Source organism: Oscillibacter sp. (genome assembly GCF_028693505.1).
In the GTDB taxonomy this organism is placed as follows: domain Bacteria; phylum Bacillota; class Clostridia; order Oscillospirales; family Oscillospiraceae; genus Oscillibacter.
This window is the reverse complement of sequence record NZ_JAQUVF010000002.1, coordinates 56,429-111,081: the sequence shown is the minus strand read 5'-3', so window position 1 is coordinate 111,081 and position 54,653 is coordinate 56,429. Positions and strand designations below refer to the sequence as shown.

65 protein-coding genes (2 of these 65 running past the window's edge) are annotated in these 54,653 nt (G+C 61.6%); 3 read left to right on the top strand and 62 right to left on the bottom strand.

Features of this window, described 5'->3' with window-relative positions; all coding sequences use genetic code 11:
• The 22 genes from recN to PHI30_RS01335 all read right to left on the bottom strand — a co-directional run.
• Window positions 1–356: the 5' end (the start) of a DNA repair protein RecN gene (gene recN / locus PHI30_RS01440; protein WP_300022905.1), read on the bottom strand. Its footprint begins 1,330 nt before the window's first position; the window shows 356 of its 1,686 coding nt (coding positions 1–356); it begins with the start codon at window positions 354–356; its stop codon lies beyond the left edge, outside the window.
• A 177-nt stretch (window positions 357–533) separates the two neighbouring features.
• Window positions 534–983, bottom strand: a complete 450-nt coding sequence (locus PHI30_RS01435; protein ID WP_300022903.1) for an arginine repressor — start codon at window positions 981–983, stop codon at window positions 534–536.
• A gap of 1 nt (window position 984) precedes the next feature.
• Window positions 985–1,857 (bottom strand): NAD(+)/NADH kinase, encoded by an 873-nt coding sequence (locus PHI30_RS01430; protein WP_300022900.1) that lies wholly within the window; start codon window positions 1,855–1,857, stop codon window positions 985–987.
• Complete coding sequence (locus PHI30_RS01425; protein WP_300022897.1) at window positions 1,854–2,678, bottom strand: TlyA family RNA methyltransferase; 825 nt, start codon at window positions 2,676–2,678, stop codon at window positions 1,854–1,856. The genes PHI30_RS01430 and PHI30_RS01425 overlap by 4 nt, the downstream gene beginning before the upstream one ends.
• A complete protein-coding gene (gene dxs, locus PHI30_RS01420; RefSeq protein ID WP_300022894.1) occupies window positions 2,671–4,527 on the bottom strand; it encodes a 1-deoxy-D-xylulose-5-phosphate synthase in 1,857 nt (618 codons plus the stop codon). Before dxs ends, PHI30_RS01425 begins: the two co-directional genes overlap by 8 nt.
• A gap of 14 nt (window positions 4,528–4,541) precedes the next feature.
• Window positions 4,542–5,084, bottom strand: coding sequence for a hypothetical protein (locus tag PHI30_RS01415; protein WP_300022891.1), 543 nt, complete (start codon window positions 5,082–5,084; stop codon window positions 4,542–4,544).
• A gap of 842 nt (window positions 5,085–5,926) precedes the next feature.
• A complete protein-coding gene (locus PHI30_RS01410) occupies window positions 5,927–6,850 on the bottom strand; it encodes a 3-hydroxyacyl-CoA dehydrogenase family protein (RefSeq protein WP_300022888.1) in 924 nt (307 codons plus the stop codon).
• Window positions 6,851–7,057: 207 nt separating this feature from the next.
• Window positions 7,058–7,933, bottom strand: a complete 876-nt coding sequence (locus PHI30_RS01405; protein WP_300022885.1) for a polyprenyl synthetase family protein — start codon at window positions 7,931–7,933, stop codon at window positions 7,058–7,060.
• Between the two features lie 3 nt (window positions 7,934–7,936).
• Window positions 7,937–8,173, bottom strand: coding sequence for an exodeoxyribonuclease VII small subunit (xseB, locus tag PHI30_RS01400; protein ID WP_300022883.1), 237 nt, complete (start codon window positions 8,171–8,173; stop codon window positions 7,937–7,939).
• Entirely contained in the window at window positions 8,170–9,384 is a 1,215-nt protein-coding gene (xseA, locus tag PHI30_RS01395) for an exodeoxyribonuclease VII large subunit (RefSeq protein ID WP_300022880.1), read from the bottom strand. The genes xseB and xseA overlap by 4 nt, the downstream gene beginning before the upstream one ends.
• Window positions 9,385–9,466: 82 nt before the next feature.
• Complete coding sequence (gene nusB / locus PHI30_RS01390; protein WP_300022877.1) at window positions 9,467–9,916, bottom strand: transcription antitermination factor NusB; 450 nt, start codon at window positions 9,914–9,916, stop codon at window positions 9,467–9,469.
• Between the two features lie 34 nt (window positions 9,917–9,950).
• Window positions 9,951–10,328, bottom strand: coding sequence for an Asp23/Gls24 family envelope stress response protein (locus PHI30_RS01385; RefSeq protein WP_300022875.1), 378 nt, complete (start codon window positions 10,326–10,328; stop codon window positions 9,951–9,953).
• Between the two features lie 87 nt (window positions 10,329–10,415).
• On the bottom strand, window positions 10,416–10,982 hold the full coding sequence (locus PHI30_RS01380) for a SpoIIIAH-like family protein (RefSeq protein WP_300022873.1): 567 nt from the start codon (window positions 10,980–10,982) through the stop codon (window positions 10,416–10,418).
• 20 nt (window positions 10,983–11,002) lie between these two features.
• Complete coding sequence (locus PHI30_RS01375; protein WP_300022872.1) at window positions 11,003–11,518, bottom strand: stage III sporulation protein AG; 516 nt, start codon at window positions 11,516–11,518, stop codon at window positions 11,003–11,005.
• Entirely contained in the window at window positions 11,499–11,984 is a 486-nt protein-coding gene (locus tag PHI30_RS01370) for a stage III sporulation protein AF (RefSeq protein ID WP_300022869.1), read from the bottom strand. The genes PHI30_RS01375 and PHI30_RS01370 overlap by 20 nt, the downstream gene beginning before the upstream one ends.
• Window positions 11,981–13,057 (bottom strand): stage III sporulation protein AE, encoded by a 1,077-nt coding sequence (locus PHI30_RS01365; protein ID WP_300022867.1) that lies wholly within the window; start codon window positions 13,055–13,057, stop codon window positions 11,981–11,983. Before PHI30_RS01365 ends, PHI30_RS01370 begins: the two co-directional genes overlap by 4 nt.
• On the bottom strand, window positions 13,054–13,443 hold the full coding sequence (locus PHI30_RS01360) for a SpoIIIAC/SpoIIIAD family protein (RefSeq protein ID WP_300022864.1): 390 nt from the start codon (window positions 13,441–13,443) through the stop codon (window positions 13,054–13,056). Before PHI30_RS01360 ends, PHI30_RS01365 begins: the two co-directional genes overlap by 4 nt.
• A 1-nt stretch (window position 13,444) precedes the next feature.
• Window positions 13,445–13,639: a stage III sporulation protein AC gene (spoIIIAC, locus tag PHI30_RS01355; RefSeq protein WP_300022862.1), complete on the bottom strand. Its 195-nt coding sequence runs from the start codon at window positions 13,637–13,639 to the stop codon at window positions 13,445–13,447.
• A 10-nt stretch (window positions 13,640–13,649) separates the two neighbouring features.
• Window positions 13,650–14,144: a stage III sporulation protein AB gene (locus tag PHI30_RS01350; protein ID WP_300022860.1), complete on the bottom strand. Its 495-nt coding sequence runs from the start codon at window positions 14,142–14,144 to the stop codon at window positions 13,650–13,652.
• A complete protein-coding gene (locus PHI30_RS01345) occupies window positions 14,138–15,052 on the bottom strand; it encodes a stage III sporulation protein AA (protein WP_300022856.1) in 915 nt (304 codons plus the stop codon). Before PHI30_RS01345 ends, PHI30_RS01350 begins: the two co-directional genes overlap by 7 nt.
• A gap of 167 nt (window positions 15,053–15,219) precedes the next feature.
• Window positions 15,220–16,053 (bottom strand): hypothetical protein, encoded by an 834-nt coding sequence (locus PHI30_RS01340; protein ID WP_300022853.1) that lies wholly within the window; start codon window positions 16,051–16,053, stop codon window positions 15,220–15,222.
• A gap of 176 nt (window positions 16,054–16,229) precedes the next feature.
• Window positions 16,230–17,315, bottom strand: coding sequence for a DUF3048 domain-containing protein (locus tag PHI30_RS01335; protein WP_300022850.1), 1,086 nt, complete (start codon window positions 17,313–17,315; stop codon window positions 16,230–16,232).
• Between the two features lie 179 nt (window positions 17,316–17,494).
• On the opposite strand from PHI30_RS01335, the gene PHI30_RS01330 reads away from it, so the two are divergent.
• The gene (locus tag PHI30_RS01330; protein WP_300022848.1) at window positions 17,495–18,040 is read left to right on the top strand and encodes a DUF4364 family protein; all 546 of its coding nucleotides are present in this window, start codon (window positions 17,495–17,497) and stop codon (window positions 18,038–18,040) included.
• A 68-nt stretch (window positions 18,041–18,108) separates the two neighbouring features.
• On the opposite strand, the gene rsgA is transcribed toward PHI30_RS01330, so the two are convergent.
• From rsgA to PHI30_RS01135, 39 genes are all read right to left on the bottom strand, one after another.
• Complete coding sequence (rsgA, locus tag PHI30_RS01325; protein WP_300022847.1) at window positions 18,109–18,996, bottom strand: ribosome small subunit-dependent GTPase A; 888 nt, start codon at window positions 18,994–18,996, stop codon at window positions 18,109–18,111.
• Window positions 18,997–18,999: 3 nt separating this feature from the next.
• Entirely contained in the window at window positions 19,000–20,979 is a 1,980-nt protein-coding gene (gene pknB / locus PHI30_RS01320; protein WP_300022845.1) for a Stk1 family PASTA domain-containing Ser/Thr kinase, read from the bottom strand.
• Window positions 20,980–20,991: 12 nt separating this feature from the next.
• Window positions 20,992–21,732, bottom strand: a complete 741-nt coding sequence (locus PHI30_RS01315; RefSeq protein ID WP_300022842.1) for a Stp1/IreP family PP2C-type Ser/Thr phosphatase — start codon at window positions 21,730–21,732, stop codon at window positions 20,992–20,994.
• Complete coding sequence (gene rlmN / locus PHI30_RS01310; RefSeq protein ID WP_300022839.1) at window positions 21,729–22,772, bottom strand: 23S rRNA (adenine(2503)-C(2))-methyltransferase RlmN; 1,044 nt, start codon at window positions 22,770–22,772, stop codon at window positions 21,729–21,731. The genes PHI30_RS01315 and rlmN overlap by 4 nt, the downstream gene beginning before the upstream one ends.
• Before the next feature lie 10 nt (window positions 22,773–22,782).
• A complete protein-coding gene (rsmB, locus tag PHI30_RS01305) occupies window positions 22,783–24,105 on the bottom strand; it encodes a 16S rRNA (cytosine(967)-C(5))-methyltransferase RsmB (protein WP_300022835.1) in 1,323 nt (440 codons plus the stop codon).
• A complete protein-coding gene (locus PHI30_RS01300; RefSeq protein ID WP_300022832.1) occupies window positions 24,102–24,839 on the bottom strand; it encodes a zinc metallopeptidase in 738 nt (245 codons plus the stop codon). Before PHI30_RS01300 ends, rsmB begins: the two co-directional genes overlap by 4 nt.
• Before the next feature lie 16 nt (window positions 24,840–24,855).
• Complete coding sequence (fmt, locus tag PHI30_RS01295; RefSeq protein WP_300022830.1) at window positions 24,856–25,770, bottom strand: methionyl-tRNA formyltransferase; 915 nt, start codon at window positions 25,768–25,770, stop codon at window positions 24,856–24,858.
• 3 nt (window positions 25,771–25,773) lie between these two features.
• Window positions 25,774–26,277: a peptide deformylase gene (gene def / locus PHI30_RS01290; RefSeq protein ID WP_300022828.1), complete on the bottom strand. Its 504-nt coding sequence runs from the start codon at window positions 26,275–26,277 to the stop codon at window positions 25,774–25,776.
• Window positions 26,278–26,298: 21 nt separating this feature from the next.
• Window positions 26,299–28,761: a primosomal protein N' gene (gene priA / locus PHI30_RS01285; protein WP_300022827.1), complete on the bottom strand. Its 2,463-nt coding sequence runs from the start codon at window positions 28,759–28,761 to the stop codon at window positions 26,299–26,301.
• A 21-nt stretch (window positions 28,762–28,782) separates the two neighbouring features.
• Entirely contained in the window at window positions 28,783–29,010 is a 228-nt protein-coding gene (gene rpoZ / locus PHI30_RS01280) for a DNA-directed RNA polymerase subunit omega (protein ID WP_300022824.1), read from the bottom strand.
• A gap of 56 nt (window positions 29,011–29,066) precedes the next feature.
• On the bottom strand, window positions 29,067–29,663 hold the full coding sequence (gmk, locus tag PHI30_RS01275; RefSeq protein WP_300022821.1) for a guanylate kinase: 597 nt from the start codon (window positions 29,661–29,663) through the stop codon (window positions 29,067–29,069).
• On the bottom strand, window positions 29,660–29,920 hold the full coding sequence (locus PHI30_RS01270) for a DUF370 domain-containing protein (protein WP_300022818.1): 261 nt from the start codon (window positions 29,918–29,920) through the stop codon (window positions 29,660–29,662). Before PHI30_RS01270 ends, gmk begins: the two co-directional genes overlap by 4 nt.
• A 3-nt stretch (window positions 29,921–29,923) precedes the next feature.
• The gene (locus PHI30_RS01265; protein WP_300022815.1) at window positions 29,924–30,805 is read right to left on the bottom strand and encodes a YicC/YloC family endoribonuclease; all 882 of its coding nucleotides are present in this window, start codon (window positions 30,803–30,805) and stop codon (window positions 29,924–29,926) included.
• Between the two features lie 18 nt (window positions 30,806–30,823).
• Window positions 30,824–31,456, bottom strand: a complete 633-nt coding sequence (locus PHI30_RS01260) for a J domain-containing protein (protein ID WP_300022812.1) — start codon at window positions 31,454–31,456, stop codon at window positions 30,824–30,826.
• A complete protein-coding gene (locus PHI30_RS01255) occupies window positions 31,453–32,355 on the bottom strand; it encodes a DUF5685 family protein (protein ID WP_300022809.1) in 903 nt (300 codons plus the stop codon). The genes PHI30_RS01260 and PHI30_RS01255 overlap by 4 nt, the downstream gene beginning before the upstream one ends.
• 6 nt (window positions 32,356–32,361) lie before the next feature.
• On the bottom strand, window positions 32,362–32,772 hold the full coding sequence (locus tag PHI30_RS01250; RefSeq protein ID WP_300022806.1) for a SoxR reducing system RseC family protein: 411 nt from the start codon (window positions 32,770–32,772) through the stop codon (window positions 32,362–32,364).
• A gap of 15 nt (window positions 32,773–32,787) precedes the next feature.
• Window positions 32,788–34,083: a CdaR family protein gene (locus PHI30_RS01245; protein ID WP_300022804.1), complete on the bottom strand. Its 1,296-nt coding sequence runs from the start codon at window positions 34,081–34,083 to the stop codon at window positions 32,788–32,790.
• Window positions 34,073–34,957 carry a diadenylate cyclase CdaA gene (gene cdaA / locus PHI30_RS01240; protein ID WP_300022801.1) on the bottom strand — a complete coding sequence of 295 codons (885 nt, stop codon included), beginning with the start codon at window positions 34,955–34,957 and terminating at the stop codon, window positions 34,073–34,075. Before cdaA ends, PHI30_RS01245 begins: the two co-directional genes overlap by 11 nt.
• A gap of 105 nt (window positions 34,958–35,062) precedes the next feature.
• Entirely contained in the window at window positions 35,063–36,187 is a 1,125-nt protein-coding gene (locus PHI30_RS01235; protein ID WP_300022798.1) for an aminotransferase class V-fold PLP-dependent enzyme, read from the bottom strand.
• Window positions 36,184–36,435 carry a DUF3343 domain-containing protein gene (locus PHI30_RS01230; RefSeq protein WP_300022795.1) on the bottom strand — a complete coding sequence of 84 codons (252 nt, stop codon included), beginning with the start codon at window positions 36,433–36,435 and terminating at the stop codon, window positions 36,184–36,186. The genes PHI30_RS01235 and PHI30_RS01230 overlap by 4 nt, the downstream gene beginning before the upstream one ends.
• Window positions 36,436–36,516: 81 nt before the next feature.
• Window positions 36,517–37,002 carry a 2-C-methyl-D-erythritol 2,4-cyclodiphosphate synthase gene (ispF, locus tag PHI30_RS01225; protein ID WP_300022792.1) on the bottom strand — a complete coding sequence of 162 codons (486 nt, stop codon included), beginning with the start codon at window positions 37,000–37,002 and terminating at the stop codon, window positions 36,517–36,519.
• Window positions 36,999–37,730, bottom strand: a complete 732-nt coding sequence (ispD, locus tag PHI30_RS01220) for a 2-C-methyl-D-erythritol 4-phosphate cytidylyltransferase (RefSeq protein WP_300022789.1) — start codon at window positions 37,728–37,730, stop codon at window positions 36,999–37,001. The genes ispF and ispD overlap by 4 nt, the downstream gene beginning before the upstream one ends.
• 19 nt (window positions 37,731–37,749) lie before the next feature.
• On the bottom strand, window positions 37,750–38,241 hold the full coding sequence (locus PHI30_RS01215) for a CarD family transcriptional regulator (RefSeq protein WP_300022786.1): 492 nt from the start codon (window positions 38,239–38,241) through the stop codon (window positions 37,750–37,752).
• 212 nt (window positions 38,242–38,453) lie between these two features.
• On the bottom strand, window positions 38,454–39,800 hold the full coding sequence (locus PHI30_RS01210) for a butyryl-CoA:acetate CoA-transferase (protein ID WP_300022782.1): 1,347 nt from the start codon (window positions 39,798–39,800) through the stop codon (window positions 38,454–38,456).
• Window positions 39,801–40,026: 226 nt separating this feature from the next.
• A complete protein-coding gene (locus PHI30_RS01205) occupies window positions 40,027–41,982 on the bottom strand; it encodes a bifunctional 4-hydroxy-3-methylbut-2-enyl diphosphate reductase/30S ribosomal protein S1 (RefSeq protein ID WP_300022779.1) in 1,956 nt (651 codons plus the stop codon).
• Entirely contained in the window at window positions 41,967–42,614 is a 648-nt protein-coding gene (locus tag PHI30_RS01200) for a 1-acyl-sn-glycerol-3-phosphate acyltransferase (RefSeq protein ID WP_300022776.1), read from the bottom strand. The genes PHI30_RS01205 and PHI30_RS01200 overlap by 16 nt, the downstream gene beginning before the upstream one ends.
• The gene (cmk, locus tag PHI30_RS01195) at window positions 42,611–43,303 is read right to left on the bottom strand and encodes a (d)CMP kinase (protein WP_300022773.1); all 693 of its coding nucleotides are present in this window, start codon (window positions 43,301–43,303) and stop codon (window positions 42,611–42,613) included. The genes PHI30_RS01200 and cmk overlap by 4 nt, the downstream gene beginning before the upstream one ends.
• Complete coding sequence (locus PHI30_RS01190) at window positions 43,300–44,538, bottom strand: NAD(P)/FAD-dependent oxidoreductase (protein WP_300022771.1); 1,239 nt, start codon at window positions 44,536–44,538, stop codon at window positions 43,300–43,302. Before PHI30_RS01190 ends, cmk begins: the two co-directional genes overlap by 4 nt.
• Window positions 44,531–45,397, bottom strand: a complete 867-nt coding sequence (locus tag PHI30_RS01185) for a MurR/RpiR family transcriptional regulator (protein ID WP_300022768.1) — start codon at window positions 45,395–45,397, stop codon at window positions 44,531–44,533. The genes PHI30_RS01190 and PHI30_RS01185 overlap by 8 nt, the downstream gene beginning before the upstream one ends.
• Before the next feature lie 157 nt (window positions 45,398–45,554).
• Window positions 45,555–46,262 carry a pseudouridine synthase gene (locus PHI30_RS01180; RefSeq protein WP_300022765.1) on the bottom strand — a complete coding sequence of 236 codons (708 nt, stop codon included), beginning with the start codon at window positions 46,260–46,262 and terminating at the stop codon, window positions 45,555–45,557.
• Window positions 46,263–46,277: 15 nt separating this feature from the next.
• Complete coding sequence (locus PHI30_RS01175) at window positions 46,278–47,366, bottom strand: D-alanyl-D-alanine carboxypeptidase family protein (protein WP_300022762.1); 1,089 nt, start codon at window positions 47,364–47,366, stop codon at window positions 46,278–46,280.
• Window positions 47,367–47,408: 42 nt separating this feature from the next.
• Window positions 47,409–47,807 (bottom strand): GerW family sporulation protein, encoded by a 399-nt coding sequence (gene ytfJ / locus PHI30_RS01170; RefSeq protein ID WP_300022759.1) that lies wholly within the window; start codon window positions 47,805–47,807, stop codon window positions 47,409–47,411.
• A 17-nt stretch (window positions 47,808–47,824) separates the two neighbouring features.
• Window positions 47,825–48,499, bottom strand: a complete 675-nt coding sequence (locus PHI30_RS01165; RefSeq protein WP_300022757.1) for a DUF2953 domain-containing protein — start codon at window positions 48,497–48,499, stop codon at window positions 47,825–47,827.
• A gap of 19 nt (window positions 48,500–48,518) precedes the next feature.
• A complete protein-coding gene (gene scpB / locus PHI30_RS01160; RefSeq protein ID WP_300022754.1) occupies window positions 48,519–49,160 on the bottom strand; it encodes an SMC-Scp complex subunit ScpB in 642 nt (213 codons plus the stop codon).
• 14 nt (window positions 49,161–49,174) lie between these two features.
• Window positions 49,175–49,957: a segregation/condensation protein A gene (locus PHI30_RS01155; RefSeq protein ID WP_300022751.1), complete on the bottom strand. Its 783-nt coding sequence runs from the start codon at window positions 49,955–49,957 to the stop codon at window positions 49,175–49,177.
• A gap of 11 nt (window positions 49,958–49,968) precedes the next feature.
• Window positions 49,969–50,628 (bottom strand): site-2 protease family protein, encoded by a 660-nt coding sequence (locus PHI30_RS01150; RefSeq protein ID WP_300022748.1) that lies wholly within the window; start codon window positions 50,626–50,628, stop codon window positions 49,969–49,971.
• 131 nt (window positions 50,629–50,759) lie between these two features.
• A complete protein-coding gene (tsf, locus tag PHI30_RS01145) occupies window positions 50,760–51,677 on the bottom strand; it encodes a translation elongation factor Ts (RefSeq protein WP_300022746.1) in 918 nt (305 codons plus the stop codon).
• A gap of 53 nt (window positions 51,678–51,730) precedes the next feature.
• On the bottom strand, window positions 51,731–52,468 hold the full coding sequence (rpsB, locus tag PHI30_RS01140; RefSeq protein ID WP_300022743.1) for a 30S ribosomal protein S2: 738 nt from the start codon (window positions 52,466–52,468) through the stop codon (window positions 51,731–51,733).
• Between the two features lie 213 nt (window positions 52,469–52,681).
• Complete coding sequence (locus PHI30_RS01135) at window positions 52,682–52,966, bottom strand: YlmC/YmxH family sporulation protein (RefSeq protein WP_300022740.1); 285 nt, start codon at window positions 52,964–52,966, stop codon at window positions 52,682–52,684.
• A 139-nt stretch (window positions 52,967–53,105) separates the two neighbouring features.
• On the opposite strand from PHI30_RS01135, the gene sigG reads away from it, so the two are divergent.
• The gene (gene sigG / locus PHI30_RS01130) at window positions 53,106–53,876 is read left to right on the top strand and encodes an RNA polymerase sporulation sigma factor SigG (protein ID WP_300022737.1); all 771 of its coding nucleotides are present in this window, start codon (window positions 53,106–53,108) and stop codon (window positions 53,874–53,876) included.
• Window positions 53,877–53,998: 122 nt separating this feature from the next.
• On the top strand, window positions 53,999–54,409 hold the full coding sequence (locus PHI30_RS01125; RefSeq protein WP_300022734.1) for a PaaI family thioesterase: 411 nt from the start codon (window positions 53,999–54,001) through the stop codon (window positions 54,407–54,409).
• Window positions 54,410–54,511: 102 nt separating this feature from the next.
• On the opposite strand, the gene folD is transcribed toward PHI30_RS01125, so the two are convergent.
• Window positions 54,512–54,653: the 3' end of a bifunctional methylenetetrahydrofolate dehydrogenase/methenyltetrahydrofolate cyclohydrolase FolD gene (gene folD / locus PHI30_RS01120; protein WP_300022731.1), read on the bottom strand. Its footprint extends 704 nt past the window's final position; 142 of the gene's 846 nt are visible here — the last part of the coding sequence; its start codon lies beyond the right edge, outside the window; the stop codon is at window positions 54,512–54,514.

The following is a 54,653-nucleotide window of genomic DNA, read 5'->3' as shown; positions in this document are numbered from 1 at the left end:
CGCCGCAGCTGCGCCACGGTGACGGGCCGTCCGTTGGCACGGCAGAGATTTTTTCCGTCGGCAAAAATCTCCCGCTGCAATAAAAGCTCCCCGTTCTCGTCCACCGCCACGCCGGTCTCTGCCAGAGCGCCAAGGTCCGGCGGCACAGCGGTAAATTCCGCGCTGACGAAGGCTTTTTCTGCGCCGGTGCGGATCAATTCCCGGGAGGTCCGGCCGCCCAGCACCGCGCCCATGGCGTCGATGACAATGGACTTGCCCGCGCCGGTCTCGCCGGTGAGGGCGTTAAAGCCCGGCTGGAACTGGATGTCCGATTCTTCGATGACCGCGATATTTTCAATGTGCAGCAACAACAGCATGGCCTTGTCCTCCCCTTTGGAAGAATAATGCAGGCGACGGAAGTAAAGTCCGCGCCAAAAAACCACTGGAAAGCAGTGTGCGTGAAGAACTATCGCTTTACCGGGAAAGCGCGATGGCGAGAACAATGCCCACCAGCAGAATTCCCGCGCCCGCCAGCAAAACCAAAGACATCGCCATCACAGCATCTCCTTGATCTCCTCGCAGAAGGCGGCGGCGGACTCCGTATCCTGCATCAGCAAAAAGGCGGTGTCGTCCCCGGCCAGCGAGCCGACCATGTAGGTGATGTCCATGTTGTCCAGCGCAGAACAGGCGGCGCTGGCAAGGCCCGGCATGGTCTTGAGGACCACGATGTTCTGGGCCGAGGCGATGCTGGTGATGCTCTCGCGGAAGATGGTGCGCAGCTTCTCCGCGAAATTCAGCTTCGTCCGGTTGCCGGAGACGGCGTACTTGTAAATGCCCTGCCCCACCGGTTCCTTAATAAGGTGCATCTGCTTGATGTCCCGGGAAATGGTGGCCTGCGTACTGGAGACGCCCCGCTCCAGCAGCCGCGTGAGCAGCTGCTCCTGCGTTTCGATATTTTCCTGTGCGATGATCTCTAAAATCATGGTTTGGCGGTCGTTTTTCATCTTACAGCCCTCCCGGCAGCATTTTTTGTGCAAAAACCTCGCAGAAGCTCTTCTCCGTGAGGCGGACCAGCTTCATGGCGTACTTGCTCCGCTTCACCTGCACCTTGTCGTCGGCGCGCAGGGCGAAGGCCCGGCTCTCGTCCACGCACAGATACACAGGCTTGCGGCCGTTGCGCTCCAGCTCCACCGTCAGCACGTGCTCCGGCGAGAGCACGTAGGAGGAAAAGCGCATGTTGTGGGTGCAGATGGGGCAGACCACCAGCGTCTGGGCCACCGGCTCCACCACGGGACCGCCCGCGGACAGGGAGTACGCCGTGGACCCGGTGGGGGTGGAGATGATGACGCCGTCCCCCGCGATGTCCGCCAGATGGCGGCCATCGGAGGAAATCTTCAAATGAATGACGTGGGAGATCGGTCCCTCACGAATCACCGCATCGTTGAGCCCGAGATTGGTGTAAATCTGTTTCCCTTCACGGAAAACGGACACGTCCAGCATCATCCGGGACTCCGTCTGGAAGTCCCAGGCCGCCAGCTTGCGCAAGGTCTCCAGCTCTCCGGCCTCCAGCTCCGCGATGAAGCCCAGCCCCCCCATGTTGATGCCCAAAACCGGCAGCTTGTGCAGGGCGGCCATTTTGGCGAGGTGCAAAATGGTGCCGTCCCCGCCGAAGGTGATGAGCAGGTCCGCGCCCCGCATCTCCTGAGGCAGGGAGCGCACGTCGTAATCGGCAAACGCGCCCGCCTTCTGGTCCTTGAAGGGAGAACAGACCGCCGTCTGGAAGCCCATCTCCCGCAGGATCTTGTCCGCCGCCTTCGTCGCCAGCATTCCCTGATCCCGGTTGGGATTGGGGCAGAGGATAATTTTTTTCGGATTCATATGCCGCTCCCCTCTCCGTGCTCTTTCAAAACCTCGTGGGATTCCGCCACCAGTGCGTCCAAATCAAAGGATTGCTCCTGCCCCGCTCCCTTTTCCAGATACCCCAGATACTCAATGTTTCCCTCGGGTCCCCGGATGGGAGAATATGTAATGCCAAGCACTGTAAAGCCTGAATCCTTTGCATGGGTCAAAAAGTGCTCCAGCACCTCCCGGTGGACGGCGGGGTCCCGGACCACGCCCTTTTTTCCCACCTTTTCCCGTCCAGCCTCGAACTGCGGTTTCACAAGACAGGCCACGTGGCCTCCGTCTCTCAAAACGCCGCAGACGGCGGGCAGGATGAGCTTGAGCGAGATGAAGCTCACGTCGATGGAGGAAAAATCCAGCGCCTCGGGAATCTGCTCGCTTGTGAGATACCGGGCATTGGTCCGCTCCAGACACACCACCCGGGGATCGCTGCGCAGCTTCCACGCCAGCTGTCCGTATCCCACATCCACGGCGTAGATCTTTGTCGCGCCGTTTTGCAGCATACAGTCCGTAAAGCCGCCGGTGGATGCGCCGATATCGGCGCAAACGGTCCCCGCAAGGTCGATGGGAAAGGTTTTCATGGCCTTTTCCAGCTTTAGCCCGCCCCGGCTTACGTAAGGCAGGGCGTTGCCCCGCACCTCGATCTCCGCGTCGTTTGCAACGGCGGTGCCGGGCTTGTCCACCCGCTGGCCCTTGATGAACACCAGTCCGCTCATGATGACGGCCTGCGCCTTCTGGCGGGTTTCCTGCAAGCCCCGCTCCACCAGCAGCACGTCTAGTCGCGTTTTATTACTCATGTGCCATTGCCTCCTCCACCGCCGCCGCGATGGCCGCGCCGTCCAGCCCGAAGCGGTGCTCCAGCTGGGGGACGCTGCCCTCCGGGGCAAAGGTTTTGCCGAGATTTTTTAAGATCAGTTTCTCCGGCGCCATGCCGTGTTCCGCCAAAATGGCGGCGATGCGCTGGCCCACGCAGCCCGCGCCGAAGGAGTCCTCCAGCACCAAAAGCCGCTTCATCTGCCCAAGGCTTGCGCAGACGTCTCCGTGCTCCAGCGGGGAAATGCGGTTTAGCTTCACCACGCCTGCGTGGATGCCGCGGCGCTCCAGCTCCTCCGCCGCATCCAGCAGATGGTTCACCAGCACGCCGTAGGAAAGGATCGTGACGTCCTCCCCCGCCCGCAGCCGGGCGATGGACGCATCCGCCGTGTCGGCGGTAAAGCCGCCCTCCCCGCCCCGGGGATACCGGACCACCACCGGGCCATCAAGCTCGAAGAGCGCCTGGCGCAGCATGTGCCGCAGCTCCGCAAAGCTGGAGGGGCACAGCACGGTAAAGCCCGGGATCTCGGAGAGAAACAGCGCGTCGAAGCAGCCGTGATGGGTCTCGCCGTCGGCGCCCACAAGGCCCGCCCGGTCCACGCCCAGCACCACGTGAAGCCCTTCCAGCGCCACATCGTGAATGAGCTGGTCGTAGCCCCGCTGCAAAAAGGTGGAATAGACCGCGAACACCGGGATCATCCCTTGGGCGGCAAGACCAGCAGCCATGGAAACGCCGTGTCCCTCCGCGATGGCCACGTCGAAAAAGCGGTTTGGAAACGCCCGGGCAAAGGGCGTGAGGCCGGTGCCGTCCGCCATGGCGGCGGTGATGGCGCAAACCCGTGGGTCCTTTGCGGCGCAGTCCGTCAGCGTTTTGCCGAACACGGAGGAAAAGGTCTCGCCCCCCGGCTTGGGCAAAAGCCCCGTGACGGGGTCGAAGGGCCCCACGCCGTGAAATTTGCCGGGATTCTGCTCGGCAAAGGGGTACCCCTTCCCCTTCACGGTGTTCACGTGGACCACCACCGGGCCGTTTTGCTCCCGCGCCCACTGCAAAACGTCGCACAGGCGGGGCAGATCATGGCCGTCGATGGGGCCGAGGTAGGTAAAGCCCATGTCCTCGAACAGCGTGCTGCCGGGCCAGAGCGTCTTTTTCAGGGAGGTTTTCAGCTTGTGGTTGAAGCGGTAGAGCTTATTTTCCATGGGCCGCTTGCCAAAAAGGCCCCGGTACCACTTCTTGAAGTGATAGTAGGCGCTCTTGGACCGCAGAAGGCTCAAATGGGTGGGCATCGCGCCCACGTTGGGGTTGATGGACATGCCGTTGTCGTTGAGAATGACGATCAGCGGCTCCCCGGAGGCCCCGGCGTTATTGAGTCCCTCGTAGGCAAGGCCGCCGGTGAGGGCGCCGTCCCCGATGAGGGCCAGTACGCTGTACGATTTTTCCTGTAAAGTTCTTGCCCTTGCCATGCCAAGCGCCACAGAGACGGAGTTGGATGCATGGCCCGCGATGAAGGCGTCGTGGACGCTCTCATAGGGCTTGGGAAAGCCGGAAAGGCCGTCCAGCTGGCGAAGGGTGGAAAACAGTTCCTGCCGACCGGTGAGGGCCTTGTGGACGTAGCACTGGTGGCCCACGTCAAAGACGAGACGGTCCTCCCGGGTGTCAAACACCCGGTGGATGGCCACCGTCAGCTCCACCGCCCCCAGATTGGAGGCCAGATGTCCGCCGGTCTGGGAGACGTTTTCGACCAGAAATTCCCGCACTTCCCGACAAAGCACCGCCAGATCGCTCTGGGGCAGCGCCTTCACGTCGGCGGGAGAATGAATGGATTCCAGAATCACGGGTTCCTCTCCTCTCAGCGGTGAAAGACATGCAGCGCCCGGCCCGCCCAATAGACCACCCGGGTGCTCTGCTTCATGGCAAAGGTCTTGGACAGGGCCTTGCCGCCGATGGTCAGTCCGGAGATCAGCGCGGTGACGCCCACGGAGATGAGCACGGTGCGGCAGCTCAGGGTGCGCTGCAATTGTGTCACGATGACGGCGCCGGTGGCGCCGCTGACGATGCCGCAGATGTCCCCCACCACGTCGTTGCAGACGCTGGAGACGTGGCTGGCGTTGCGCAGGAGGAACAGCGCCTCCTTTGCGCCCTTTTCCCGGTGGGCGGCCATGGAGTGGAAGGGCTTGGGGTCCGCGGCGGTCACCGCCACACCAAGCACGTCGAACACAATGCCAAGGCAGATGAACATGGCCAAAATCGCAATGGCGATTACCACATCCGCGCCGTCCAGCATCGTCTCAGACGCAAGACTCAACGCCGCGGACAGAGCAACCGCCATGCAAAACACCGTCAAGGCCCATCGGTATTGGGCGGAAGAACCGCCCTTTTTCTCTTTTTTCAAAAAACAGCCTCCGAAAATGGAAACAAAATTCTGCTAAGCCGGCGGCGGCAAAAAAGGTAAATCTTACGGCTTAGGTACGGGTCGGTTTTCCCCAAGGCACACCTCTCGTTGCCGATGGAGGCGGTTCCCCCTTTGGTGCCAAGGTGCGGCGTCGCCCATCCGCACTACCCGATTGCCACTTAGTCCGCACTGCAATCCCTTTTTTGCCCGGTCAAGACAGCCTAGGTGATTTCCACCGCAGTCTGTCCGCTTCTTTAGCCTCTTTTGCAGTCATGGTTTCAAAGAGCAGGGGGCCGTCGCTTGCTCCGGCCGGAGCGAAAACGGCCTGACCTCTTATTCGCCACACCCCACGCAAGGCAGGCTACGTCTGCACACAGCATTACGGCCCCGAGGGACCGATGTACCGCATTGCAGGTTCATAATCTGCTTCGTACACAGGCCGAAATTACCACAATGGGAGTACGTCTGTGCACAAGAGCAGGTCTCCACGAAAACAGGGTCGGGTTGACCATGCCATTGGAAATCGCCCTGAGTTCGCAAGCACGCGAGCGCGCTTCCCCCCAGCACCCACCCAAAACTGGGCGTATCAAGCAAGCACCAGAGGTTTCATCGATGTGCCCTTCAGAGGATTTTTAGGCCCTCCCTAGGAAACGGCAGATCTGACTAGAATACTGCGCCGCCGCTTAGCATGATAGAGTATATCACGACTTCAATAAATATACAACATATTCTGTATAAAGAAAAATAAACAATTTTTGAATTTTTTGCAGCTGGGCGAGGCAAAAGAGAGCATTTCCCCGCGCCGCCAAGGTAACAGGCGGCGCGGGGAAACGGCTGGGGCTTTATTTCGTCTCGTCCTTGAGCTTCACCGTTGCAAAGCGATAGAACGGCTTGCGCTTGCGCAGCTCGTAGTCCGCGCTCTTTTCCGCCGTCCAATCGTACAGGTCCTCGCCGGTGGCGGTCTTGTCCGTGAGCAGCTTGCCGGGTTTATCCGCATTGCAAAGATGGGGGAAGAGGTAGGTTTGGATGTTGGTTTGCAGCGACACGGGGATGTGGTCCCAGTACTCCATGAGGCCGATGGAGCTGTACCGCTGGCCGATGGAATAGAGGATGGTCTTGTCCACGGCGTCGGCGTCGGCAATGCCCTCTTCAATGATGTGCTCCGCCTCGCGGAACAATGCGTGGTGCAGGCGGTTGCCGATAAAGCCCGGGGCGTCCTTCTTCAGGACCACCGGTACTCGCCCCAGGTCCTCCAGCAATTCCACTTCCCTGTCCACGGCCTCCTGGGATGTAAATTCGCTCTTCACGATCTCCACCAGCGGCACCAGATGGGGCGGGTTCCAGGAGTGGGCCACCATGAAGCGCTCCTTGTGAAGCATCGTTGCGGCGATCTCGTTTGCGGAGATGGCGGAGGTGGTGGAGCTTAGGATGGTCTCCGGCGGGCAGACGGCCTCCAAATGGCCCATGACGTCCCGCTTGGTCTCAATGGTCTCGGCGGTGGATTCAATGACGAACGCGCACGCCGCCAAATCCTCATAGGCCGTGGTGGTCACAAGGTATCCGAGGGCCTTTTCCTTCTGGGATTGCGACAGGACGCCCGCCGCGATGAGATCGTCCAAGCTCTCGTGGATGAGCCGGAGCCCCTTCTCGCAGCTTTCCTCTGTGCGGCCATGGATGACGGTGGGATAGCAGTTGCAGATGAGCAGCACGGCGGTGCCGGTGGCCATAGTGCCGGTGCCGACCACGCCAACTTTACAAGGTTTCATAAGCGCGCCTCCTCATAGTTTACTGGATATTCCAAATATAGCATGATTTCCCCCGCCGGGCAACGGAAAGTTATGAAACCGAAAAAATCTCCCGAAATCCCACAAAAAAAGTCCTAAAACTTCTCCGGGCAGAAAAAAGCGGGGGAATGTTCCCCCGCTCCGGTTTGTCGAAAAAAGTCTCGGCGCCGTGAACCTTTTGAGGCGGTCTCAGTGCTTCCGCTCCGCAAGAGAGTCCGCCAGCGCGGCGAGGAACCCGCTTTCATCGCAGACCGCCACGGCCTCCTTTGCCCGGTTTGTGGCGTCCAGCACCGCCTTGTCGCAGCCCTCCAGCCCCAGAAGGTCCACGAAGGTCACCTTGCCCTCCTCCGCGTCGGAGCCGATGGGCTTGCCGAAAACGGCCTCGTCCCCCACCACATCCAGCATGTCGTCCCGGATTTGGAAGGCCAGTCCCAGATTTTCGGCGTAACGCTCCGCAGCCGTCCGCACAGCCGCGCCCGCGTGGGCGGCGGCGCAGCCCATGAGGCAGGCGGCCTTGATCATGCAGCCGGTCTTGAGGGCGTGGACCTCCGTCAGCTCCAGCTGGGTTTTGGGGGCGTGGAGCGTGTCCAGCACCTGCCCGGCCACCATGCCGTCCGGCCCGGCGGCCCGGGCAAGGAGCAATGCGCATTCCGCCCGGGCTGTTTCGTCAAGACCGCTGCCCAGAATCAGCTGGAAGGCGGCGGGCTGCAAAGCGTCCCCCGCCAGCACTGCCAGCGTCTCGCCGTAGACCTTGTGGTTGGTGGGCTTGCCCCGGCGCAGAGCGTCGTCGTCCATGCAGGGCAGGTCGTCGTGGATGAGGGAATAGGTGTGGACCATCTCCACCGCGCAGGCGGCGCTAAGCGCCTCTTTCCAGTCCCCCCCGGCGGCGCGGGCAAACTCCAGCGTCAAAATGGGCCGCAGCCGCTTGCCGCCGGAGAGCAGGCTGTACCGCATACAATCGTACAGGTCCGCCCAGTGGGGCGTTTTGGTGAATTGGCCGCTTAAAAATTCCTCCACGGCGTCAAGGTACGCCTGATACCGCGCGTCAAATGCCTGCTGGTCCATGCTTCACGCCTCCGTTTCCGCGAAGGGCAGCTCCACCGGCGCGCCGTCGGGCCCCTTCATCAGCTGAACCACCTGCTGCTCGGCCTGATCCAGCTGGCTGGAGCAGGCGGCGATCAGCTTCGTGCCCTCTTCAAACAGCGCAAGAGAGTCCGCCAGCGGGGCGTCTCCCTTTTCCAGCGCCGAGACGATCTCTTCCAGTCGAGATAGCTGCTGTTCAAACGTTTTGGCTTTTGTGCTCATCGTTGTCCCTCCTCAAACGGCGTTTCCACCGTGGCGGTGAACCTGCCCTCTCCCAGCGTGACGGAAACCCGGTCTCCCGGTCCCACGTCCCGCCAGCTCTTCAAAATCTGCCCGGAATCGCTCTGGGCCATGGCGTAGCCCCGGCCCAGCACCTTCAGCGGGCTCATGGCGTCCAGCGACGCCGCGAGGGCGGAAAACCGCGCCCGCTTCCGCTCAAGCGCCGCCCCGGAAAGGTCCCCCAGCCGCTGCTGTGCGTGGAGCAGCGCCATGCGCTTGTCCTGCACATAGGCCAGCTGATTTGTCATCACCCGCTTGGTTGCAAGGGTCTCCAGCCGCTCTCGCAGCGTCTCGAGCCGGGCGGATTCACACTGCTCCATCCGCTCCCGCGCCCCCCGGAGCCAGCGGAGAAGCTCCATCCGGTCCGGCACGGCAAGCTCCGCCGCGTTGGACGGCGTGGAGGCTCTCACGTCCGCCACAAAGTCCGCGATGGTCACATCCGGCTCGTGGCCCACGGCGGAGATGACGGGGGTTTGGCACGCATAGATGGCCCGGGCCACCCGCTCGTCGTTGAAGGCCCAGAGGTCCTCCATCGACCCGCCGCCCCGGCCGGTGATGAGGAGGTCGCCAATCTTCCAGCGGTCCGCGTAGCGGATGGCGCCGGCGATCTCGGCGGGGGCCTCCGCCCCCTGCACCCGGACGGGCAGCAGGATCACCTTGGCGGCGGGATAGCGCCGGCGCAGAATGCGGATCATGTCGTGGACGGCAGCTCCGGCGGAGGAGGTGACCACGGCGATACGCGCGGGGTACGGCGGCAGGGGCTTTTTGTGGGCGGGATCGAACAGCCCCTCGGCAAAAAGCCGGGCCTTGAGCTGCTCGAAGGCCACCGCCAGATCGCCCGCCCCCTCCGGCGTGAGGGTGTTGCAGTACAGCTGGTAGGCCCCGTCCCGGGGAAAGACGCTGACGCGTCCCGTGACCAGCACCTTCATGCCGTTTTCCGGGCGGAAGCGCAGCTTGAGCGCCGCGCCCTTGAACATCACGCAGCGCAGTGCGCCCTCCGGGTCCTTCAGGGAAAAGTAGTGGTGGCCGGAGGGGTAGAGTTTGTAATTGGACAGTTCGCCCCGGACGCAGATATTCTGGAGCATCGGCTCGTTATCCACCAGGAGCTTGACGAGGTGATTGACCTCGGTGACGCCGAAGATGTGCTGTTCCATGGGGCCTCCTTTCCGTTTGGGACGGCAAAAAAAGCAGAGTCGGATAGCGGCGAGACGCCGCCGCGATCCGCTCTGCTTTGGGTTACTGGGGAATTTCCTGCCGCACAAAGCTGCCCAGAATCCCGTTCATGAATTTCACGGTCTCCGGCGTTTCGTACTTCTTGGCGATCTCAACGGCTTCGTTGATGGCCGCGCCGTTGGGGATATCCGGCATATAGAGAATCTCGTACATGGCCACCCGCATGATGGCGGAAGCCACCAGCGGGATGCGGTCAAAGCTCCAGCCCTTGGCATACTTTGCAATATAGCCGTCCAGCTCCGCCGCGTGGAGATCCACGCCCTTGACAAGGCGGCGGATATAGTCCTGCTGCTTGGCGTCGGGGGCGGACTCGTAGACCGGGTCCTCCGAGGCCAGCGTTGCGAAGGTCTCCGGCGTCAGCCGCTCGTCAAGCAGCGCGTCGATGGGCTTGTCGGTGAAGCTCAGCTCATAGGAAAGATGGATGGCGATCTCCCGTGCGGTATTCCGTACCATAAAACAATTACGTCCTTTTCTCTCTCGTTCAGCTTCAGGCCAGCGTCACGCCGCCCACATGGATGTTGACTGCCTCCACGGAGCAGCCGGTCATGGCCTCCACCGCGGAAGCGACGGCCGTTTGGGCCTTCTCGGCAACCTCGGGGATGGGGTGACCGTACTGCACGGAAAGATAGAGGTCCAGCCGGAGCGCCGCGCCAGTCATGTCGATTTTCACGCCGCGGGTGCCCTTCTGGGCGTTTTTCTTGTTTGCCACCAGGTCCGTGACGCTGCCGCCCAGATTGGTCATCATGCCGGAAACGCCCTCCACATCGCGCACAGCGCCCACGGCGATGGCGGCGATGACCTCCTCAGAGATATTGATGCTGCCGTTTTCCTCCGGCAGGGTCATGTATTCCTTGCTTTCAGCCATGATCAGATTCTCCTTATTCATGCTATCCTTGGTAAAAGCGAACTCTTAGGAATGTATTGTACCATGATTTCCCCAAAATTACAACAGCTAATTTGCCGCCATAATTTTGATTCCGCTGGCTGGGAAGCCGGTCTCCGTCTTGGCGATATCCGTGATTTTCGCCACATCCTCCGCCGTCAGGTCCCCTTCGTCCTTGGAGACCACCACGCTGATGCTGTCCTCCCCCATGAAGGCCACGCAGTCCTGATAGCCCTTGGCGGTGACGAGATTTTCGATCTGCGCTTCCTTGAGCGTGTAGGACGCCAGCACCTGAATGCCCGTGGACGCCTCGTTGGCCACGCTCTGCTCCGCGTCCTTCTGCTCCGCCGCCTCCTGTAAAAGGGTGATGGCGTTGTCCCGGGCCTGCTGGCGGGTGAGCCGGGCGGAGGCGAAGTAATCCGAGCCGGTGTAGACCGCCGTCTCATCCACCGGCGCGTCGCTCTCCTCCCCGCTGACCAGCGCCGCCTCGCCCAAAATCTTGGTGCCCGTCTCCTGGGTTTGCTTTGCCGCGTCCTTTGCCTGATCTCCCGTAAATTTCCAATTCAGCCCCACTGCCGCGCACACCAGCACCGCCATGGTGGCCACCACTGCGTTCCGTTTCCATCTTGCATTCATTGGGTGCTTCCTCCTCCAAATTATGACTGCCATTTTGCCACGGTGATATGGTCGCTGGAAAGTCCCGTCAGCGCCGCCACCGCCTCCGTCACCGCCAGCCGCACCGCCGGTGCCTCCCCGCCCTGACACACCACCAGCGCGCCGCGATAGGTCGGATACAGCGTCTTTGTCACCACCATCTCGTCGCCCGCCCCACCATCCACCAAAACGGTCTCGGATTTGCGGGAATAGTCCTCCGGCGAGGCCGTCGCGCCGCTGTACGTCAGCTCCGTATCCCGGGCCAGCTGCCGCTCGCCATCGGTATCCACCGTCAGCAGAACCCGCACCTGCCCCACGCCGCTGATCGTTCCCAGAATTTCCTCCATCTCGCCTTGCAGATCGCTTTCCACCGCCAAAGACTCCCCGCTGTCCCGCTTCCCTTCCGCGCCGTTCCCACTCGGCCACAGCAGCAGCCCTGCGCCGATCAGCACCACCAGCGCCACGTATTTGTACCTGTCCCATAGCGTTTGCACTCCTTTAGCTTTCGTCATTTCCATGTTGCCATGCCTGCCTCTCCCCGGGAATGTTCAGTTCCGACGCGATCCACTCCGCCATCTCCGCGGAATACTGCCCGGTGATCTCCGCCCGGACGGGAACCGGGATGCCTTCCTCATCCGGCTCCGTCGTCACCCGGACCGCAATGGATATGCCTCTTTTTTTGGCCTCGTCCGATATATATGCGGCTGTCCGCGTCTCTATGAGCCTAGCCATCTCCTCCTTTTCCGTGCCGGAAAGCTCCGCTTGCCGGGTCTCGATGGCCTGACGATAGTCGTCCATCTCCAGATGCAGCCGCCGAAGATCCATCCCCAGCACCGGACGCACCAGCGCCGAGAGCAAAATGAGTCCCCCAGTGAAGGAGGCGATTTTGCGAAGGGTCCCCTCCGGGATCACGATGCCCACCACGCTCACCAGCATGGTCACCGCCACCACGGAGGAAAGCCACGCCCGTACCGCCGTCATCATGGCGACACCGCCGCTACGGAGGAAAGCACGGAGATGAGCAGCAGCAGCGCGCAGCTTCCGGTCATGCCCAGCACCAGACCGAAAGCGCCGCCCAGCCCGTCGATGAGCTTGCACAGCTGGGGCGCGCCCAGCACCTCCGCCAGAAAGGCCGTGAGCTTATAGAGGAGATATTGGATGCCCAGCTGCAAAAAGGGATAGGCGCACCCGGCCAAAATTGCCAGCATCCCAAAGACCCCGATGGTGTTTTTCAACATGCCCGCCCCCGCCAGCACCGTTTCCGCCGCTTCGGAGATGATGCCGCCCACCACCGGCACCACGCCGAAGATGGCGGCCTTCGTCACCTTCACCGTGGCCGCGTCCGCCGCGCCGGTGACGATGCGGGCAACGGAGAGGTAGACGGTAAAGGCCAGCAGCGCGGTGGTCAAAATCCAAGTGACGATTTTTTTGAGACCCTCGGCAAGGGCGCCCAGCCGGTTTTCCGGCAGGCACGCGGACGCCGCCAGCACGCCGATGTAAAGATAGACCAGCGGGAGCAGCAGCTCCCGGATGAGACTTACCAGCACCTCCACCAGAAAGACCGTGGTCACCTGCTGGACCGTGGCGGTGCCTATGCCCCCCGCCGCCGCCGTGGCTGCCGCCAGCGTGGGCAGCAGCGCCCGGGAAAAGATCGACAGCTCCTGGATGGTGCTGCTTCCAAGCCCAATCAGAGAGTCCAGACTCCCGGCGGTGAGCAGCGTGATGGAAAGCGCGCCCGCCATGGGTAAAAAGACCGCCGCCCGGCTGCCCCCGGCGCTTTGAAAAACGCCGTCCACCGCGCCGCACAAAACCACCACCAGCAAAATCGCCGCCGCGCCGTGCAGGCGCTGGCGCAAAATTTTGCCCACCTGCCCGCTCACCTTTTCTAAAAGCGTCCCAACGCCGCCGGTAAAGTCGCCGCCACTTAAGTCTGTGTCCTCCAGCAGCTCCTGCGCCCCCTCCGGCATGGACCGCGTCAGCTCCCGGGGAATTTCCGCCGCCCGGGCCTCCCCCGCAAGCAGCAAAAGACAGACAATCAGCACCCATAGCTTTTTCATTCCATCAACTCCAACAGCAGCGAGAGCACCGACCGCAGCAGCGGCAGCGCCGCAAGCAGCGCGCAGATGGCCCCCGCCGTCTCCACCACCGCGCCAAGCGCCGTCTCCCCCGCATCCCGGCAAAGACTGCCGCCAAGGCGCACCACAAGGGCGATGCCCACCGTTTTGTAAAGCGGGACGAACAGCTCCATGGGGACGCCGCTGCGCTCCGCCAGCTCCGTCAAAAACGAGAGCAGCGACTCCAGATCCTTCAGCAAAAACAGCAGGACCAGAACCGCGGACGCCAGTGTCAAAAGCAGCGCGCTCTCCGGGCTGCCCCGCTTCACCACCAGCGCCAGCAGCGCCCCCGTCACGCACAGCGCCGTCACCTGAAAGATCTCCGTCATGTCAAAAACCGAACAGCTGCTTGATGAGCGTGAAGAGGTCGCTGATCTCCCGCACCATCATCATCAAAACCACCACCAGCCCCGCAAGGGTCGTCATCATGGCCTGTTCCTCCCGGCCGGAGCGCACCAGCAGCTGGTTGAGCACCGCCACCAGAATTCCGATGGCCGCAATTTTGAAAATCAAATCCACATCCATTGTCGTATCCTCATATCAGTAAAATTACCAGCAGCGCCGCGGCGGAAAAGCACAGTGCCGTGGTCCGCTTTTCCTCCGCCTGCCGGTCCTTTTCCAAATCCTCCCGGCTTTTTGTCAGCTCGTAGATGACAAGGGAAATTGCCTTACATACGCTCTCCTCGTCGCCGTGGAGATCGTCGCCCAGCGCCGATAGCACGGAGCGGTCCCGAGGGGAAAGGGGCAGACCGTCCACGCCCCGCCCCCATGCCGTCGAAAGGCCCTCGCCGCTTGCAAGGGCAGCTGCCGCGCCGCAAAAGAGTCCCCCGGCGCTTTTGCAGGAGGCGCCCAGCGAGGAAAGCAGCGGCGGAAGTGGCGTGCGCGCCATGCGGATCTCCTCGCTCATCCGCCGCAGGGCGGTGAGAAGGTCGGACAGCGTGTCCGATTTTTGCCGCCGCTCCGCCAGCCGCGCCCGGCGCACCAGCACGCCCCCCGCCAGAATCAGGAGACTTCCCAGCACCTTCACCATGGCAGCTCCTCCACCTGATAGGTCCGTCCCGTCTCCGTGCAGAGAATCCGCACCGCCAGACGGAACACCTGATCCTCCAGCAGCTGGCGGTAGAGGGGCTTTTTCATCAGTTCGCCCACGTCGCCGGCGTGGATGGTGGCCAGCAGCTTTACGCCGCACCCGCAGGCCATGGACACGGCCTTCAGGTCCTCCCGGACGGTGATCTCGTCCACGGCAATGATCTGGGGATTCATGGCCCGCAGCACCATGGGGATGCCCACCGCTTTGGGGCAGGCGTCCAGCACGTCGGTGTGAGGGCCAACGTCCATCTGCGCTTCGCCCCGGACCATCACGGCCACCTCGCCCCGCTCGTCGATCAACGAGACCCGGCGGGGGCCGAAGCTTGCCACGCCCTCGGAGAGCTGGCGCACCAGATCCCGCAAAAGGGTGGTCTTGCCGCCCCCGGGGGGCGAGAGGATCAGGGTGCTTACAAACTCTCCATCCCGAAACAGCTCCGGGGCCAGCACGTCCGCCACGCCCTTTCGCTCCCGGGCGATGCGGACCACCGCCGAGGAGAGCGCCTTGAGGTTGGTGTTCACGCCGTCCTTCATCACAGCGCTTCCGCAAAGTCCCACCCGGAACCCGCCCCGCACCGGTAAAAACCCCTCCCGAATGGTCTCCGCCGCCGCGTAGCGGGAAAAATCCGTGGAAAGATCGCACAGCGTCTCCAGCTCCTCCGGCTCCACAACGCCGTCCAGCGCCGTCTCGCCCGACGAGAGCAGTACCGTCATGGGCCATCCGGCCCGCAGACGGAATTCCTCCGCCTGGGCCTGCTGTGCCTCCCCCAGGGCAAGGGCCAGCTTTCGCAGCCGTACCGGCAGCACGGCGGCAGCGTCCTGATAGCGCAGAATATTCGCATTTTTTTGCAAGGGACTTCCCCCTTTCTTTTGTTGCTTCAGCATATGACGGCTCGTCCACCGGTATGCCTGAAAATGGAAAAGAAAAAAGCCGCCCCGGCGGCAAACTCTGTGAGACTTTTTCGACAAGCTGAAAAGCCGTCCCGAAGGACGGCTTTTCTCTGGAAATCCCGATTTACTTACTTACAGCAGCAGGACTTGGCGTCATCGTAATTTTCGGGCATGTGCACGGTGTTGGGCGGGAAGAATTCCCCCACGGGGAAGGAGATGTTCTTGAACACGCAGCAGGGGTCCTCGCTGGCGTTGCCGCAGGAGCACTCCTTTTCGGGCATGCAGTAGTCGTACACCGGCACCAGCAGCTGGGAGTCCCGCTCCAGACGCACGATGGAAAACTGGCCCAGCGTGACAAAGACGCGGCGGCTGTCGTCCCCGCTGGAGAGGTCCCCGCCGAAAAATCCGTTGACAAAGGTGGGCACCTCGCAAAGATCGCAGTCGCAATCCCGCTTGCCGCAGCAGTCCACGATGCGGGCGTCCAGCACGATGGGGTCCACGGCCTCCACCACGGCGACGGGCGCGTTGGCCCGTTTCAGCAGTTGCATATCAGGCTCGCCCACCCGCATTTCAGAGGAGAAGATTTTGGCGTTCCCTTCGCTGCCGAAGAGGATCACGCGCTTGTCGAACACGCACAGGCCTTCCACGGTGACGGGGGCGGGGCAGCTCAGATACGCTTGCAGGGTGACGGCGTAGAAAAACCGCATATCCACGGTGTAGAAGCCCCGGTTGAAGCTGACGGGCTCCACATCCACATACACGTACAGCAGTTTGGCGCTGCCGCCCTTGACGGACAGCGCGCGGTTGATGGTATCCACATACTGGAGCTTCGGGTAGAAACGCAGGTCCTCGATGCAGTCTTTATCACGACAGGAATCATAGATTTTCCTGGTATGAATGCAAACCGCCTCTCGGATGCCGCTGGCGTCCATGACAGGACCGGGCATAACTTTCTCGGGCATTGCAATACCTCCTAATAAGTAGCTGGATGAAAGAATGGAGTTCTTTCAATCCAGTGTATGCCCCACGTCTCAGAAGGTGAAAAAAAGAGACGCGCCTTCCCGGCGCGTCTCCGAACTTATCAAAAATATCTCGCGGAGTTTGCCGCCGGATCGGCAACCAATCGGAATCCGTTTGTTTACTCGATGGTCACGGAGCCGGTTTTGGGGCTGATGATACAAACGTAGCTCTTCCCGCGCCCCAGCGTCAGGGGCGTTCCGTCCGCAAGGGTGTAGAGGAACTGGCTGCCCCGGTCGGCCTTGCTCCACCGGATGGGCACCGATTGGCCTCCGCAGAAAAACGTCCCCTCCCCGCTGCCGGTCATCCGGGCTTTCAGGCGGCCCGCGCTGTCGCCGGAGATCACGGAGATATCCGTCTCCAGCACCAGTACATTGGTCACGCCCACCTGCGCGCCGGTGTTTCCGTCCACGTACTCCTTGCCGTATTGCCCGATGAGATAGGTCCCCGACGCGGCGTCATAGTCAAAGGTTCCGGTCTTGTAGCTGGAAAATTTCACCTTCAGATGCTCCGCTGTGCTGCCGCCTGCGGGCGTGCCGTCGTCCCCGAAGCTCTGGGTGTAGGCATAGCCGTCCTTGTGCTCTGTGCGGAAATGGTCCTTGGCGAGATACTCTGTGATCTTCTCGCCGGAGGTCAGGAGGCTGTGCTCATACCCTGCGGTTTTCCGGCGCTCCGCGTCCCGCCAGAAAATTTTGGCGTCGGAGCCGCCGTTGACGCCGTCCATATTGTCCACGCCCCACGCGGGAATGTCTGCATACGCCTCCGGGCTGCCGCCGGCGTGGACCAGCAGAGCGTCGTGCCCCAGCGCAAGCTCCAGATAGTAGGCCCGGGTGGAACGGATGCTGCCAAGGATACCCACGCCGGAAAGGGACTGGAACACGCCCAGCATCCTTGTGATGCCGCCCTCGGCGGGGACCTCGTAGATGATGTCCGCCTGGGACACGCCCAGCTGGGGCTGGGCGGCTTTGAGGTTGTTGAACATGACGGCCACCGGGCGCTGGGTCTCCTCCTCCGGTTCCATGGGAAGGCCCGTCAGAGGGTTTGTGCCTGCGGGGCCCACAGGCTCTATCTCCGGCTCAGGCTGTGGCTCCTCAATAGGCTCCGCTTCCAGCACCGGCTGCGCCGGCTCTTCCTCTTTTTTTCCGCATCCGTTCAGGGTCAGCAGCATGGCTGCCGTCAGCAAGATCGCAAGTACCCGCTTTTTCATCCCCTCGCCGCCTCTCGTCAATAATTAGCTCTATGATACCAACATGGGCGGAGACCGTCAAGGAAAAATCCGGCAATTTTCGACAAGTGGACGCCGCTTTTATTTTTACACTATACAAACGGCGGTGAAATGCGGTATACTATCTCTAAGAAAACATTCCCAAAAAGGAGGTCCCCTATATGGCAGGACGCGGTTTTATCCATGACAAACTGGAAATTAAGTTTCTGATTCTCTATATTGCGGCCCGGGTCATCGAGCCGATCCCCTTCGACACGGTGCTGGATTTGACCATGTGCGACGACGCCATTGATTATTTTGATTTTTCCGAGTGTCTGAACGACCTTGTAAAAACAGAGCACCTCACCTTGTCGGAGGATGGGCTGTACGCCGTCACCGAAAAGGGCGTGCGCAACAGCCAGATCTGCGAGAGCAGCCTTCCCTACTCCGTGCGGCTGCGGTGCGACAAGAATCTTTCCATCTGGAACCGGAAGCTGCGCCGGAAGAGTCAGGTCCGCTCCATCACGGAAAAGCGGCCCAACGGGACGTATACGGTGCGCTTCAATCTGGACGACGACATGGGCAGCGTCATGGACCTGCGGCTGATGGTGGTGCGGGAGGACATGGCCAAGGTGCTCTCGGAGCGCTTCCGGAAATCGCCGGAAAAGCTGTACAGCAAAATCATGGACCTGCTGCTCTCCGACGACGAGGACGAGCCGGAGCGCTGACGCGGCGGCTCCTTTCAAACGATAAACGGCCCCCCGATGCAGTTTTCCTGCATCGGGGGGCCGTTTTCTTACTTTTTCTGCTCCTGCCAGTCCTTCAGAGGCGCCAGCTCCTCCCGGAGCCGGAGATAGCTCTCGTGGCGGCTTTTTTGGATGTCGCCCCGCTCAAGCGCTTCCAGCACGGCGCAGCCCTTTTCCCGGGTGTGGCTGCACCCCACAAAGCGGCACCGGTCCACGTAGGGCGCAAACTCCCGAAAGGTCTCCGGCAGGCGGTGCTTCAGCTCCAGACTCAGCTCCTCCGTCTCAAAGGAGGAAAAGCCCGGGGAATCCACCACCTCCGCCCCGCAGGCCAGATGATAAAGCTCCACATGGCGGGTGGTGTGCCGCCCCCGTCCCAGCGCGTCGCTGACCGCGCCCACCTGCAGGTGGAACGCCGGGTCCAGCGCGTTAAGAAGGCTGGATTTTCCAACGCCGGAGTTGCCTGTAAAGGCAGATAGCTTTCCAGTAATCAGTGGAATCAACTCCGCCATGCCCTCCCCGGTTTCCGCGCTGACGCGCAGCGTTGGAAACCCGGCGGCGCGGTAGATGCCGTAAAGATCGTCGGCGCTGTCCAGATCGCACTTGTTGAGCAGCACGATGACCTCGCAGTCCTTCAGCGCCGCGATGGACGCCACCCGGTCGATGAGGAACGGGCTGGTTTTGGGGATGGCGGCGGAGGCGATGACCACCAGCTGGTCGATGTTCGCCACCGCGGGCCGGGCAAACGCGTTGCGCCGGGGCAGAATCTTTTCCACGAACCCCTCGCCGTTTCCAAGCTCCCGGACCTCTACCCGGTCCCCCACCAGAGGGGAGACGCCCTCCTTGCGGAATTTTCCCCGGGCGCGGCAGGTCAAAAGCTCCGCGCCGGTATCCACGTAGTAAAATCCGCTGAGCGCCCTTTGAATCCGTCCTTCTATCATGGCTTATTCAAATTGCAGCGTGTGGCTTTGGCCCTGATCCAGCACGCCGTCGAAGTAGACCTTGACGTTTTTGCTGCCGGTGCCGCTGAGCGTCACCTTCACCTGCCCGTCGGAGCACCTCACCGTCTCGTCGTACTGGGGCTGCGTCTCGTCCCCCACGTATACCTGCACGTGGACTACGGACCGCTCGTCCTGAGGCAGGTCGTAAAACTCCGTCACAGAGACGTTGGAAAGGCCGGAGCTGACCTGGAATTTGATGGTGTCGCCCTCCTTGGCCATGGCGTTGACGGCCAGAGACTGCCAGATGATCTCGCCGCCGGGCTTGTCGCTGTATACCAATTCAATATCGCTGGAGGTGCACACCAGCTTGAGCGTGTCCAGCTGCTTGAGCACGTTGTCGATGTTCAGTCCCACGAACTGCGGCACCGGAAGCTCCTTGACCTCGGTGCCCTTGCTGACGGTAAGGCGGATGGTGTCGCCCTTTTTCAGCGCCGCTCCGGCGGCTGGCTCCGAGGAGATAATAAAGGTGGCGGTCACCTTGTCGTTATACACATAGGCGTCCTCACCGGGTTCCTCCACCGTCAGGTTGTACTGCTCGATGAGGGCTTTGAGCCGCGCCTTGGCCTGGGGCACCGTCATGTTGGTCACGTCGATCATCTCGCCCACATCCTCGCCGGCGCTGACCCAGACCTCGATCACGGTGTTTTCACCCTTGCGGTATTCTCCGGCGGCTGGCTCCTGTTTGGCGATGTCGCCTTCTTCCACCTCGTCGCTAAAGACCGTGCCCATTTCCCTGATCTCAAAGATGTCGGAGACCTCCGGCATGGCAGTTGCCTCCGCCACGGTCTTGTTCAGCACCTCCGGCACCACATACTGGTCCTGCGCGGGAGCGCCGAAGGAGCTGAAAATGGCCTTGAACAGCACCACGATCAGCAAAATTGCCGCCACCACGACCCCGGTGATCACCAGCGTCTTATTTTTCCGGCCCGCCGGGGCGGGTTCGTCCTCTTCATAGTCGTTCCGGCGGTCCCGGACGGGAGCGCGATTGGCGCTTTGGGCGGCGTGACCGGCGTGGATAGTCCCGGTGCGCAGCAGCTGGGTCGGCTCGTCCGCCTCCTCCGGCCGCAGATCGGACATCTCAAAGTCCAGGTCCACGCCGGGATTTTTGCGGAACGCCTCCAGATCGGCGATCATGGCCTCGGCGGACGGATACCGCCGGTCCAGATCGGGGGCCATGGCCTTCATGCAGATCAGCTCCAGCTGCTCGGGAATCTCGGGATTGATCTCCCGAGGGGCCAGCGGGATAGAGCTTAAGTGCTGGATGGCCACGGACACGGCGGAGTCCCCCTCGAAGGGCAGCCGCCCGGAGAGCATCTCGTAGAGCACCACGCCGGCGGAGTAGATATCGCTGCGGGCGTCGGTGCGGTCGCCCCGGGCCTGCTCCGGCGAGATGTAGTGGACGGAGCCAAGGGCCTCCTGCGTCAGGGTCTGGGCGGAATTTTCCAGACACGCGATGCCAAAGTCGGCCACTTTCACGCTGCCGTCCCGTAAAACCATGATGTTTTGCGGCTTGATGTCCCGGTGGATGATGCCCCGGCTGTGGGCGTGGGAAAGGCCGCGCATGATCTGCGTCATGAAATGCAGGGATTCCCGCCAGTTCAGCTGGCCCCGCTTTTCCATGTACTGCTTGAGCGTGATGCCGTCGATCAGCTCCATGACGATATACTCGGTGTCGCCCCCCCGGGAGACGTCGTACACCGAGACGATGTTGGGGTGGGACAGCTGCGCCACCGCCTGAGACTCCGCGTTGAAGCGGCGGCGGAAATCCTCGTCCTGCGCCAGGTCTGCCTTTAAGATCTTCACCGCCACCAGACGGTTGAGACGATGGCACTTCGCCTTGTAGACCACCGCCATGCCGCCGGTGCCGATGCGCTCCAGAATCTCATAGCGGTTATCCAGCATTTTTCCAATGAACTGGTCCATACGTCTCCTCCTTTACAGTTTCTTCATCAGGACGGCCGTCACATTGTCCGGCGCGCCCCGACCCTTGGAAATGGCCAGCAGACGGTCAAGACAGGTGTCCGGTGCGTCCCCGTGGATGACCTCGAAGAGCATCTCCTGATCGGTCACCGTGTCAATGAGCCCGTCGGTGCAAAGCAGCAGATAGTCCCCCGGCAAAAGCTTGCAGATGTACCCGTCGCTTTGGACGACGGCGTCCGGGCCCAGCGCCCGGGTGATGAGATTGCGGTTGGGATGGCGGCGGGCCTCCTCGGCGGTGATGTCGCCCCGGTCCACCATGCTCTCCACCAGAGAGTGGTCCTTGGTGATGCGGGTGATCCCCGCCTCCGTGATGTGGTAAGCCCGGCTGTCCCCCACGTTGAGTACCGCCGCGCCGTCGGGATAGGTGACGGCGGAGACCAGCGTGGTGCCCATGCTGGCGTATTCCGGCGACTGGCTGGCCGCCTCCCGGATGGCTTTGTTGGCAAGCGCCGCCGCGTAGGAGGAGACCTCCCGCAGCTGCTGGGGACTCATCTCCGGCGTCAGCGCCTGCTCCACCTCCTGTAAAAAGGTGTCCACCGCGATGCGGCTGGCCATCTGCCCGCCTGCGGGACCGCCCATGCCGTCGCACACCACCGAGATGGTGTGGCCGGAGGCCGTGTGCTCCCAGACGGCGTAAGCGTCCTGATTTTCTTTTCGGCAAAGACCGACGTCGGTCATGCCCCATACCTGAATCATTGGGAATCCTCCCCTTTCTGTGCCTCTTCCATGGCTTTGCGGCGAAGCTGTCCGCAGGAGGCGTCAATGTCGCCGCCGAGACTTCTGCGGACGGTGGCGGTGACGCCGTGGCTCTCCAGCCGCTTTTGGAATGCGGAAATGCGATGGGAGGGCTTGAAGGGGCTCTCCACCACGTCGTTGAGCGGAATCAGATTCACGTGCCCCGGCATACCTTTGATCTTTTTCGCGATCAGATCGGCTTTTTCGTCGGTATCGTTGACGCCGTCGATCATGGCGTATTCAAAGGAGATGCGCCGGCCCGTTTTTTGAAAATAGTCGTGACAGGCGGCAAACAGCGCGTCCACATCGTAGGCCCGGTTCACCGGCATAATGCGGGAGCGGGTGGCGTTGTCCGGCGCGTGGAGGGAAACGGACAGCGTCAGCTGCAAGCCCAGCTCCCCAAGGCGCGCGATGCCGGGAAGCACGCCGCAGGTGGAAAGGGAGATGTGCCGCATCCCGATGTTCATGCCGTCGGGGTGGTTCACCAGCTCCAGAAATTTTAAGACATTGTCCAGATTGTCCATCGGCTCTCCAATGCCCATGAGCACGATGTTGGAAACCTCCGCCCCGGCGTCCTGCTGGGTGAAGAGCACCTGATCCAGCATCTCAGCAGGTGTTAAGTCTCTCACCTTGCCAGCCACTGTGGACGCACAAAAAGCGCAGCCCATGCGGCAGCCCACCTGAGAGGAAATGCACACGGTGTTGCCGTGGTGATAGCGCATGAGGACGGATTCGATGCAGTTTCCGTCCGCTAGCTCCCAGAGGTATTTGATGGTGCCGTCCTGCCCGGAGACCTGCTTTCGCGCCACGGTGGGCGGCGTCAGGAGACATGTTTCCTTCAGCTTTTCCCGCAGGGATTTGGAGAGATTGGACATCTCGTCAAAGCTGCGCACTCCCTTGTGGAGCCAGGTGAACACCTGTTTTCCGCGAAAGGCAGGCTCCCCAAAGCTGCGCAGCAGCTCCGTGATCTCCTCTATGGACATGGATTTCAAATCGATCATAAGGGTCCTCTCATGCTTGCCGCTGCATGCGGCAGATGTAAAAGCCGTCGGTTCCGTGACGCTGGGGCCACAGCGTCACCTGTCCCTCCGTCTCCCCCATAGGGAGCGCAAAGGGCGTCTTTTCAAATTCCGGGTGGGTCGCGAGGAAGGCGTCCGTCACCTGTTCGTTCTCCTCCGGCAAAACCGTGCAGGTGGAATACACCAGCACGCCGCCGGGCCGCACGTAGGTGGCGGCGTTTTCCAAAATCGCCGTCTGCACCACCGGCAGCGAGAGCAGACTGTCCGGCTTTTTATAGCGGGTGTCCGGTTTTTTCCGGATAATCCCAAGGCCCGAGCAGGGCGCGTCCACCAAAACGGTGTCAAACGCCCCCACCCACTCCCCGTGAGCGCAGCCCCCGTCCGCCGCAGCGGTTTGGATGCAGGTAATGCCCAGCCGCGCCGCGCCGTCCCGAATACGCTTGAGCTTATTTTCGTGGAGGTCGCAGGCGAGAATCTCCCCCCGGTCCTCCATGGCAAAGGCGGCGGAGAAGGACTTGCCGCCGGGGGCGGCGCAAACGTCCAGCATCCGCCCGCCCGGCTGTACGCCGGCGATCTGGGCCACCAGCGCCGCGGCGCCGTCCTGCACCAGAAATTCCCCTTCCCGGAAGGCGGGCAGCGCCGTCAGATCGCCCACGCCGGAAAGCTCCAGACAGCCGGGCACCCCGGGGTGGGCCGAAACCGTGACGCCCTCCCGCTCCAGCCGCGCCGTCAGGGCCTCCGCCGTGGTTTTCAGGGGATTGACCTGCACCGTCAGTGGGACCACAGCGTTGTCAGCCGCGAGAAACGCCTCCGTCTCCTCCCTGCCAAGGATACCCAAAAGGCGCTTCACCAGCCATCTGGGGTGGCTGTACCGAATGGAGAGATACCGCTCGGCCTCCCCCTCCGGCAGAGGAGGCAACGCGTCTTTGTTCTGAGAAATCTTACGGAGCACAGCGTTGACAAGGCCAGAGGCTTGCCCCCGCTTAAAGGCCTTTGCCAGCTCCACGGACTCGTTCACCGCAGCACTGTCCGGCACCTTGTCCAAAAACAGAATCTGGTAGGCCCCCATTTGCAGGATGTCCTCCAGCGGCTGCTGCAAGTGATCCGGCTTCTGGGAGCAGTACGCGCGAATCACAAAATCCAGCAGCAGCCGGTTTTGCATCACGCCGTAAACGATGCGGCTGCAAAGGGCGGCGTCCACCCCGCTCAGGCCGTCCCGCCCGAGCTGCGCCTTCAGGGCGGCGTCCGCCCACGCGCCGTTGGTCCGGCAGCTCATCAGCACCCGCAGTGCGGTCGTTCTCGCCGGATTGCTCATTCCCGGCCACCTCCCCGGCGGCCGTTCCGGCCCACAAAGATCAGCACGAAGCGCAACAGCTGCAACGCGGACATCAAAAGCGCCGCCACATAGGTCATGGCCGCCGCCCGCAGCACCTTTTTCGCGCCATAGGCCTCTTCGTCAGAGAGTAGCTGCTGGCCCTCAATGGTCTCAATGGCCCGGGCAGAGGCGTTGAATTCCACCGGCAGCGTCACCAGCTGAAAAACGGTGGTGATGGAAAAGAGCACGATGCCCACCAAAAACAGCGTCTGGCTGTACAGCAGCATCCCGATCAGCAGCAGGATGAAAGAGAATTTAGACCCGATCTGGGTGGCGGGAATGATGGCGCTGCGCAGCCGGACGGGGCCGTACCCCACGGCGTACTGCACGGCGTGGCCCGCCTCGTGGGCCGCCACGCCCACTGCGGCGATGGTGGGAGCGCTGTACACGTCCTCAGAAAGATAGATGGCGTTGTCCCGGGGATCGTAGTGGTCCGTCAGGCTGCCATGGCAGGGGCGGATGGCCACGTCAAAAACGCCGTGGGCGCGCAGCACCGCTTCCGCCGTCTGCGCGCCGGTCAGCCCTCTGCGGTTGCGCACCTGTCCGTAGCGCCGGAAATTGCCGCTGACTTGAAACTGCGCCCACAAAGAGAGCGCCAGCACCGGAATCAGCAGCAGCACATAGAGGTTGTTGGCCAGAAAATTACCGTACCCGTAATAGGAACCATAAGGCATATGCGTTTCCCTCGATTCAAACTTGGATGGGATGCCCCAGCAAATAGGCCGCCGCGCTCATGCGCTTGCCGCCCTCTGCCTGAAGCTCCGTGATCAATAAACTTTTCCCGTCGCCGCAGGAGACCTCGATGCCCTGCTTTCCGGCGGCGAGAATCGTGCCGGGGGCCTTGTCGGTCCTGCCGCCGGGGGTCGTGCGGTAAATTTTGCACCGCTGCCCCGCGATTTCCGCTGTGGCGCAGGGCCACGGGATCAGCCCCCGGACCTGACAGTCGATCGCCCTAGCGCTTCTCGTCCAGTCGATGGGAGACATCTCCCGGGAGAGCATGGAGGCGTAAGTCTGCGCACCGGAGGGCTGTGGCGTCCGGGAAGCCGTGCCGCTCAAAAGCGCCGCCACCGTCTCGGAAAGGGCCTGGGCCCCCAGCTCCGCAAGGCGGGCCGTCAGGGCCTGGGCATCCTCCTCCGCCCCGATGGGGGTGGTCTTTTGCAAAATCACGTCCCCCGCGTCCAGCTCGTTTGCCATATACATGATGGAAACGCCGGTCTCCCGCTCGCCTTCCAAAATGGCCCAGTTGATGGGGGCCGCGCCCCGGTACTTGGGCAGCAGGGACGAGTGGACGTTGATGGAGCCAAGGGGCGGGGCGTTTAAAATGTCCTCCGGCAAAATCCGCCCGTAGGCCGCCACCACGATCAGCTCCGGTGAAAGCGCCGTCACAAGGTCCATGGCCTCCCCGTCCCGCAGCTTGAGGGGCTGGTAAACGGGGATGCTTTCTGTTAAGGCATATTCCTTCACAGGCGAGAAGGCAAGCTTGTGCCCGCGATTTTTGGGCTTGTCCGGCTGGGTGAATACCCCGCAGATCTCGTTTCCGTCCTCCACCAGACGCCGCAGGGACGCCACAGCAAATTCCGGCGTTCCCATAAACAGGATGCGCATGGCTTATTCCCCTTCCTCTTCTTCCTGCTCCAGATAGCTTTGCAGCTCCTCTTCGGAGAGGAAGTGGTCGATGCGCTCGCTGTAAAGGTGCCCGTCCAGATGCTCCAGCTCGTGGCAGAAGCACCGGGCCGTCAGGTCCTCGCCCTCGGCCTCAAACCAGTTGCCGTCCCGGTCCTGTGCCCGGACCCGCACCCGGTCTGGCCGGGTGACGATGCCCCATTTGCCGGGCAGGCTGAGGCAGCCCTCAAGGCCGGTCTGCTCGCCGCTTTGCGCCACGAGCTCCGGGTTCACCAGCTCCAGATACTCCCCGGTGTCCGCGTCCATCACGATACACACCCGGCGCAAAATGCCCACCTGCGGCGCGGCAAGCCCCGCCCCGTTGGCCTCCGTCAACGTCTCCGTCATGTCGTCCAGCAGCTGGTGGAGCCGGGCGTTGAACGCCGTCACCGGGCGGCAGACCATGGTCAGGCACGCGTCGCCCTGCTCGATAATTTTCCGTAATGCCATTTTAAAACCTCCTTGACTGCCTCACTCCATGGTGTTGCAGTCCACAAAAAGATTCAATCCGCGATTGGCGCGGTCACTTGTAAACGTTTTTAAAAGTCCGCTGATGGCCCCGCGGGTAGACTTGTCGTTCCTTCCCACCAGCAGCACCCGGTAGCGAAAGCGGTTATTCACCTTCAAAACCGGCGCGGGGGCGGGACCCAGCACCTCCGGCGCGGTGTCGGATGGCACCGGCGATGCAAACAGACGCCGCAGCGTCTCCCGCACCGCCGCCGCGCTGCGCAGCACGCTCCCCTCCTCCGTCCCGGAGACGGTGAAGGTGAAAAGGTCGGCAAAAGGCGGATAGCGGCGCAAGCGGCGGATGCGGATTTCATTTTCGTAAAACCCGTCGTAATCCTGCCGCGCGGCGCATTGGATCACGTCGTTTTCCGGCGTGTAGGTCTGGATGACGGCCCGGCCCTGCTTGCCGCCCCGGCCCGCCCGACCAACCACCTGCGTGAGTAGGCTGAAGGTCCGCTCGGCGGCGCGGTAGTGGTCCACGTACAAGGAGAGGTCGGCGGAGAGGACCCCCACCAGCGTCACATTTTCAAAATCCAGACCCTTGGCCACCATCTGGGTGCCAAGGAGAATGGGAATGCGCTCTTTTTCAAATTGGGAGAGCAGCTTTTCGTGGTTGCCGGCGGCGGTGTCCGCGTCCATACGCAAGATCCCCGCCCCGCCAAGCGTCTCACGCAGCTCCTCTTCCACTTTCTGGGTTCCCGCGCCGATGTGCTTCATGATGCCGCCGCACACCGGGCAGGTCTCATTGGCGCGCTGGGAGTGACCGCAGTAGTGGCACATCAGCCGCCCGTTGGCGGAGTGGTATGTCAAGGGGGCGCTGCATCGGGGGCATTCGGGCACGTGCCCGCACTCGACGCAAAGCAGCATGCGGCTGCTGCCCCGGCGATTCAAAAACAGGATGCTCTGCTCGCCACGACGAAGGTTTTCCTCCAGCTCCCGGCGGAGAAGTCCGCCGATCAGGCCGGGATTACCCTCTCGCAGCTCCTGCCGCAGATCCGCGATGAGGACCTTTGGCAGCGCCTGTTCGTTGTAGCGCCGCCGCAGCGCCACCTCGTGGTAAAGCCCCTGCTCTGCCGCCCAGGCGCTCTCCACCGCAGGGGTGGCGGAGCCGAGGACCAAGGTGGCTTTGTCCCGGGCGCAGAGGTATTTTGCGATGTCCCGGGTGTGGTAGCGGGGCGGGTTTTCCGACTGGTAGCTGCTCTCCTGCTCCTCGTCCAGAATCACCAGACCCAGATTGGAAAGCGGCGCGAAGATGGCGGAGCGCGTGCCCAGCACCACCCGCACCTCGCCCCGGCGAATCCGTTTCCACTGATCGTAGCGCTCCGTCAGGCGCAGGGCGCTGTGGAGCATGGCCACCTGATCGCCGAAGTAAGAGGAAAACCGCCGCATCATCTGCGGCGTCAGCACGATTTCCGGCACCAGCACCATGGCCTGCTTCCCCTCACTCAGTATTTCCTGAACGAGGCGAAGATAGACCTCCGTCTTGCCGCTGCCGGTAACGCCCCGCAGCAGCACAGCCTCCGCCGTGGGGCGCTGCGTCAGCGCAAGGATTGCCGCAAAGGCGGCTTGTTGCTCCTCATTGAGGACGATGGGCGCGCCCCGCTCCCCCGGCGTAATCGGCGGGACCCGCAGCTCCTCCTCCTCGGAAAAGGAGAGGATGCCCTGCTTTTCCAGCCCCCGCAGCGTCTGCATGGAAGCGCCGGTAAAGTAACAGATGTCCGCCGCCGAGGCCTTTCCGGTGGACGAGAGCAGACGCACCACCTCATAGCGCATGGGCGCGGAGCGGCGTTTTGGCTCCGTCAATGCCAGCGCCTCTTCCGCGCTGAGGGAAAGCTCCGCCATGCGGCGCATCTTGTCCCCGGTCTTGCGCTTGGCCTGGGTTTCGCACACCACCGCTCCGGCCTTTTGCATGGCTCTGAGGACCGTCGAAACCTCCTCGCCGCAAGCAAGGCGCAAAGCGTCCAGATCGGCGCTGCCGGCAGCAACCAGCGCGTCCAGCGCGCCGTCCGTGCCCCGGATGCCGGCGCAAAGCGCCGCCGCTCCGGCGCGGTCTAGTCCCTCCGCGATGCGCCACACCTCCCGCAGGCGGTACCACAGTCCCGCAGGCAGAATGGTCTTGACCGCCTCGAACAGGGTGCAAAAGTACCGCTGGCGCATCCAGAGGGCCAGCGCGATGCCGTTTGCGTCCAGCACGGCTTCCCGGTCCAGCACGGCGGAAACCGCCTTGAGTCCCGGCTGCTTCTCCCCCTCGCCCACGGCGAGAAGGACGCCCTCCGACTCCCGGTTTCCCCGGCCGAAGGGCACCCGCAAGCGCACGCCGGGGACCGCGTCCTCCCGCAGCGCGGGCGGTATCAGATAGTCGTAAGGCTTATCAATGGAATAGGGCGCGGCGCTGACCGCGACTTTTCCAATCCATGCGGTCTCCATGCCTCGCCCCTCCCTGCCTGCTTACAGATTGTCCTGCGGTTCCTCGATGGTCAGATCCATCGCGCTGGCGTCCAGCTTGCCGCCGGCCACCTCATAGATCGCCATGGTCACGGGCTTTTCATCCAGATGCTCGCCCTCCGCCTCGGCGGCCTCGGCGATCTGGCGGGCCCGGCGGGCCACCACGTTCACCAGCATATAGCGGTTGGGAATAAATCCGGTCAGTTTGTTCATTGCAGGATAAAGCATCATAATGGTATCTTCCTATCTGCCGTTTCCGGCTTAAAATTGAGTGGGAGCGGCGGCGCTTACCGGCCGTTGATGATCTCCATGCGCTCCTTGGGCTTGCAGTGCTCCGCGGTCATGATGGCGTTAAGCTCCATCACGGCGTTGTCCACGGTGTCGTTGATGACGAAGTAGTCGTAGGTATGGGCGGTCTGGAACTCCACCTTGGCCCGCAGCAGCCGCTTTTGGATCTTGTCCTGCGAGTCGGTGCCCCGCTCAGTGAGCCGCCGCTCCAGCTCCGACCAGCTGGGGGGCGCGATGAAGATGCGCACCACATCCGGTCGTTTGCTGGTGACTTGAATGGCGCCTTGGATCTCAATGTCCAAAATCACGTCCTTGCCCTGATTAATGGCAAGGTCCACATATTTTTTCGGGGTGCCGTAGAAATTGCCTACGTACTCGGCGTACTCCAAAAACTCATCGTCTACGATGTGGGCGCGGAAGGTGTCCACGTCCAGAAAGTGGTAGTGCACGCCGTCCTCTTCTCCGGGGCGGGGGTCCCGCGTGGTGGCCGACACGGAAAAATACACATTGCCGCGCTGACGAAGCAGCGCATCTAGCACGGTGCTCTTTCCGACGCCGGAGGGGCCGGAGATAATGAAGGTCTTTCCTTTTCTCATGACTGTTCTGACTCCTCTGTTTGTTCCCGCGGCGTCCGCAGGCCGAATTTTTCCGGCGGCAGCGCCGACAAAATGACATGGTCGCTGTCCATGATAAAGACGGACGCGCTCTTGCGGCCGTAAGTGGCGTCGATCAGCATGCCCCGCTCCCGGGTCTCCTGCACCATGCGCTTGATGGGGGCGGAATCCGGAGAAACGATGGCCACGAGACGCTCCTCATTGACCAGATTGCCAAAGCCGATGTTGATGAGCTTCATCGCTTACTCCACATTCTGGACCTGCTCGCGCATCTTCTCCACCTCGGCCTTCAGCCCCACGACCACCTGCGCGATGGCCACGTCGCTGCACTTGGAGCCGACGGTGTTGGATTCCCGGTTGACCTCCTGAATCAGGAAATCCATCTTCCGGCCCATGGGCTCGTCGGAGGAGAGCATGGTCCGCAGCTGGCTTACATGGCTGCGCAGGCGCACGGTCTCCTCGTCCACCGCCACCTTGTCGGCGTAGATGGCGGCCTCCGTCAAAATCCGCTGGGGATCGATGGTGGCGCTTTGCAGCACCTCCTGCATCCGGGCGGTGAGCTTTTCCCGGTACTCCGCCACCGTCTCGGGAGAGCGCTTTTCCACCTGGGCGGTGTAGTCCTCGATGGCGGCAAGGCGGTTTTCAATGTCCTCCGCCAGCTTCTCGCCCTCCACAGAGCGCATAGCATTGTACGCCGCGAGCGCCTGCGTCAGTACCGCGCACAAATCGGCGCTGACGCTTTCCAGATCCTCGTCCGCCTTGGTGACGGTGAGCACGTCCGGAAAGCGGGAGAGCGTCTCCGGCGTTGCCCGGTAGGAAGCCTGTCCGCACACCTGCGCAAGCTCAGAGAGCGCGGCGGCGTACTGGGCCGCCAAGGCCCCGTTGACCCGCACCTGCTCCACATCGGCGGCGGTGGCGTCCACGGTGATGTAAACGTCCACCTTTCCCCGGGAGATGGCCTGCTGGACGCATTGCTTCACCGCGTCCTCCGCAAAGGTGTACATCCGGGGCATCTTCACGACGCAGTCCAGATACCGGTTGTTGACGGAGCGGACCTCCACCGTGATGTCCCGCTTATGCAGCGTCTGCCGCGCCCGGCCATAGCCGGTCATACTCTTGATCATGTTCTTCCTCCCTATTTCTCAGCAAAAGAAGCAATACCCGCCGTTGCACAGCGAATAGAGGCAACACATGGTAAGGCACGGGTTGCCGCCGCAGACCTCCGTGCCGAAGGGGCTTTCCCCCGGACGGTAGGCCGTCTGCGTGCCCCGCTCCATGAACTCCAGCGCCTGACGGTACTCCGCGCTGCTCGGCTCCATCTGGCAGGCGGTTTGGTAATACCGCTTCGCCTCGTCCATCCAGCCCCGGCGATAGCACACCGCGCCCCGGAGAAAATTCCACTCGGCGCTGTGGTCGCTATAATTGGCCAGCAGCGCCTCGGCCCGGCTGAGGTCGCCGGTATTGATGGCAAGGCGCACCTGCTGGAGTACGGAGGAGGACGACTGGCGTCCGTAGGACTGGTAGGCCCCGCCGCCGGGATATCCGCCGTAGCCGCCCCCAGCGCCGCCGGTGCGATTTCCGCCGCCGCTGCGGGACTTGGTGACTTCCTCGTAGGCGGCGTTGATCTCTTTCATTTTTTCCTGGGCCAGATCGGCCAGGGGGTTATCGTGGTAGTTGTCGGGGTGGTACTTTCTGGCCAGCTCCCGGTAAGCCCGTTTGATTTCTTCGTCTGTTGCGGTCTCGGGTACGCCCAGGACCTGATAGGGATCATTCATGCGGTCTCCTCACCATTCTTGCATTTCTTTCTCTGTTTCACGGACGGGAGCGTGTGGAACGTCCCGTCTAAAACCGCCTTTCCAACATGGAAGAGTCCGGTGTAGAAAGTCTCTTGCAGGATCGGCGTCCAGACGCCGAAATCCCATAGCTCAAACGCCGTCGCCATCATGTGGACGGAGTGGTCCAGCGTGGCGGCGAATTCCCCCCGGCTCTCCGCCGTCCAGTGGCCGTCCGTCAGGCCAAAGCGCAGGGCAACGGGATTGTAGTTTCCCGAGGCGGCGTCCTTTTTCAAATCGTCCGCCGCGTCAACGAGATACACCCACCGCCCCAGATGGTAGAGCACCTGCTCCACCACGCGGCGGCGGATAGGGTCGTCCACTTCTCCGGCAGCACCGCCCAGCAGCGTCGCAAAGGCGTCCGCCGCCCGGTCCATGGAGGGGCAGCGCTGGTCCTCCAGCTCCGCCAGCAGCCGCAGCTGACGCCGCGTGCTCTCGTCGAAGGCGGGACGCGCCGCCGCCGCCTTGCGGTAAGCCTTGGAAAGCATTGCGCAGCCGCCGCGATATTTGAGACCCCGGAGCGCTCCGTGGTCCGCCACGCCGTCTTGCAGCTGCCAATAGGCCAGAATCACGCTCTCATCCGCCGCCAGGGCAAGGGCCTCGTCCGTTTCCAGATACGACCGCTGCCGCAGGGGGCTTGCGGGGCACCTCCCGCTGCGCTCACGCGCCTCCCCCTTGGTGAGGAGGATGGCGAGGTAGGTGAAATCGTAATTGAGGATATAGCGGGCAGGTGCGCCGTACCGCAGCGCCAGCGTGTGGCAAAGGCCGCAGTACATGCGGCGGAACCGCTCCGTCTCCTCCTGAGGAAGGATGCCCACCGGAGGCCGTACATAACCAAACATGGGCGCTTAGAACAGACGCCTGATGGTAAAGGACAGCCCGCCCCGCGCGCGCAGCCTGCGGTCGTAAGCGATGGCCGCCGCGATCCCGGCGGCAAAGCCGAGGATGGCCACGAAATACTGCATGCCCACGCTGTCGCTCAGAAACGCGGTGAGCAGGTATCCCAGAAGGAAGAGCACCACCGGCGTGAGATAGACCAGCGCCACAATGCGCAGCATCTTTTTTGTGTCGCTCTCCACCACCACTTTTTGGCCGGGTCTTGCGTCGATGGGGTTTGATGCCTTGGCGTGGACGCTGGCGCCGGAGACGCCGCAGCCGGCGCACTCCTCGCAGTCGTGTCCGCAGGCGGATTTGCGGGGAACGGAAATCTCCGCGTAATTGGAATCGATGATACGTTCAACCGTTGCAATTTGGGTCATAGTTGTTCTCCTAAATTATTCAGCCGGTTCGGCTTCCTGTTCCGTCTCCGGTTCCCGGATGGTGACCTGCACCTGATAGCTGCCGGAAACACCGATGTCCTTGCCGGAGGTGGTTTCGATGACGGCGGGCACCGTGTAGGTGCCAAGTGCTGCGCCGTAATCGCCCAGATCCGCCGTCACAGTCAGATCCTCGCCGGTGATGGCGGCCACATCCGCGCCAATGCCGAAGATCTCCACGGTCATCTCCTGGGTCAGGATGTCCACGGCCCGCCCTTCGGGCAGGCTGCGGTACTGGAAGCGGTCGGTGGTCACCGAGGCGGAGGCCATGTCCTTGAAGGCGATTTGCAGTGTGGCCCGGGTCACGCCGCTGAGGTTCTGGCACCCCTCCGGCACGGTGATGGGATAGGTGTGGGTATTGGCGCCGGAGCGCAGCGTCAGCAGGTCAAACCGGTCCAGCGTGATGCTCTCCACATCCTTGAGCTTGGAGGCGTCGCCGGAGACGGTGATGGTGGCGGGCTGGATTTCGTAGGAAACATTCCCCATCCGGGCGCCGGGAGCATCGACAAAGTTCATTTTCAGGCGCAGCTCCTTGGTGACGAACACCGGGAGGGTGGCCTGCACGGTTTCCGTTTCGGGATGGATGCCGACGCTATCGAGCGCCTGATCGTTCTTGTCATAGAATTGCAGCGCCAGCGTCTGGGAAACGGTCTCCTCCGCGTTCTGCCCGATGTCGAAGGTCACCTTAGCGTAGCTGACGGGGTCGATGTCCGCCGCCTGCCCCTGAATCTCCAGCGCGTTGTGGGAGAGCTGGACCTGTCCGGCGGAGAAGCCCTCCGCCACATTGCCCGTCAGCTCGCAGCGGACCTCCACGGTCCGGCTGTACAGCTCGCTGATGTTTACGGCGGCGGAATAGATGCTGGCGTCCTTGACCTTAATGGTGTCGCTGGAAAAGCGGCGGTCGGTGTAGGCAATCTTATAGCCGATGTTCTGTTCGCCCGCGCTTTCCGCGTTGTTCAGGTCCACCGTCACGCGGATATCGTCCCGGTCCAGACAGGAGACCAGCCAGCGGGTGCCCTCCATCGTGAGGTCGATGGTGCGGTCCGTCCCGTCCTCCACCAGCATGAGGCCACGGTCCGTGAGGCTGCTTTCGTTGATATACTCGATGGGGATGTCCGCAATGACCCGGGGGCGGGTCCTTGGCCCGTTGCTGGGACCGGTGATCTGGTCCACGAAAAACCAGATGGCGGCGGCCACCAGAATGGAAAGAACGATATAAAGCGCCTTTCTGCGGCTGATTCTCTCACTGTTCATCGTCCGCACCCCCGTTCTTTTTGGTGCGCAGCAGACTTGTCAGCTGGAACTTCTGCTTGTCCGCCCCGGGCTCCTCCTGCGGGAGCAGCTCGTTCCGCAGGAGGTTTTCCAGTGTTTCCGGCTTCAGGTGGCGCTTGAGCATGCCGCCGATGGCCACGGAGATGGACCCGGTCTCCTCGGAGACGATGACCACCACCGCGTCGGAGTTTTCGCTCATGCCGATGCCCGCCCGGTGCCGCATACCAAGGTCCCGGGAGAGGTTGACGTTTTTGCTCAGCGGCAGCATGCAGCCCGCGCCCAGCACCCGCCCGCCGCGGATGATGACCGCGCCGTCGTGCATGGGGGCCTTCACGAAGAAGATGTTTTTCAAAAGCTCGCTGGAAACGGCGGCGTCCAGCACCGTCCCGCTGCGGACCATGTCGTCCAGCAGCATTTCCCGTTCAAACACGATCAGGGCGCCGGTGCGGCTCTGAGACATCTCCGTGCAGGCCAGCACCGTTTGACCGATGGTCTGTTCCAGCGTGTTTCCGGATTCCGTGTGGGTGAAAAAGGCGATAAAACGGCGGCTGCCCATCTGCTCCAAAACCCGCCGAATCTCCGGCTGGAAGAGGATGATCAGCGCCAGAACGCCCCATTCCACCATCTTGCTCATGATATAGTTGATCCCGTTCAGGTGGAGCAGGTAGGAAACCACCAGCGCGGCGAGAAAGACGAAGAGTCCCTTGAGCAGGCTGGCGGCCTTTGTGCTTTGCACCAGTATGAGCACCTTGTACATCACAAAGGCCATGATCGCGATATCCAATACGTCCGTAACCTGAATTGTGAGCAGGTAGCGGCCGATGACGGCGGGCAGCTCCATAAAGTTCTGTTCCATTGAGACGTCATCATCCTCCTCAGGCCATGAATATATTGATTATATAAAAAATACTGGTAGATTGCAAGGTAAACCGGGGGAAAATTCACGGACTGTTCAGAAAAATCAAGGAATCAGGCCCCGGAAAACCGTCAGAAAATGGTAGATTTCCTCCTGGGTATTGAAATCGGAAAAGCTCAGACGCACGGTGCCGGTATCCAGCGTCCCCGCGCTGCGGTGGGCCTGCGGCGCGCAGTGGAGTCCCGCGCGCACGGCGATCTCCTGCTGCGCCAGCGCATCCCCAATCTCCTCCACGTCCCGGCCCTCCACCGTAAAGGACAGCACGCCCGTCTGGTCCCGCAGTCCCGGCATGGCATAAACCCGTACCCCCGGCATGGCCCGCAGACTCTCCGCCGTCATCAGCGTCATCTGGCGCTCCTTCTGGCAGATGGCCTCCTCCCCCCGCTCCCGGACATAGCGCAACCCGGCAAGGAGTCCGGAGATCCCGGGCATGTTGTGAGTCCCGGCCTCCAGACGGTCGGGCAAAAAGTCCGGCATCTCCTGCTGCACGGAAAGGCTGCCGGTGCCGCCTTCCAGTAAGGTGTGGGTGGGGACGCCGTCCCCGCAGAGCAAAACGCCGGTGCCCTGGGGACCGTAGAGACCCTTGTGGCCCGGCATGGCGATAAAAGCCGCTCCCAGAGCGGCCATGTTCAGCGGAAGCACGCCTGCCGACTGAGAGGCGTCGATGATCAGCGGCACGCCTCGCTGGCGGCACAGCGCCGCAATGTCCTCCACCGGCTGGACGAAGCCGAACACATTGGAGACGTGGTTGCAGATCACCGCGTCCACACCGGGGACGATCAGTCGCTCAAAGGCGGCGGTGACCGCCTTGGGCTGGAACAGCGGCGCTTCCGCCACGGACACCTGCGCCCCCAGCGCCGCGAGCGGCCGGGTGACGGCGTTGTGCTCATAGCCGGAGATCACCGCCCGCCCGCCGGGCGGGACCAGACTTTTGATGGCGATATTCAGGGCGTGGGTGGCGTTCAGGGTGAACACCACCTGCTCGGGATTGGCAAGATGGAAATACTCCGCCAGCTCGCTGCGGCAGGCGAATGCGGTCTGGGCGGCCTTCATGGCGGCGTGGTGTCCTCCCCGGCCGGGAGAGCTCATGGTGGCAAGCGCTTCCTGCATGGCATCGGCCACGGCAGGCGGTTTTTGAAACGTCGTTGCCGCGCTGTCCAGGTAGATCACGGGCCCACCTCCCTGTAAACGCCGCGTTGATATAAAAATATTTGAACGGGGTCCAAGCGTTCCCCGTGAAGTGCGATCAGCGCCGACGTCAGATCGGAAACGGCAACGCGCACGATATAGGCGCAGCCAAGGTCCGTCAGATCTCGCGGCGCGCGAGAAATCTGGCAGCGAATACCCGCCCGGTCAAGCGCCTTCTGCATACGCTGGGCGTAGGTGACGGAGCGGGCAAGAATCAAATAGTGCTCCACAAACACTCCTCCTCTCTACCCATCTTATGGAGGCGAGCGGAAAAGGTGTGAAAAAAAAGACGCGCCGCCGCGCGTCCTTTCCTATCGGATTTTTTCCAGCAGCACTACCGCGTGGGCGGCCATGCCAAGGCCCTCCCCCGTGAAGCCGAGACCCTCTTCCGTGGTGGCTTTCACGTTCACGCACTGTGGGTCGATCCCTATGGCTGCCGCCAGATTTTCCGCCATTTGCTCTTTATACGGCCCGATCTTGGGCGCCTGCGCCAACAGCGTGGCGTCCAAATTGACCACGGCGAAGCCCTGCTCCCCCAGCAGCGCGCCCACTCTCGAGAGCAGCTTCAAGCTGGAGATACCGGCGTAGGCGGGGTCCGTATCCGGAAAGAGCCTGCCGATGTCCCCCAGTCTCGCCGCGCCCGCAAGGGCGTCCATCACGGCGTGGGTCAGCACGTCGGCGTCGGAATGGCCCAGAAGGCCCCGCTCCCACGCGATCTCCACCCCGCCGAGGATCAGCTTGCGCCCGGGCGTCAGGCGGTGGACGTCATAGCCCTGTCCAATGCGCAGATTCGTCATGCCCGTGTCTCCTCGCTCTCCAAAATCGCCGCCGCCAGCACCAGATCGATGGGCGTCGTGATCTTGAGATTGCGCTCCTCGCCCTCCACCAAAAACACCTGCTTGCCCAGCCGCTCCACGGCGGAGCAATCGTCTGTGACGGGGGCGTCTTTTTCCAGCGCGTCCTGCAAGGCGGCCTTCAGTAGACCCGCTTCAAACACCTGCGGCGTCTGCACCGCCCGCAGCGCGTCCCGCTCCAGCGTCTGGACCACCGCGCCATCCTGCCGTACCTGCTTCACCGTGTCCTTCACAGCCACGGCGGGGGCCGCCGCGCCGCAGTTGGCGGCGGCTGCGATGGTGCGGTCGATCAGCTCCGGCGTCACCAGCGGGCGGGCGCCGTCCTGCACGGCCAGAAGCGCCGTCTCCGGCGATGCCTCCAGCGCAGCCAGCAGCACGGAGTGGACCCGGTTTTTTCCGCCGCGGACGACCTTCGTGCACTTGGTAATACCGTAAAGCCGGCAAAGGCGGGAGATTTCCACCAGATCCTCTTCCCGCGTCGCCACAATGATCTCATCTACCAGCTCCGCCTGCTGGAGCGCCGTCAGTGTCCGCACCAGCACCGGCATATCGCCAAGCATTTCCAGCAGCTTGTTCACGCCGCCCATGCGGCTGGAGCTGCCCGCCGCCGCCACCAGTGCGGCGCAGCGGGGACTTTCCGCGCGCAGCCGCTTTTTCAGCCAGGTAAACATCGCTCAAGTTCCCTCCACATCACGATCCGGGAAGATCCATCATCGCCCGGTCCACCCGGGCCTCCACTTCGCCGTACTCCGCTTTTTCCGTCAATACGATCTCTGAGATCAAAATTTGCTTGGCATTATGGAGCATTTTGCGCTCCCCGGTGGATAACCCCCGCCGGCTCTCTCGGTGCATCAATGCCTTGACCACCCGCGCCACCTCGTAGAGGTCGCCGCTTTTGAGCCGCAGCATATTCTCCTGATAGCGCTTGTTCCAGTTGGCGTTGACCTCTACCGTCAAATCGGGAATGGCGGAGAGCAGCGACTCTGCCTCCGTTGGGGTGACGATCTCCCGCACGCCGATGACGTGGCTGTTGGTCACCGGGATCTTCAGCAGAAGTCCGCCGAGGGGCATCTTGAATACATAGTATTCCTGAACAGCCCCCGCGATGCGCTCTTGAACAATGCTATCGATGACGCCCGCGCCGTGCATGGGATGCACGACAAGATCTCCGACCTTGAACATGACACGCCCTTTCCCTTTCCGGTCCGCTGGGCAGGCACACGTTGCGGCCGCCCCCTCTTCTTGTAAAACAACATACGAATACAAATTTATTATAGGCTATTTCTCTCGTTTTTACAAGTGTTTTTTTGAAAAACGGCAACTTTGTTGTGGGAAATATGCAAAAAAAGGCGGACAGCAAGGTGCTGTCCGCCGGAAACGAAAAGGGCAGGCGCTTATTTTTTGTTGGAGCGGCGCCAGATGTGCATTTTCTCCGCCTGGGCGATCAGCTCCTCCCGGAACTGGGGGTGGGCAATGGAAATGAGGCCCTCCGCCCGCTCCCAGGCGGACTTGCCCTTGGCATTGAACTTGCCGTACTCCGTCACCAGCCAGTGGAGGTTGGTGCGGGTGGCCGTGACCACGCTGCCCTCCGCCAAAGTGGGGCGAATGCGGGAGTGGAGCTGCCCGGTCTTTTTGTCCAGCACGGTGGAGCTGCAGCAGATGAAGCTCTTGCCGCCCTTGGAGAGATACGCGCCCAGCACAAAGTCCTGCTGTCCGCCCGCGCCGGAGATGTGGTGGGTGCCGGAGGACTCGGAGGACACCTGCCCATAGAGGTCGATATCCACCGCGCCGTTGATGGAGATGAAGTTATCGATCTGGGAGACCCGGGCAATATCGTTCACATAACTCACCGGAGCCGCCATGCAGGCGGGGTTGTTGTCGAGGAAGTCGTAGAGCTTCTGGGTACCGGCGGCGAAGGCGTAGGTCTGGCGGTAGCGGTCAAAGGGCTTGCAGGCGCCAGTGACCTTTCCGGCGGCGGACATATCCACAAAGGCGTCCACGTACATCTCCGTGTGTACGCCCAGATCCTTCAAATCGCTCTCCGCGATCATCTTGCCGATGGTATTGGGCATGGAGCCGATGCCAAGCTGCAAGCAGGCCCCGTTGGGAATCTCGGGTACCACCAGATTGGCCACCGCCAGATCCACGTCCGAAGCCTCACCGGAGCCGCCCAGCGTGTCGATGGGGGGATTTTCGCCCTCCACGATCATGGCGACGTCGCTGATGTGGACGCAGTTTTCAAAGCCGCCAAGGCACACCGGCATGTTCCGGTTGACCTCCACGATGACGGTCTTGGCGCACTCGCACACCGCCTTGAGATGGGACCCGCCGGGGCCAAAGTTGAAAAAGCCATGGGCGTCCATGGGCGCCACCTGAAACATGGCGACATCCAGAGACTTGATGCAATCGCGGTAATAGCCGGGCAGCTCGGAATAGCGGATGGGCGCGTAGTAGGCAATGCCCTCGGAAATGGCTTTGCGCTCCACACCGCTCATGTGCCAGGAGTTCCAGGTGAAATGCTCCGCAGCGTTTGGCACATCGAAAATGGCGGGACGGTGGGTCAAAATGCCGCCCCGGACCTTCACGTCGGTCAGCTCCCCTGCCCGCTTTGCCAGCGCCCGGTCCAGCGCATTGGCAGTGCAGACGCTCCAGCCGTAGTCCAGCCACATGCCGGAATGCACGACCTTGACCGCCTCGTCGGCGGAGGTCAGCTTCTGCCGATATTCTTCCTGATAGCTCATGATGCTTCCTCCATTACGTTTCTATGTTCTCTCTTTTGAAGAGGCCTTCTCCTACCGGAATCCATGAAAAACCTTGCATTCGCCTCAGACGTCGCTTGCGTCATCATACTACGTAAATTCAGTATAGCATGCTGTTTTCTGAAATGCAATCGAAATCGTGAAAAAAATCACAAAATTTTGTGAAAAAAGAGACAGGCCGACAGCCTGTCTCTTTCAATGGCGGAACTTACTCCTCCACGAACTCCTCGCCTTCCTCGTCAGAGGTCAGCAGGGCGCGGATGGAGAGGGAGATCTTCTTCTTCTCCTCGTCGATGGCGGTGATCTTCGCGTCGACCATCTGGCCCTCGGACAAAACATCCTCAGGCTTCTCGATGCGGCGGTCGGCGATCTGGGAGATATGGATGAGGCCGTCCACGCCGGGGACCACTTCGGCAAAGGCGCCGAAGGTCATCAGCTTCACAATGCGGACGGAAACCACGTCGCCCACACCGTACTTGTCCATAAAGACGTCCCAGGGATCGATGCTGCGATCCTTCACGCCCAGAGAGATCTTGTGCTTTTCGGCATCAAAGGCGATGACGTACACTTCCATGGTATCGCCGACCTTGCAGACCTCGGAGGGGGTCTTGATACGGCTCCAGCTCAGCTCGGAGATATGTACCATACCGTCCACGCCGCCGATGTCCACGAACACGCCGTAAGAAGTCATGGACTTCACGGTGCCGGTGTAGTGCTTGCCGGCCTCGATGGAGGACCAGACCTGCTCCTGCGCGGCCTTGCGGGCCTCGTCCGCCACGGAGCGGATAGAGCCGACCACACGGCGGCGGGCGCGGTTGACCTCGGTAATGCGCAGCTGGACCTTCTGCTTGATCATGGAGGTGAGATCAGCGCCGCGGGGCTGACCGCTCTGGGAGGCGGGCACGAACACCCGGACGCCCTTGACGGAAACCACGATGCCGCCCTTGTTCTCCTCCGTGACGATACCCTCGAGAACAGTCTTGTCGTCCACAGCCTGCTCGATGTTCTCCCAGACCTTAATGGAGTCCAGACGCTTCTTGCTCAGCTCGGCGAAACCTTCCACGTCGTTGACGCGGACGATCACGGTCTCGATCTCGTCGCCGACCTTCACGATATCCTCGGGCTTCACGCCGGGGTCGTCGCTCAGCTCGCTCATCTTGATGTAAGCCGCCTGCTTGGCGCCCACGTCCACCTGCACCTCGGTCGGGGTGATGGCGGTCACGATGCCGGTTACCTTCTCTCCTGTATTTAAAGTTTTGAAAGACTGATTCAGCAGTTCCTCAAAGGATTCTTCTTTGACCTCGGCGGCCTTGATTTCTTCACTCATCGTTGCATATACCTCCTTAATGATGCCAGCAGGTGTGGAAGCACCGGCCGTAAGTCCCGCGACAAAACAACCGTCGAAAAAATCCGCAGAGAGCTCGTCCGCCTTCTCAATTTGAAAGACGCGGGAGCATCTTTGTCTGCAAATTTCCGTTAAATGTTTGGTGTTGGCGCTCTTACGGTCCCCCACCACAACCATCACGTCCACGTTTCCGGCAATCTCCGCCGCCTCCGTTTGACGCTTATGCGTAGCATTGCATATTGTATCAAAGATTTTGACGTTTGTACACTCTTTTTTTAAGATTTTTGAAGAAGTTTCAAAAAGTTCACGAATGCAGGTGGTCTGGGCAACCACCGTCAGCGGCGCGCCCCGATCCCCGCCTTTGGCAAGCCACGCGCGCACCGCCTCCGGCCCGTCAAATACCAGTGGATGCAGGCACCAGCTGGCCACGCCCACCACCTCCGGATGCTCCATCTCGCCGATGATGACGGGGCGGCGTCCCTCCTGCTCCGCCTGCGCCACCAGCTTCTGGATGCGGCAGACGTTGGGACAGGTGGCGTTGACGCAGGCAACGCCCCGGGCGGCAAGACCGTCCAGCACGCTTTTCACTTCCCCGTGGGAGCGGATGACCACCGTGTCCCCCGGCTGCAAAGCGTCCGCGTCCGCCGTTTTGCGGATGCCCTGCCGGGCCAGTTCCTGCACCACGTGGGCGTTGTGAATGAGATCGCCCAGCATCCAGCACCCGCCGGTGTGGGCGGCGGTTTCCTCCGCCAGCTCCACCGCCCGCTGCACGCCGTAGCAAAACCCGGCGCTCTTGGCCAAAATCACGCCTTCGGACATAGCGCTTTTCCTCCCACGGCCTGTCCGCCCAAGGCGTAGGCCGACTCTAAAAGGTCGTCGGCGATCTTCTGCATCTCCTCCGCCGTGCCGTGGCGCCCGGTGTAAACGGGCTGATAGGGCTTGCCGAAGATGATGCGGGTCCGGTGAAAGAGCTTCTTCTCCCCGTCCACGAACACCGGCACCAAAATCGCCCCGGTGCGCACGCCGATCATGGCGACGCCGCCCTTGGCGTGGGCGGGCAGACCGTCCGCGCAGCCGATGCCGCCCCGGATCACCGTGCCCTCCGGAAAGATCAGCAGGTTGTCCCCGGCCTTGACGGCCTGAATGGCGGTCTTGACGGACTGGATATCGTTGCTGCCCCGGCTGACGGGAAACGCGCCGACCTTGGAAAGGAGCCACCCCAAAAGCCGGTTGCGGAACAGCTCCTCCTTGGCCATGATGTGCAGCCGGTAATTCACCGGCAGACGCAGCGCCACCAGAATGGGGTCCCAGTTGCTGGCGTGGTTGGGGCACAGCAAGACGCCGCTTTTGGGCAGGTCCTCCATCCCCTCCACGGTGGTGGGGTGCAAAACGGCGGAGACGAAGCCCACCACATAATAGATAAACACAAACAGCGGGTTGAATGGTTTCATGCCGGTATCCTCTCTTTGATGATGCGCAAAAGCGCCTCTTCGCTCTGCCGGAAGGAAAGCCCGGTGGTGTCCAGCGCCACGGCGTCCTCCGCCTGGCGCAGCGGCGCGGCGGCGCGGTGGGTGTCGTTCCAGTCCCGCTCCCCGATCTCCCGAAGGATTGTCTCAAAGGACTGGGGCGTTCCCCGCTCCTCTAATTCCAGCATCCGGCGGCGGGCGCGCTCCTCCGGCGACGCGGTGAGAAACACCTTCACATCCGCCTCCGGCAGCACCACGGTGCCGATGTCCCGTCCGTCCATCACCACGTTATTCTCCCGGGCCAGCCGGCGCTGCATCTCCAAGAGATATGCCCGTACGCCGGGGTGGGCCGACACCGCCGAAGCGCAAAGGGACATCTCCGGCAGGCGAATCTCCTCCGTCACGTCTCGGCCACGGAGCAGCATGTGCTGCAAGCCGTCCGCGCCGTAGGTGATCTCCAGACGCAGCCTTGGCAGCGCCGCGAGCACCGCCGCTTCATCCTTGGGGTCGATGCGGTTTTCCCGGGTAAAGCAGCCGATGGTGCGGTAGATGGCCCCGGTATCCACATAGAGATAGCCCAGCGTCTTGGCAATGCTGCGGGCCAGCGTGCTCTTGCCCGCGCCGGAGGGGCCGTCGATGGCGATGGCTTTCATAGCATGGTTCTCTCCTGTCATAACGTATCCTCCTCCGCTGCGGCCAGGCCCGCCGCCCGGCCGGTGGCCCAGGCGATTTGCAGGTTGAAGCCGCCGGTGTAGGCGTCTGTATCGATCAGTTCTCCTGCAAAGTATAGTCCCTTTACAAGCTTTGATTCCATAGTGGTTGGGTTAATTTCGCTGATTTTGATGCCGCCGGAGGTGACAATGGCGTCCGTCACCGGGCAGGGGCCTGCCACCTCGATGGGGAAGTGCTTCAAAAGCACCAAGAGGGTGTGGCGCTGCTCTCGCGTCAGCTCGTGGACCTTCTGATGGGGCGGAATCCCCGTCAGCTCCACCAGCACGGGGATGATCTTCTGGGGCAGCAGATCGTTCAACGCGTTGTCAAAATCGGAGTTGGCGTATTTTCCAAAGTCCGAAAGCAGCCGCCGATCCAGTGTCTGTTCGTCCAGCGCGGGCTTCAAATCGATTTCCAGCCGGTAGTCCTTCTGGTCGAAGCGGCGCATGTGAGCGGAGGCGGAGAGCACCAGCGGACCGCTGACACCGAAGTGGGTGAAGAGCAGCTCTCCGAAATCGGAGTGAATCTTCTTCCCGTTCTCCAGCACCGTCAGCTCCACGTTGCGCAGGCTCAGCCCCTGCATCCGGGCGCACAGGTTCCCCTTTTCCCGCAGGGGCACCAGCGAGCCCCGCAGCGGCGTGACGGTGTGACCCAAGTCGGCAGCCATGCGGTGTCCCTCTCCGGTGGAGCCGGTGGCGGGATAGGAAACGCCCCCGGTGGCGAGAATGACGGCGTCGGCCGGGTATTTTCCCCGGTCCCCTGTCACGCCGCAAACGCGCCCCTCCGCCGTGTCCACGCGAAGCGCCCGGTCCCGGACCAGCTTCACCTTCAGCCCCCGCAGCCGCTTTTCCAGCGCGCCGCTGACGTCAAAGGACCGGTCGCTGACGGGAAACACCCGGTTGCCCCGCTCTGTCTTGAGGGGCACGCCAAGGGCTTCAAAAAAAGCCATGGCGTCCCGCCCGTCAAAGCGGGAAAAGGCGCTGTAAAGGAATTTGGCATTCCGGGGTACGTTGGATAAAAGCGTCTCCCGGTCGGCGTTGTTGGTCACATTGCAGCGGCCCTTTCCGGTAATATTCAGTTTTTTGCCCAGTCGCTCGCCGGGCTCCAGCAGCGTCACCGCGGCGCCCCGCTCCGCCGCGCAGATGGCGGCCATCATACCGGCGGCTCCGCCGCCCACAATTGTTATTTTTTTATTCATCGTCCATCTTTCCAAATACACCGTATTCATTCCAAATATCTTCCAGCTGGGCAAACGTGCTGGATACGTCCGCGCCCTTGTTGGCAGCCAGTGCCACCAGCAGCGCGTTCATGAGAGACAGCGGGGCCACCATGGAGTCCACAAAGGAGATCATCTCGCAGGGCGCCAGCAGCGCCGCGTCGGACATCTGATAGACCGGAGAAAGCTCGTTGTCCGTGACGGCGATGATGGAAGCGCCCCGGTCCTGGGCAAATTTCACCGTGTTCACGGTGACCCGGGAATACCGGGGGAAGCTGATGGCGATCATCACATCCTCCGGCCCGATGCGAAAGAGCTGCTCCAAAATCTCTCCCGCCGCGCTGGACTGCACCATCGTCACGTTTTCAAACAGCAGATGCATGTAAAAATTCAGATAGCCCGCCACAAAGGTGGAGGAGCGCACGCCCAAAATGTAGATATGGCGGGCATTTTGAATCCGCTGCACCACATCGTCGAAGGCCTTCCGGTCGGCGTCCGCCGCCACCTCCCGCAGCTTTTCCATGTCCGAATGGAGCACCGCGCCCAGCACGTCCTGCCGGTCAAACAGCTCCCCCGCCGCCTTGATGCGCTGGGTGGACGTGAGGCGGCTGCGAATGATCTCCTGCAGCGCCCGCTGCATACTGGGATACCCGTCGTAGCCCAGCTCCGAGGCAAAGCGCACCACCGTGGATTCGCTCACGCCCACCAGCGTTCCCAGCTTGCTGGCGGTCATAAAGGCGGCTTTGTCGTAATTTTCCAGCATGTAGGCGGCGATCCGCTTTTGTCCCTTGGAAAAACTGCTCATGCTGCTTTCAATGCTATGTAAAATATTCTTCGCCACGGTCTTTCCCTCCGTGATTTCCGTATCCGGGCACTTGGGTCCCGGCGTTTTTCGTCCTGCCGTATTGTAACACAAAACCCGTCTAATTCAAACAAAATTTGCAGGATTTTTTTTGAAACTTGCAAAAAAAGGAACGCGGCACCATTCCGCGCTCCTTTTATGCGTTTTTCAGGGCCGCAATCTCTTCCTGCGTCAGCCGTCGCCACTTGCCACACGGCAGGTCGCCCAGCTCCAGCGAGTGTTCCCTCACCCGCCGCAGCCGCTTCACCGTCAGATCGCAGGCGGCGCACATCCGGCGGATCTGGCGGTTTTTCCCCTCGTGGATGGTGATTTCCAGCTCCGCCGCCTGCGCTGTGCCCTGCACCAGCAGCACCTGGGCGGGACGGATGGTCTCCCCCTCCAGCTCCCGCACGGCGGCCAGTCGCTGCGCGGCCCCAATCACCGGTCCCCGGACCGACACGCGATAGGTCTTTTCGATCTCCCCCCGGGGATGGAGCAGATGCTGCATCAGCTCGCCGTCGTTGGTCATCACCAGCAGCCCCTCCGAATCCAGATCCAGCCGCCCCGCGGGAAACACCCGCGCGCCGCAGTCCGCCGTCAGGTCCGCCACGGTCTGCCGCCCCCGCTCGTCAGAGAGGGTGGTGACATAGCCCCGGGGCTTATTTAAAAGCAAATAGACAGGCTCCGCCCGCTGGCGCAGCGGTTTGCCGTCCACCAAAATCTCATCCCGGCTTGGATCGGCCCGCCCGCCCAAAAGGGCGATCTCGCCGTTCACCGTCACGCGGCCGGACTGAATGTACGTCTCCGCCGCTCTGCGGGAACAGACCCCGGCGGCGGAGAGTAATTTTTGCAAGCGTTCTTCCATCATTTCACCCTTTAATCAAAAGAGGCCCCGTTTCAGCGTTTCCAGGGCAGTGTCCACCACCGGCAGCACCGTTTCGCCGCACAGCAGCTCCACGCGCCCCACTTCTTTCCCGTTCACCTCAAATACCGCCCTGCCCACCTTGGTGCCGGCGCTTACCGGTGCGGTGAGCGATTGATCCAGCTCCACCCGGGTGCTGAGCGTTTCTCCCTGCCCGAGGGGCCATGCAAAGCTGTCCGCCGCCACCAGCGGCGCCGTGGCGCTCATGCCGCCCTCTACCGCAACCCGCTGCACCACCTGCCCCAAAACCGCCCCCTGCTTGGCAGGATACGCGGAAAACCCGTAGTCAAAGAGGCTCTGGTGGTCGGCCCAGTCGTTGCCGTCTTGCAGCGTCACCGCCACCAGACGCTGCCCGTTCCGCTCCGCGCAGCTCACCAGCGTCCGCCCGGCGGAGCGCGTGTACCCGGTTTTCAGACCCAGGCAGCCGTTCACGGAGGAAAGGAGCTTATTGTGGTTGGTCATGGTGCGCCCGCCGATGCTTACGCTCCGGGTGGACGCAATGCGCATCAGCGTTTCGTTCTCCACCGCCGCCTGCGCAAGCCGGGCCATGTCCCGGGCGGTGGAGTAGTGGTTTTCATCGTCCAGCCCGTTGGGATTGGCGAAGGAGGAGCTGGCCATGCCCAAATCCCGGGCGGTTTCGTTCATCATCTTCACAAAGCCTTCCTGACTGCCGCCCACATGGTCCGCGATGGCCACCGCCGCGTCGTTGCCGGAGCACAGCAGCAGCCCGTAGAGCAGCGTCTCCAGCGTCACCTGCTCCCCCTCCTGCAAGTACATGGAGGAGCCCTCTGTCAGCATGACCTCCCGCTTGATGGTCACCACGTCCGAGAGGTTCCCCTCCCGGATTGCCACCAGCGCCGTTAAGATTTTGGTGGTGCTGGCGATCAGCATTTTGGCGTCCGCGTTTTGCTCGTACAGCACCCTTCCGCTGTCCACATCCATCAAAATGGCGGAGGTCGCAGAGGTACTCACCGCCTCAACCTGACAAGTTAAAATACTAAACAGCAGAAGAGCCACCAGCAAAAAGCGGCGGATTCGTCTGAACACACCATCACCTCGTTTGTTTACAGTGATGGTAGTATACCCCTGTCACTCGAATTCTTTTGCTTCCTTTTTGTCGAAATATTTTTCCACTTTATCCATGATATCGGGAACCATTTCCACCACACGGTCCATGGTGGACACCGGCGGAACCGCCACCGGCAGTACGCGGGTCGTGCCGTCCTTGATGATGAGGAACGCCACCGGGTCGATTTTCACGCCTGCGGCAGTGCCGCCGCCAAAATTTTCCTTGGGCGTTTTGCCGTAATCGCCGCCACCGCCGCCAAAGCCGAAGCTGACCTTGGAAATGGGGATCAGCGTCACGCCGTCGGGCGTGGTGATGGGCTGGCCGACGATGGTGTTGGTATCCACCATCTCCCGCACCTTCTCCATCGCGGTACGCATCATGTCGTTCAGGGAATTCTTTTTCTCCGTGGGAGTTTCCATGTATCGCTCATCCTTTCTCATGCCGCCGCAGGCGTGCCCTGTTCGCCGCCCTTGGCGGCAGTCGGCGTTTCTTTTTGTCGTTTTTGAAGGCGCAGCAGCAGCCGCAGCGCCGGTATGCCCATGGTAAAGCCGATGGCAAGCAGCGTTCCAATCCGAATGGAGACTGCCGCCGTGCCCTCCACCACGGTTTTGGGGGAATCGAAATCCACCCCGATATGGATATGTGGGTCCGGAATCACCAGCAGCTGTTCCAGCGTCGGCATCCCCGTCCAAACGATGGCGTGGAGCGCGCCGTACCACTCCGCTGCGGCAGCCGGGTCCTCCCCACCGCCAACGCACACGGAAAGTTCCAGCGGCTTTACGCGGATGCCTCGCCGGGTACGGCTCAGCGCCCGGCGAAGCGGCGGCCACAGGAGACGCCACGCTTCCCGGAGATCGGAAAGCGTGAGCTTGGGCAGCACCCGCTTCACTTCTTTTTCGGCAGCTGCAGCCATTTCATGGGCCGCCTCTTTCGTTTTCTTTGCGTCCTTTTTTGCTTCTTTTTCTCCAACCGGGAAAACGCGGATGTGGAACAGACTCACGGTCAGGTCCACCAGCGCCGTTCCCGGCGAAAAGACAGCCTGTATCCCAAGCCGCGTGCGGCAAAGGACGATCAGCAGCGCCGCTACTGCGGCTAAAATCCACCAGAGCAACCCTCGACGCCCCCCTCTCTTATTCCACCGCGCACGGTTCCTCCCCGGGAAGGACGGCATCCTCCGGCGCATCCGCGCCGGAAACCTCGCTGCCGTCCGTGGGGTCCACCACCCGGCCCTCCTCGTTCAAACGCATCTGCCCGTCGCCGCCAAGGTCCGGCATTTCCGGCAGATCCTCCAGACTGGTAAGGTGGAAGGCGCGCAGAAACTGCTTCGTGGTGCGGTACAGGTGGGGCCGCCCCGGGACCTGCAGCCGCCCGCACTCCTCGATGAGCTTTCGCTCTTGCAAAAGGCCCATGGTGTAGGCGCTGTCCACGCCCCGGATCTGGTCCACATAGGCCCGGGTGGTGGGCTGGTAATAGGCGATGATGGTAAGGACCTCCAGCGCGGGCTGACTGAGCTTGGCGCTTTTTCGGATCTCAAAGGCTTTGCGGATGACGTCCCCATAGTCCGGCGCGGAGCAAAGCTGCCAGCTGTCCTCTATGTGCAAAAGGCGGATGCCCCGCCGCTCATAGGCGTAATAGTCCATCAATCGCTGGAGCACCTGCTCCACGGTGGGGCGGTCCATGTCCAGCGCAATGCAGATGCGCTCCGTCTGGACCGGCTCGCCCGACGCGAAGAGGATGCCCTCCACGGCGGCTTCGATCTCCTTCATCTCCATGGATTCCATCCTCCTTAAAGTCTCAGATTTTCCGGCGCCTCGCCGTCTTGCCGGACGGTGCAGTCCGTCTCGGACCCCGCCAGATGCAGCACGTTGGCACGGCAAAGCTCCAGCACGGCGAGGAAGGTGGCCACCACCTCGCTGCGGCTGCGATTTCCGCGAAAGAGCAGTAAAAAGCGGGTGATGCCGTGCTCTCGCAGGCGCTGCAAAATTTCCCGGGCCTTGTTTTCCACGGGATACGGCTCATGCCGCACAATTTTTTCAAACGCGGCGGCCGGCGGCGGCAGCACCCGTTCCGATCGGTTTTGCACCTCCGCCATGGCCAGCAGCAGGTCTGCCGGGGTCTGGCTGTACTCGTAAATTTTCCCCCGCTCCATGGGCTCTGGGTTCCGGGTGACGATGTTGCGCCCAAACTCCCCCATGGGGGCAAGGCGCACCGCCATGGCCTTCACCCGCACATAGCTTTCGTTTCTGCGCCGCTCCTCCAGTGACTGGATGAGGGCGTCCATCTCGCTTTTGGCCTCCTCGTCCTCGATGGAAAGGAGCATCCGGGTCTTGATATAGACCAGCTGGGAGGCCATGGTCACAAACTCGCTGGCGACGTCCAAATCCATTTTCTGCCGCCGTTCCAGCCACTGGAGATACTGGTCGCAAATGAGCGAGATGGAGATATCCTGAATCTCCATCTTATTCTTCCCCAGCAAAAACAAAATCAGGTCCAGCGGGCCTTCAAAGTCCTGCATCTCCTCCGAACGGGAGCGGACCACCTTTTCCAGTTTGAATACGGGGTTTTTCAAAAGCGTCCACCTCAATAAAACAAGTTGAGCAAAGCGCTGAACACGGCGAAAATCGCATTGCTGATAAAGCCGCCCATAAAGCCAAACCAGGAAAGCGCCAGCAGCACCAGCATCCCGTAGCGCTCATAGCGCATCAGCGTGACGTAGGCCCCGTCCGGCAAAAGCACCGCCAGCACCTTAGACCCGTCCAGCGGCGGAATGGGGACGAGGTTAAAAAGGCCCAGACCCACAGAAAGCGGGGCTACCGTGTAAAGGCAGAACTCAAAAAGTCCGTTCCAAAAGACATTGTAAGGGGCGTAAAGGTAAATCACCTTACTGATTGCAATGGCCAACAGCGCAAGCAACAGGTTGGAAACGGGGCCTGCCAGTGCGGTGAGCGCCATTCCCTGCTTAGGTTTTCGGAAATAGCGGGGGTCCACCGGCACAGGCTTTGCCCAGCCGAAGCCCGCCACAAACATCATCGCAAGGCCAAACCAGTCAATGTGGCGCAGGGGGTTCAGGCTCAGGCGATGCATGGACTTGGCGGTGGGGTCGCCCAGCGCGTAGGCCGCAAGGCCATGGCAGGTCTCGTGGACCGTCAGGCACAGGAAAATGGCGGCCACCCGCAGCGCAGCCGCGCCCATGGAGGCAAAGTCCATTGCGTTGTATAGAGTTTGCAGTTGATGCAGCATCATGCACTCCCCTCGGAAACGTTCAAAAAGATAGGATGATTATACCAGTTTCCAACACAAAATACAAGGAAGAAGCATGAAAAAGGGCAGACGCTTGCGCGTCTGCCCTTCCTCTTTGCAATTTTTGAAAATCAGCCCTTCACCATCGCGGCAATTTCCTCCGCGAAGTTCTCCTGCTTCTTCTCAATGCCCTCGCCCTTTTCAAAACGCACAGCGTTCTTGAAGGTGATGGCGCCGCCCAGGCTCTTGGCGGTGGCGGCGATATACTGCTCGACGGACATGGAATTGTCCTTCACGAACTCCTGCTGGAGCAGGCAGTTTTCCGCATAGAACTTGTTCAGCTTGCCCATGACGATCTTCTCACGCACCTGCTCGGGCTTGGAAGCCATCTTGGGGTCGTTTTCCATCTGGACCATCATGATCTTCTTCTCTTCGTCCAGCACGTCCTGCGTGACCTGAGACTTGTCCAGGAAGCGGGGATTCAAAGCGGCGATCTGCATGGCGACGTCCTTGCCCACCGCTTCCACCTGCTCGGCGGAAAGGGCGGTATCCAGCTCCACCAGCACGCCGATCTTGCCGCCGGCGTGCACGTAGGGCACGCTGACGCCATCGGCAAAGCGGGCAAAGCGGCGGACCTTGATGTTCTCGCCGATGACGAGGACCATCTCCTGCTGCTGCTGGGTGACGGTCATGTCGCTGCCTTCGTACTTGCACTCCATCAAAGCGTCCAGATCAGCGGGATTCTGCTTGGCGACGGTCGCGGCCACGCCCTTGACAAAATCCACGAACTTCTCGTTCTTGCCGACGAAGTCGGTCTCGGCATTGACCTCGATCACGACGCCAACGCCGTCCACCACGGTGGCGAGGGCCATGCCCTCGGCGGCGATGCGGCCGGCCTTCTTCGCGGAAGCGGCCATGCCCTTTTCGCGCAGCCACTCCACGGCCTTATCCATATCGCCCTCAGACGCGGTCAGCGCCTTCTTGCAATCCATCATGCCAACGCCGGTCATTTCGCGCAGGTTTTTTACATCAGCTGCGGTAAAAGCCATTTTTTCTTTCCTCCAGTATCTTGTATCGGAGCGTATGCTCCCACAGAATCAAATTATTGAGCGTCCTCGGCCTTTTCGGCGGCGGCATCCTCGATCTGCTCGCCCTGCTTGCCCTCCAGCATCGCGTTTGCCATGATGGAAGAGATCAGCTTGATGGCGCGGATGGCGTCGTCATTGCCGGGGATGACGTAATCGATCTCGTCGGGATCGCAGTTGGTATCGGCGATAGCCACCACGGGAATACCCAGCTTGTGGGCCTCGGCGATGGCGTTGCGCTCCTTGCGGGTATCGACGATGAACAGTGCGCCGGGGAGCTTCTTCATATCCTTCACGCCGCCCAGATACTTCTCCAGCTTCTCGATCTCGCCCAGGTGCTTCATGACTTCCTTCTTGGGGAGCATATCGAAGGTGCCGTCGGTCTGCATGGTCTTGAGCTGATTGAGCCGGTCCACGCGGGTGCGCATGGTCTTGAAGTTGGTCATCATGCCGCCCAGCCAGCGGGCGTTCACATAGTACTGACCGCAGCGGGCAGCCTCTTCGCGGATGGCGTCCTGCGCCTGCTTCTTGGTGCCGACGAACAGCAGGGACTGGCCACTCTCGGAGAGCTGACGGACGAAGTTATAAGCCTCTTCCAGCTTCCGGACGGTCTTTTGCAGGTCCACGATATAGATGCCGTTGCGCTCGGTGTAGATATAGGGAGCCATCTTGGGGTTCCAGCGGCGGGTCTGATGACCGAAGTGGACGCCTGCTTCCAGCAGGGCTTTCATGGATACAACGTTAGAATTTGCCATAGTGTTGAGTTCCTCCAAATCAAATTTAGTTTTACCTCCGGCGGTTTCGCCCCTTTTGCCAACCTCTATCGAGGCACAGACAAAAAGTCCACACGCCGTGCGGATTGCTGAAATATAATAACACAACTTCCCTTGCCATTGCAAGTATTTTTTCCAAAAAATGCGTAAAATTTTCATAGATTCCCGCAATATTTTAGGAATTTACCGCTTTGTTCAGAATTTTCTTCGCCGTTTCCGGTCCACAGCCGGCTCCCGCCGCTGAAACGGCTTGTCGATGAGGATGATATCGTCCCCGATGCGCTGGATGCACTCCCACGGAATGTAAAATTCCTCTCCTCTGCCGAATAGGCCGAAAAAGCGGTAGGGCCCGTAGACCACGATGGCGGCCACCTGCCCTTCCGGCACCCGCACATCCACGTCCCCCACAAAGCCCAGGCGGCAGCCGTCACAGATGTTGATGACCTCTTTACAACGAAGGTCCCGGATCCTGCACTGCATAAACACCCCTCCTGCGGCCACTCTATGCGCCCGTGAGACTGTCCTATGCGCCCAGAATGCGACAAAAGCTTCCAGTATAGGAAAATTCGTCTGCGGCAATACTGATTTGGAAGTTTCAAACGGTCAGGGGGCGGTTTTTATGCAGGGCAAAGTCGAAATCGCGGGGGTCAACACAGCCAAACTGAAGGTCCTGAAAAACGAGGAGACCATGGCGCTTCTGCGCCGGACCAAGGAGGGCGATCAGGTGGCGCGCCGAGAGCTGATCGAGGGCAATTTGCGTCTCGTGCTCTCCGTCATCCAGCGTTTTTCCAGCCGGGGCGAAAACGCCGACGACCTCTTTCAGGTCGGCTGCGTGGGTCTCATCAAAGCCATCGACAATTTTGATATCAACCAGCCGGTCCGCTTTTCCACCTACGGCGTACCCATGATCATCGGCGAGATCCGGCGCTACCTCCGGGACAACAGCGCCATCCGGGTCTCCCGCAGCATGCGGGACACCGCCTACCGCATTCTGCAAGCCCGGGACCGTCTCATTGCCGAGACCCAGCGGGAGCCGACCGTGGAGCAGATCGCAAAGGAGCTGGGCATTCCCCGGGAGGAGGTGGTGTTCGCCATGGACGCCATCGTGGACCCCGTCTCCCTCTATGAGCCGGTCTACTCCGACGGCGGAGACGCCATCTGCGTGATGGACCAGGTCCGGGACACCAAGAATACGGACGAGACGTGGACCGAGCGCATCGCCCTCAAGGACGCGCTGGAGCTGCTGGACGACCGGGAGCGGCGCATCCTCTCGCTGCGGTTTTACGAGGGAAAGACCCAGATGGAGGTCTCCGAGGAGGTGGGCATCTCCCAGGCGCAGGTGTCCCGCCTTGAAAAGGGCGCCATCAACACCATTAAGAAGCACATCTGAGACGAAGGCTTTTCACCGTTTGGCAAAGGCGCTTTTGCGCAAAACCCGCCACGAAAAATTGACGTTCCCCACAAAATGGCGTATACTCACGGGGAGAATGAAAAGTGAGGAGCGTCTCCCCTATGGACTATGAAAAGCTTGCGGAATACCGCAACGCCAAAAATTTCTTCTGCCGCCATCTGGGCATCCGTGTAACGGAGATCAGCCATGGCTATGCCAAAACCGTCAAAACCGTCTCGCAGGAGGATTTGAACCCTGTGGGCGTCCCCCACGGCGGCGTGTATTTTTCCATGGCGGACACCGCCTGCGGCTCCGCCGTCTCGTCGGAGGGGTTCGCCGTGGTGACGGTGGACAGCAATTACCACTTCCTGCGCAGCGCAAAGCCCGGCGACACCCTGACGGCGGAGGCCCGGGAGGTGAAGTCCGGCAGGACGCTGTGCGTGTGCGACGTGCGCGTCACCAATCAGGAGGACGCGCTGCTGGGCATCGGCACCTTTACCTTTTACCGTCTGGACGAAAAGCTGAATTTTTAACGCAGTTAGGCCGAAAAACACGCCGCAAAGACGTGGGTGAAAATCAGAAAGAGCCGGTTGACGTTTTTATGTCAACCGGCTCTTTTTTTTGCGTTCAATGGCTTACAAAAGGCCCTGATGGTCCTTCGCCGCCGTGAGGATATTGCGCATGAGCATGGCCCGGGTCATGGGGCCGACGCCGCCGGGGACGGGGGTAATGTAGGAAGCCTTCGGCTCCACCGCGGCAAAATCCACGTCGCCGCAG

Coding starts and splice junctions, on each gene's coding strand:
- PHI30_RS01330 (WP_300022848.1), top strand. CDS start 17,495: ATGGCAGGACGCGGTTTTATCCATGACAAACTGGAAATTAAGTTTCTG.
- cdaA (WP_300022801.1), bottom strand. CDS start 34,957: ATGGAACAGAACTTTATGGAGCTGCCCGCCGTCATCGGCCGCTACCTG.
- PHI30_RS01260 (WP_300022812.1), bottom strand. CDS start 31,456: ATGAATGATCCCTATCAGGTCCTGGGCGTACCCGAGACCGCAACAGAC.
- priA (WP_300022827.1), bottom strand. CDS start 28,761: ATGGAGACCGCATGGATTGGAAAAGTCGCGGTCAGCGCCGCGCCCTAT.
- PHI30_RS01180 (WP_300022765.1), bottom strand. CDS start 46,262: ATGGAAGAACGCTTGCAAAAATTACTCTCCGCCGCCGGGGTCTGTTCC.
- PHI30_RS01380 (WP_300022873.1), bottom strand. CDS start 10,982: ATGAATGCAAGATGGAAACGGAACGCAGTGGTGGCCACCATGGCGGTG.
- PHI30_RS01370 (WP_300022869.1), bottom strand. CDS start 11,984: ATGATGACGGCGGTACGGGCGTGGCTTTCCTCCGTGGTGGCGGTGACC.
- PHI30_RS01270 (WP_300022818.1), bottom strand. CDS start 29,920: ATGAAGCTCATCAACATCGGCTTTGGCAATCTGGTCAATGAGGAGCGT.
- ispF (WP_300022792.1), bottom strand. CDS start 37,002: ATGACGAATCTGCGCATTGGACAGGGCTATGACGTCCACCGCCTGACG.
- PHI30_RS01405 (WP_300022885.1), bottom strand. CDS start 7,933: ATGGACCAGCAGGCATTTGACGCGCGGTATCAGGCGTACCTTGACGCC.
- PHI30_RS01190 (WP_300022771.1), bottom strand. CDS start 44,538: ATGAATAAAAAAATAACAATTGTGGGCGGCGGAGCCGCCGGTATGATG.
- PHI30_RS01375 (WP_300022872.1), bottom strand. CDS start 11,518: ATGGAAATGACGAAAGCTAAAGGAGTGCAAACGCTATGGGACAGGTAC.
- gmk (WP_300022821.1), bottom strand. CDS start 29,663: ATGAGAAAAGGAAAGACCTTCATTATCTCCGGCCCCTCCGGCGTCGGA.
- ispD (WP_300022789.1), bottom strand. CDS start 37,730: ATGTTTACCTGGCTGAAAAAGCGGCTGCGCGCGGAAAGTCCCCGCTGC.
- PHI30_RS01340 (WP_300022853.1), bottom strand. CDS start 16,053: ATGCCCGAGAAAGTTATGCCCGGTCCTGTCATGGACGCCAGCGGCATC.
- rsgA (WP_300022847.1), bottom strand. CDS start 18,996: ATGATAGAAGGACGGATTCAAAGGGCGCTCAGCGGATTTTACTACGTG.
- rpsB (WP_300022743.1), bottom strand. CDS start 52,468: ATGGCAAATTCTAACGTTGTATCCATGAAAGCCCTGCTGGAAGCAGGC.
- PHI30_RS01200 (WP_300022776.1), bottom strand. CDS start 42,614: ATGAAACCATTCAACCCGCTGTTTGTGTTTATCTATTATGTGGTGGGC.
- PHI30_RS01150 (WP_300022748.1), bottom strand. CDS start 50,628: ATGCTGCATCAACTGCAAACTCTATACAACGCAATGGACTTTGCCTCC.
- rpoZ (WP_300022824.1), bottom strand. CDS start 29,010: ATGATGCTTTATCCTGCAATGAACAAACTGACCGGATTTATTCCCAAC.
- PHI30_RS01410 (WP_300022888.1), bottom strand. CDS start 6,850: ATGAAACCTTGTAAAGTTGGCGTGGTCGGCACCGGCACTATGGCCACC.
- PHI30_RS01205 (WP_300022779.1), bottom strand. CDS start 41,982: ATGTCCGAAGGCGTGATTTTGGCCAAGAGCGCCGGGTTTTGCTACGGC.
- tsf (WP_300022746.1), bottom strand. CDS start 51,677: ATGGCTTTTACCGCAGCTGATGTAAAAAACCTGCGCGAAATGACCGGC.
- PHI30_RS01250 (WP_300022806.1), bottom strand. CDS start 32,772: ATGACCCAAATTGCAACGGTTGAACGTATCATCGATTCCAATTACGCG.
- xseB (WP_300022883.1), bottom strand. CDS start 8,173: ATGAGCACAAAAGCCAAAACGTTTGAACAGCAGCTATCTCGACTGGAA.
- PHI30_RS01265 (WP_300022815.1), bottom strand. CDS start 30,805: ATGATCAAGAGTATGACCGGCTATGGCCGGGCGCGGCAGACGCTGCAT.
- PHI30_RS01335 (WP_300022850.1), bottom strand. CDS start 17,315: ATGAAAAAGCGGGTACTTGCGATCTTGCTGACGGCAGCCATGCTGCTG.
- PHI30_RS01245 (WP_300022804.1), bottom strand. CDS start 34,083: ATGAACAGTGAGAGAATCAGCCGCAGAAAGGCGCTTTATATCGTTCTT.
- PHI30_RS01365 (WP_300022867.1), bottom strand. CDS start 13,057: ATGAAAAAGCTATGGGTGCTGATTGTCTGTCTTTTGCTGCTTGCGGGG.
- PHI30_RS01300 (WP_300022832.1), bottom strand. CDS start 24,839: ATGCCTTATGGTTCCTATTACGGGTACGGTAATTTTCTGGCCAACAAC.
- sigG (WP_300022737.1), top strand. CDS start 53,106: ATGCAGGGCAAAGTCGAAATCGCGGGGGTCAACACAGCCAAACTGAAG.
- PHI30_RS01125 (WP_300022734.1), top strand. CDS start 53,999: ATGGACTATGAAAAGCTTGCGGAATACCGCAACGCCAAAAATTTCTTC.
- PHI30_RS01255 (WP_300022809.1), bottom strand. CDS start 32,355: ATGTTTGGTTATGTACGGCCTCCGGTGGGCATCCTTCCTCAGGAGGAG.
- PHI30_RS01430 (WP_300022900.1), bottom strand. CDS start 1,857: ATGAATCCGAAAAAAATTATCCTCTGCCCCAATCCCAACCGGGATCAG.
- PHI30_RS01210 (WP_300022782.1), bottom strand. CDS start 39,800: ATGAGCTATCAGGAAGAATATCGGCAGAAGCTGACCTCCGCCGACGAG.
- rlmN (WP_300022839.1), bottom strand. CDS start 22,772: ATGATCGATTTGAAATCCATGTCCATAGAGGAGATCACGGAGCTGCTG.
- xseA (WP_300022880.1), bottom strand. CDS start 9,384: ATGGAACAGCACATCTTCGGCGTCACCGAGGTCAATCACCTCGTCAAG.
- nusB (WP_300022877.1), bottom strand. CDS start 9,916: ATGGTACGGAATACCGCACGGGAGATCGCCATCCATCTTTCCTATGAG.
- PHI30_RS01360 (WP_300022864.1), bottom strand. CDS start 13,443: ATGACGGAGATCTTTCAGGTGACGGCGCTGTGCGTGACGGGGGCGCTG.
- PHI30_RS01315 (WP_300022842.1), bottom strand. CDS start 21,732: ATGATTCAGGTATGGGGCATGACCGACGTCGGTCTTTGCCGAAAAGAA.
- ytfJ (WP_300022759.1), bottom strand. CDS start 47,807: ATGGAAACTCCCACGGAGAAAAAGAATTCCCTGAACGACATGATGCGT.
- spoIIIAC (WP_300022862.1), bottom strand. CDS start 13,639: ATGGATGTGGATTTGATTTTCAAAATTGCGGCCATCGGAATTCTGGTG.
- PHI30_RS01435 (WP_300022903.1), bottom strand. CDS start 983: ATGAAAAACGACCGCCAAACCATGATTTTAGAGATCATCGCACAGGAA.
- PHI30_RS01350 (WP_300022860.1), bottom strand. CDS start 14,144: ATGGTGAAGGTGCTGGGAAGTCTCCTGATTCTGGCGGGGGGCGTGCTG.
- PHI30_RS01385 (WP_300022875.1), bottom strand. CDS start 10,328: ATGGCTGAAAGCAAGGAATACATGACCCTGCCGGAGGAAAACGGCAGC.
- PHI30_RS01135 (WP_300022740.1), bottom strand. CDS start 52,966: ATGCAGTGCAGGATCCGGGACCTTCGTTGTAAAGAGGTCATCAACATC.
- rsmB (WP_300022835.1), bottom strand. CDS start 24,105: ATGAGCAATCCGGCGAGAACGACCGCACTGCGGGTGCTGATGAGCTGC.
- pknB (WP_300022845.1), bottom strand. CDS start 20,979: ATGGACCAGTTCATTGGAAAAATGCTGGATAACCGCTATGAGATTCTG.
- fmt (WP_300022830.1), bottom strand. CDS start 25,770: ATGCGCATCCTGTTTATGGGAACGCCGGAATTTGCTGTGGCGTCCCTG.
- scpB (WP_300022754.1), bottom strand. CDS start 49,160: ATGGAGATGAAGGAGATCGAAGCCGCCGTGGAGGGCATCCTCTTCGCG.
- PHI30_RS01215 (WP_300022786.1), bottom strand. CDS start 38,241: ATGTTCAAGGTCGGAGATCTTGTCGTGCATCCCATGCACGGCGCGGGC.
- def (WP_300022828.1), bottom strand. CDS start 26,277: ATGGCATTACGGAAAATTATCGAGCAGGGCGACGCGTGCCTGACCATG.
- cmk (WP_300022773.1), bottom strand. CDS start 43,303: ATGACAGGAGAGAACCATGCTATGAAAGCCATCGCCATCGACGGCCCC.
- PHI30_RS01425 (WP_300022897.1), bottom strand. CDS start 2,678: ATGAGTAATAAAACGCGACTAGACGTGCTGCTGGTGGAGCGGGGCTTG.